This is a genomic window from Lacrimispora algidixylanolytica, assembly GCF_003609635.1.
GTDB lineage: Bacteria > Bacillota > Clostridia > Lachnospirales > Lachnospiraceae > Lacrimispora > Lacrimispora algidixylanolytica.
Genome location: NZ_MCIA01000001.1, coordinates 1 through 57,671, shown reverse-complemented (window position 1 = coordinate 57,671; position 57,671 = coordinate 1). Strand labels below are relative to the sequence as shown.

Annotated in this window: 56 protein-coding genes and 2 tRNA genes (1 of these 58 running past the window's edge); 51 read left to right on the top strand and 7 right to left on the bottom strand. The window is 40.0% G+C overall.

What is annotated here, in order from left to right:
* The 17 genes from BET01_RS00290 to BET01_RS21675 form a co-directional block, all read left to right on the top strand.
* On the top strand, positions 1-655 hold the 3' portion of the coding sequence (locus tag BET01_RS00290; protein ID WP_120194770.1) for a hypothetical protein. 638 nt of this gene lie to the left of the window's left edge; 655 of the gene's 1,293 nt are visible here — the last part of the coding sequence; the start codon falls outside the window, past its left edge; its stop codon occupies positions 653-655.
* On the top strand, positions 652-1,245 hold the full coding sequence (locus BET01_RS00285; RefSeq protein ID WP_120194769.1) for a hypothetical protein: 594 nt from the start codon (positions 652-654) through the stop codon (positions 1,243-1,245). Before BET01_RS00290 ends, BET01_RS00285 begins: the two co-directional genes overlap by 4 nt.
* Positions 1,217-1,642 (top strand): GtrA family protein, encoded by a 426-nt coding sequence (locus tag BET01_RS22455; protein ID WP_120194768.1) that lies wholly within the window; start codon positions 1,217-1,219, stop codon positions 1,640-1,642. The genes BET01_RS00285 and BET01_RS22455 overlap by 29 nt, the downstream gene beginning before the upstream one ends.
* Before the next feature lie 2 nt (positions 1,643-1,644).
* Entirely contained in the window at positions 1,645-2,391 is a 747-nt protein-coding gene (locus BET01_RS00275; RefSeq protein WP_120194767.1) for a glycosyltransferase family 2 protein, read from the top strand.
* Between the two features lie 196 nt (positions 2,392-2,587).
* Positions 2,588-3,448 carry a lysylphosphatidylglycerol synthase domain-containing protein gene (locus tag BET01_RS00270; protein WP_120194766.1) on the top strand — a complete coding sequence of 287 codons (861 nt, stop codon included), beginning with the start codon at positions 2,588-2,590 and terminating at the stop codon, positions 3,446-3,448.
* Positions 3,445-4,920, top strand: coding sequence for an aminoglycoside phosphotransferase family protein (locus BET01_RS00265; protein ID WP_120194765.1), 1,476 nt, complete (start codon positions 3,445-3,447; stop codon positions 4,918-4,920). The genes BET01_RS00270 and BET01_RS00265 overlap by 4 nt, the downstream gene beginning before the upstream one ends.
* Positions 4,905-5,294 (top strand): HAD family hydrolase, encoded by a 390-nt coding sequence (locus tag BET01_RS00260; protein WP_120194764.1) that lies wholly within the window; start codon positions 4,905-4,907, stop codon positions 5,292-5,294. Before BET01_RS00265 ends, BET01_RS00260 begins: the two co-directional genes overlap by 16 nt.
* Positions 5,295-5,310: 16 nt before the next feature.
* A complete protein-coding gene (locus BET01_RS00255) occupies positions 5,311-6,048 on the top strand; it encodes a glycosyltransferase family 2 protein (RefSeq protein ID WP_120194763.1) in 738 nt (245 codons plus the stop codon).
* A 38-nt stretch (positions 6,049-6,086) separates the two neighbouring features.
* Positions 6,087-7,244, top strand: coding sequence for an acyltransferase family protein (locus tag BET01_RS00250; protein ID WP_158584951.1), 1,158 nt, complete (start codon positions 6,087-6,089; stop codon positions 7,242-7,244).
* A complete protein-coding gene (locus BET01_RS00245) occupies positions 7,219-8,274 on the top strand; it encodes a DUF115 domain-containing protein (protein WP_120194761.1) in 1,056 nt (351 codons plus the stop codon). Before BET01_RS00250 ends, BET01_RS00245 begins: the two co-directional genes overlap by 26 nt.
* Positions 8,275-8,288: 14 nt before the next feature.
* Positions 8,289-9,092: a glycosyltransferase family 2 protein gene (locus tag BET01_RS00240; protein ID WP_120194760.1), complete on the top strand. Its 804-nt coding sequence runs from the start codon at positions 8,289-8,291 to the stop codon at positions 9,090-9,092.
* A 59-nt stretch (positions 9,093-9,151) separates the two neighbouring features.
* Positions 9,152-9,484 carry a hypothetical protein gene (locus BET01_RS00235; RefSeq protein WP_120194759.1) on the top strand — a complete coding sequence of 111 codons (333 nt, stop codon included), beginning with the start codon at positions 9,152-9,154 and terminating at the stop codon, positions 9,482-9,484.
* A gap of 500 nt (positions 9,485-9,984) precedes the next feature.
* Positions 9,985-10,824 carry a TylF/MycF/NovP-related O-methyltransferase gene (locus tag BET01_RS00230; RefSeq protein WP_120194758.1) on the top strand — a complete coding sequence of 280 codons (840 nt, stop codon included), beginning with the start codon at positions 9,985-9,987 and terminating at the stop codon, positions 10,822-10,824.
* Positions 10,825-11,901: 1,077 nt separating this feature from the next.
* A complete protein-coding gene (locus BET01_RS00220) occupies positions 11,902-12,546 on the top strand; it encodes an acylneuraminate cytidylyltransferase family protein (protein ID WP_120194757.1) in 645 nt (214 codons plus the stop codon).
* Between the two features lie 38 nt (positions 12,547-12,584).
* Positions 12,585-14,168: an aldolase catalytic domain-containing protein gene (locus BET01_RS00215; protein ID WP_120194756.1), complete on the top strand. Its 1,584-nt coding sequence runs from the start codon at positions 12,585-12,587 to the stop codon at positions 14,166-14,168.
* On the top strand, positions 14,153-14,668 hold the full coding sequence (locus BET01_RS00210; protein WP_330512353.1) for an IS66 family transposase: 516 nt from the start codon (positions 14,153-14,155) through the stop codon (positions 14,666-14,668). The genes BET01_RS00215 and BET01_RS00210 overlap by 16 nt, the downstream gene beginning before the upstream one ends.
* 595 nt (positions 14,669-15,263) lie before the next feature.
* Positions 15,264-15,413 (top strand): hypothetical protein, encoded by a 150-nt coding sequence (locus BET01_RS21675; RefSeq protein ID WP_166428711.1) that lies wholly within the window; start codon positions 15,264-15,266, stop codon positions 15,411-15,413.
* A gap of 45 nt (positions 15,414-15,458) precedes the next feature.
* On the opposite strand, the gene BET01_RS00205 is transcribed toward BET01_RS21675, so the two are convergent.
* The gene (locus BET01_RS00205) at positions 15,459-15,866 is read right to left on the bottom strand and encodes a hypothetical protein (RefSeq protein WP_120194754.1); all 408 of its coding nucleotides are present in this window, start codon (positions 15,864-15,866) and stop codon (positions 15,459-15,461) included.
* A 206-nt stretch (positions 15,867-16,072) separates the two neighbouring features.
* Positions 16,073-17,425 (bottom strand): cell wall-binding protein, encoded by a 1,353-nt coding sequence (locus BET01_RS00200; protein WP_120194753.1) that lies wholly within the window; start codon positions 17,423-17,425, stop codon positions 16,073-16,075.
* 279 nt (positions 17,426-17,704) lie between these two features.
* On the opposite strand from BET01_RS00200, the gene BET01_RS00195 reads away from it, so the two are divergent.
* The 12 genes from BET01_RS00195 (at position 17,705) to BET01_RS00140 (ending at position 34,297) form a co-directional block, all read left to right on the top strand.
* Positions 17,705-19,639 (top strand): thiamine pyrophosphate-binding protein, encoded by a 1,935-nt coding sequence (locus tag BET01_RS00195; protein WP_120194752.1) that lies wholly within the window; start codon positions 17,705-17,707, stop codon positions 19,637-19,639.
* Positions 19,640-19,676: 37 nt separating this feature from the next.
* Positions 19,677-20,618, top strand: coding sequence for an NAD-dependent epimerase/dehydratase family protein (locus tag BET01_RS00190; protein ID WP_120194751.1), 942 nt, complete (start codon positions 19,677-19,679; stop codon positions 20,616-20,618).
* Between the two features lie 20 nt (positions 20,619-20,638).
* Positions 20,639-21,832 (top strand): class I SAM-dependent methyltransferase, encoded by a 1,194-nt coding sequence (locus BET01_RS00185; protein WP_120195306.1) that lies wholly within the window; start codon positions 20,639-20,641, stop codon positions 21,830-21,832.
* Positions 21,833-21,841: 9 nt separating this feature from the next.
* Complete coding sequence (locus tag BET01_RS00180) at positions 21,842-22,909, top strand: zinc-binding dehydrogenase (protein ID WP_120194750.1); 1,068 nt, start codon at positions 21,842-21,844, stop codon at positions 22,907-22,909.
* A 4-nt stretch (positions 22,910-22,913) separates the two neighbouring features.
* Positions 22,914-23,927: a glycosyltransferase family 2 protein gene (locus BET01_RS00175; RefSeq protein ID WP_120194749.1), complete on the top strand. Its 1,014-nt coding sequence runs from the start codon at positions 22,914-22,916 to the stop codon at positions 23,925-23,927.
* The gene (locus BET01_RS00170) at positions 23,917-26,109 is read left to right on the top strand and encodes a glycosyltransferase (protein ID WP_120195305.1); all 2,193 of its coding nucleotides are present in this window, start codon (positions 23,917-23,919) and stop codon (positions 26,107-26,109) included. Before BET01_RS00175 ends, BET01_RS00170 begins: the two co-directional genes overlap by 11 nt.
* Position 26,110: 1 nt before the next feature.
* Entirely contained in the window at positions 26,111-27,100 is a 990-nt protein-coding gene (locus BET01_RS00165) for a glycosyltransferase family 2 protein (protein WP_120194748.1), read from the top strand.
* 98 nt (positions 27,101-27,198) lie between these two features.
* Entirely contained in the window at positions 27,199-28,617 is a 1,419-nt protein-coding gene (locus BET01_RS00160; RefSeq protein ID WP_120195304.1) for an undecaprenyl-phosphate glucose phosphotransferase, read from the top strand.
* Between the two features lie 36 nt (positions 28,618-28,653).
* On the top strand, positions 28,654-30,549 hold the full coding sequence (locus BET01_RS00155; protein ID WP_120194747.1) for an LCP family protein: 1,896 nt from the start codon (positions 28,654-28,656) through the stop codon (positions 30,547-30,549).
* Positions 30,550-30,673: 124 nt separating this feature from the next.
* On the top strand, positions 30,674-32,113 hold the full coding sequence (locus tag BET01_RS00150; protein WP_120194746.1) for a S1C family serine protease: 1,440 nt from the start codon (positions 30,674-30,676) through the stop codon (positions 32,111-32,113).
* 235 nt (positions 32,114-32,348) lie between these two features.
* Positions 32,349-33,752 carry an ATP-dependent Clp protease ATP-binding subunit ClpX gene (gene clpX / locus BET01_RS00145; protein WP_408610142.1) on the top strand — a complete coding sequence of 468 codons (1,404 nt, stop codon included), beginning with the start codon at positions 32,349-32,351 and terminating at the stop codon, positions 33,750-33,752.
* 77 nt (positions 33,753-33,829) lie between these two features.
* Complete coding sequence (locus BET01_RS00140) at positions 33,830-34,297, top strand: signal peptidase II (protein WP_120194745.1); 468 nt, start codon at positions 33,830-33,832, stop codon at positions 34,295-34,297.
* Positions 34,298-34,423: 126 nt separating this feature from the next.
* Here BET01_RS00140 and BET01_RS00135 read toward each other — a convergent pair whose 3' ends face one another.
* Positions 34,424-34,783, bottom strand: a complete 360-nt coding sequence (locus BET01_RS00135; RefSeq protein WP_120194744.1) for a TIGR04086 family membrane protein — start codon at positions 34,781-34,783, stop codon at positions 34,424-34,426.
* Positions 34,784-34,964: 181 nt separating this feature from the next.
* Between BET01_RS00135 and scfA the strand changes: the two genes are divergently transcribed.
* The 4 genes from scfA (at position 34,965) to yajC (ending at position 38,186) form a co-directional block, all read left to right on the top strand.
* Complete coding sequence (gene scfA, locus BET01_RS00130; RefSeq protein WP_034599788.1) at positions 34,965-35,111, top strand: six-cysteine ranthipeptide SCIFF; 147 nt, start codon at positions 34,965-34,967, stop codon at positions 35,109-35,111.
* Between the two features lie 133 nt (positions 35,112-35,244).
* Positions 35,245-36,639 (top strand): thioether cross-link-forming SCIFF peptide maturase, encoded by a 1,395-nt coding sequence (scfB, locus tag BET01_RS00125; protein WP_120194743.1) that lies wholly within the window; start codon positions 35,245-35,247, stop codon positions 36,637-36,639.
* 57 nt (positions 36,640-36,696) lie between these two features.
* Positions 36,697-37,833: a tRNA guanosine(34) transglycosylase Tgt gene (gene tgt / locus BET01_RS00120; RefSeq protein WP_120194742.1), complete on the top strand. Its 1,137-nt coding sequence runs from the start codon at positions 36,697-36,699 to the stop codon at positions 37,831-37,833.
* Positions 37,834-37,889: 56 nt separating this feature from the next.
* Positions 37,890-38,186 (top strand): preprotein translocase subunit YajC, encoded by a 297-nt coding sequence (gene yajC, locus BET01_RS00115; RefSeq protein ID WP_120194741.1) that lies wholly within the window; start codon positions 37,890-37,892, stop codon positions 38,184-38,186.
* A gap of 436 nt (positions 38,187-38,622) precedes the next feature.
* On the opposite strand, the gene ymfI is transcribed toward yajC, so the two are convergent.
* The gene (ymfI, locus tag BET01_RS00110; protein WP_120194740.1) at positions 38,623-39,354 is read right to left on the bottom strand and encodes an elongation factor P 5-aminopentanone reductase; all 732 of its coding nucleotides are present in this window, start codon (positions 39,352-39,354) and stop codon (positions 38,623-38,625) included.
* Between the two features lie 195 nt (positions 39,355-39,549).
* Between ymfI and trxB the strand changes: the two genes are divergently transcribed.
* The gene (gene trxB / locus BET01_RS00105) at positions 39,550-40,476 is read left to right on the top strand and encodes a thioredoxin-disulfide reductase (RefSeq protein ID WP_120194739.1); all 927 of its coding nucleotides are present in this window, start codon (positions 39,550-39,552) and stop codon (positions 40,474-40,476) included.
* Positions 40,477-40,516: 40 nt separating this feature from the next.
* On the opposite strand, the gene hpf is transcribed toward trxB, so the two are convergent.
* Positions 40,517-41,047, bottom strand: a complete 531-nt coding sequence (hpf, locus tag BET01_RS00100) for a ribosome hibernation-promoting factor, HPF/YfiA family (protein WP_120194738.1) — start codon at positions 41,045-41,047, stop codon at positions 40,517-40,519.
* 615 nt (positions 41,048-41,662) lie between these two features.
* Between hpf and secA the strand changes: the two genes are divergently transcribed.
* The 6 genes from secA (at position 41,663) to BET01_RS00070 (ending at position 48,846) form a co-directional block, all read left to right on the top strand.
* Complete coding sequence (gene secA, locus BET01_RS00095) at positions 41,663-44,233, top strand: preprotein translocase subunit SecA (protein ID WP_120194737.1); 2,571 nt, start codon at positions 41,663-41,665, stop codon at positions 44,231-44,233.
* A gap of 88 nt (positions 44,234-44,321) precedes the next feature.
* Positions 44,322-45,456 (top strand): peptide chain release factor 2 gene (gene prfB / locus BET01_RS00090; protein ID WP_120194736.1). Its coding sequence is split into 2 segments (ribosomal slippage): positions 44,322-44,396 and positions 44,398-45,456, totalling 1,134 coding nucleotides; the frame shifts between segments, so codons are not numbered across the junction.
* 137 nt (positions 45,457-45,593) lie between these two features.
* Positions 45,594-46,037, top strand: coding sequence for an ACT domain-containing protein (locus BET01_RS00085; protein WP_120194735.1), 444 nt, complete (start codon positions 45,594-45,596; stop codon positions 46,035-46,037).
* Between the two features lie 6 nt (positions 46,038-46,043).
* The gene (locus BET01_RS00080) at positions 46,044-47,258 is read left to right on the top strand and encodes a homoserine dehydrogenase (protein ID WP_120194734.1); all 1,215 of its coding nucleotides are present in this window, start codon (positions 46,044-46,046) and stop codon (positions 47,256-47,258) included.
* Positions 47,259-47,277: 19 nt separating this feature from the next.
* Positions 47,278-48,486 (top strand): aspartate kinase, encoded by a 1,209-nt coding sequence (locus BET01_RS00075; protein ID WP_120194733.1) that lies wholly within the window; start codon positions 47,278-47,280, stop codon positions 48,484-48,486.
* A gap of 12 nt (positions 48,487-48,498) precedes the next feature.
* Entirely contained in the window at positions 48,499-48,846 is a 348-nt protein-coding gene (locus tag BET01_RS00070) for a DUF2752 domain-containing protein (RefSeq protein ID WP_120194732.1), read from the top strand.
* Between the two features lie 2 nt (positions 48,847-48,848).
* Here BET01_RS00070 and BET01_RS00065 read toward each other — a convergent pair whose 3' ends face one another.
* A complete protein-coding gene (locus BET01_RS00065; RefSeq protein ID WP_120194731.1) occupies positions 48,849-49,241 on the bottom strand; it encodes a sodium:solute symporter in 393 nt (130 codons plus the stop codon).
* Between the two features lie 169 nt (positions 49,242-49,410).
* On the opposite strand from BET01_RS00065, the gene BET01_RS00060 reads away from it, so the two are divergent.
* The 8 genes from BET01_RS00060 (at position 49,411) to ispD (ending at position 56,375) form a co-directional block, all read left to right on the top strand.
* The gene (locus tag BET01_RS00060) at positions 49,411-51,552 is read left to right on the top strand and encodes a Tex family protein (RefSeq protein ID WP_120194730.1); all 2,142 of its coding nucleotides are present in this window, start codon (positions 49,411-49,413) and stop codon (positions 51,550-51,552) included.
* A 48-nt stretch (positions 51,553-51,600) separates the two neighbouring features.
* A complete protein-coding gene (tsaE, locus tag BET01_RS00055; RefSeq protein ID WP_120194729.1) occupies positions 51,601-52,026 on the top strand; it encodes a tRNA (adenosine(37)-N6)-threonylcarbamoyltransferase complex ATPase subunit type 1 TsaE in 426 nt (141 codons plus the stop codon).
* Positions 52,027-52,746, top strand: a complete 720-nt coding sequence (gene tsaB, locus BET01_RS00050; RefSeq protein WP_120194728.1) for a tRNA (adenosine(37)-N6)-threonylcarbamoyltransferase complex dimerization subunit type 1 TsaB — start codon at positions 52,027-52,029, stop codon at positions 52,744-52,746.
* Entirely contained in the window at positions 52,730-53,170 is a 441-nt protein-coding gene (rimI, locus tag BET01_RS00045; RefSeq protein WP_243117077.1) for a ribosomal protein S18-alanine N-acetyltransferase, read from the top strand. The genes tsaB and rimI overlap by 17 nt, the downstream gene beginning before the upstream one ends.
* 199 nt (positions 53,171-53,369) lie before the next feature.
* The gene (locus tag BET01_RS00040) at positions 53,370-53,612 is read left to right on the top strand and encodes a hypothetical protein (RefSeq protein WP_120194727.1); all 243 of its coding nucleotides are present in this window, start codon (positions 53,370-53,372) and stop codon (positions 53,610-53,612) included.
* An 88-nt stretch (positions 53,613-53,700) separates the two neighbouring features.
* Entirely contained in the window at positions 53,701-54,612 is a 912-nt protein-coding gene (locus tag BET01_RS00035; RefSeq protein ID WP_120194726.1) for a ribonuclease Z, read from the top strand.
* A 10-nt stretch (positions 54,613-54,622) separates the two neighbouring features.
* Positions 54,623-55,660, top strand: coding sequence for a tRNA (adenosine(37)-N6)-threonylcarbamoyltransferase complex transferase subunit TsaD (gene tsaD, locus BET01_RS00030; RefSeq protein ID WP_120195301.1), 1,038 nt, complete (start codon positions 54,623-54,625; stop codon positions 55,658-55,660).
* Positions 55,661-55,667: 7 nt separating this feature from the next.
* The gene (gene ispD, locus BET01_RS00025; RefSeq protein ID WP_120194725.1) at positions 55,668-56,375 is read left to right on the top strand and encodes a 2-C-methyl-D-erythritol 4-phosphate cytidylyltransferase; all 708 of its coding nucleotides are present in this window, start codon (positions 55,668-55,670) and stop codon (positions 56,373-56,375) included.
* Between the two features lie 27 nt (positions 56,376-56,402).
* On the opposite strand, the gene BET01_RS00020 is transcribed toward ispD, so the two are convergent.
* Positions 56,403-56,729 (bottom strand): helix-turn-helix domain-containing protein, encoded by a 327-nt coding sequence (locus tag BET01_RS00020; protein ID WP_120194724.1) that lies wholly within the window; start codon positions 56,727-56,729, stop codon positions 56,403-56,405.
* 217 nt (positions 56,730-56,946) lie between these two features.
* Here BET01_RS00020 and BET01_RS00015 point away from each other — a divergent pair, with 217 nt between their 5' ends.
* The 3 genes from BET01_RS00015 to BET01_RS00005 all read left to right on the top strand — a co-directional run bounded on the left by BET01_RS00015 (position 56,947) and on the right by BET01_RS00005 (position 57,631).
* Positions 56,947-57,213, top strand: a complete 267-nt coding sequence (locus tag BET01_RS00015) for a hypothetical protein (protein WP_120194723.1) — start codon at positions 56,947-56,949, stop codon at positions 57,211-57,213.
* A 199-nt stretch (positions 57,214-57,412) separates the two neighbouring features.
* Positions 57,413-57,498, top strand: a tRNA-Ser gene (locus BET01_RS00010).
* A 44-nt stretch (positions 57,499-57,542) separates the two neighbouring features.
* Positions 57,543-57,631: transfer RNA gene (locus tag BET01_RS00005), tRNA-Ser, on the top strand.
* The last annotated feature ends 40 nt before the right edge of the window (positions 57,632-57,671 follow it).

The following is a 57,671-nucleotide window of genomic DNA, read 5'->3' as shown; positions in this document are numbered from 1 at the left end:
AAGTTTGGATACAAATTATGGCTATATCTTTTTGGTTGCCGGTATGCTTACCGCCTATTTTGACTGGTTATCGGCCACAACAATACCGTTGACACTTCCATTGATTGTACTTTTTTTGTTAATGAATAAAAAAAGCGGCTTAAGTCTGAAAAGGGGAATGAAACTGGGAGTTGTATCTTCTGTTATGTGGGTACTGGGATATAGCAGTACGATTATCGCAAAATGGATTTTGGCCGGATTGGCCGGTTTTGATGTCTGGGGTGGGGCATTGTTGAGGGTTGGCGCAGGAGTGAGTGGTACTAAGGTTGACTGGCTGCCTAGTGATACAGTGGGGTTGGCATTAGCATCAATTAAGGGCAATTATGAGCAACTTCGTTTTATAGTAATTGCTAGATACTCGGGACAGATGAATATGTTGATAATTCTAATGTTTTTGGTCTTGTTATTAGCTGTTCTATTTCGTAAGAGAGGAACGTTTCCGGTGTACCTAAGCATCATTGCTCTTTATCCAGTAGTTGAATATATAATGCTAAAAGGGCACGATGCAATTCATTGCTGGTTTACATATCGAAGCGCAGCTGCTACAGTTTGGGCAGCTTCTTTAATGATTTTTTATATGGTGGATCTTGATAAATTAAGGAGGTTGAAACTTTGAGAAAAAAAGGCAAGAATGTCACACTAATAAAACAGATTAAATCCTTTCTTCTGTTTCATTTAGTAGCATGTATTTGCGGATTTGTCTTATATTTATGTTTGTTCCAGATGCGAATGTTTAACTTTATTGAAATCTATTTTTATAGGGGAATATTTTTTGTAGTCCTATCTGCTGTTGTTTGTGGTATTGTAGAAGCCATAATAAAAATAAAAACCTGTACAAAGAAATTTGATAGTAGAGATATTATTGCTTCTATTGCTTTTATTGCTTGCGTGAATATGGTTTGGCTAAGTTCAGTAGTAGTAAATGTTGACCGTTCTTTTTCAGTATGGATGCTGTCATATTTAGATAAGCACCCTAGTAGATATGTTATTCTGGATACTGCATTTCAGGAACAGTTCATAAAAGATTATGGGATGCTTGACAGGAGGCTGGAGGAACAGCTTGAATCAAATAATATTTATCTAGATGCTGGCACATACCGATTGACTAGGCAGGGAAAAAACATTGTAGCTGCTTTTAAGACAGTGGGGAAATTATACAAGACGAGTGAGCAATATTATGATCCGCCGGAACTTAAGGCAGATTAGAGGGAAAGGAAACCACGGAAAAATGAAACGAAGATGGGTTATATTTAAATTTATTGTGACCGGTGGTTTTTGTACATGTATTGATTTTAGTATATATATGTGTCTAAGTACAGTAATCGCAATGTCTTATGCTAAATGTATTTCCATGTTCTGTTCGTGTACGATGTCATTTTTCCTGAATAAGCTCTGGACATTCAGAGACAAGAAGTCTTATACGGTACCGCAGGTATTAAAATTTGCTATTACACAACTGATAAATATCAGTGTGAATGTGGGATGCAATATAATAATATATGATCTTACTCAAATGAAAATTTTAGCTTTCGTTTTATCTACGTTATCAGCCATGACGGTTAATTATCTGTTGCAGAAAAAAATAGTTTTCAGAGAGGGGTAAAGATGCTGTTTTCAATTATTGTTCCATGTTATAACGAAGAAAAAAATTTAGAGCGTCTAGCAGAAGCTTTTGATGAAATCACTGCCCCAAAATATCCTATTGAGTTGATTTTAGTGGATAATGGTTCTACGGATAATAGTGCACAAGTGTTAAAGAATATTTCTAATACATATTCATTTGTTAAGGTGGTCACTGTAGAAGTAAATCAGGGGTATGGTTTTGGTATTTTGTCGGGACTAGAACAAGCACGAGGGGACTATTTAGGGTGGCTTCACGCGGATATGCAGTTTTATCCAAGAGAAATATGTAAAGCTATTCAATATTTAAAAAAGCATCAGTATCCCGACGATGTGTTTTTAAGGGGATTCAGGAAAAAGAGACCAGTCATTGATACTGTATTCACGTTAGGGATGAGCTTATTTGAATCATTATACTTAGGTCAGTTCATGTGGGATATTAATGCCCAGCCAACTTTGATTTCTAGAAAATTTTATGATAAGTGGAAATGTCCTCCAAAGGATTTTTCTCTGGACTTATATGTATATTACTTGGCATGTCGGGAAGGACTTGAGATTTATCGTTTTGGTGTTATCCAGCATGAGAGGAATGCAGGAACTTCTACTTGGAATACGGGAATGAGGTCGCGTATTGGATTAGTAAGGCGTGTTTTTTCCTATAGCCGTAGCCTAAAAAATGAGTTGGGAGTAGCTGCTAATAGAACAGGACGAAACTATGAAAAAGATCATTAGGCAGATTGTTTTTTTGTATTTATGTCAGGAGTGATGACTCATGGATTTTGTATTTATTCATCATCTGCTATTAATTTGAAAATTAAGGTGGTATATGCTAAAATAAAATGGATATAAAAAAAGAATTATGGTCTAAGAAAAGCACCGAAAGTACATTATAATATACAGATAGCCAATTCAAATACAGAGGGATAAAATGAAAGACCAAAAGATAGGATACTATATTGTAAATTCTATAATTATAGTAATAGCAATAGGATTGTTAATACATACCGTATATGCAAATGTGATAGATATTTTGATTAAGGAAAATCTGGCTGTTATCATATCAGCATTTTTGTGGGCAGGTTTGATTTATGTAATTAAGGCAGTAAGGTTGTATTTGATTATGCTGGAGAGGCGTATAACTATTAAACGGTTCATAAAAGTGTATATGAAAACGACACTGGTGAATCTTGCTCTGCCATTTAAATCGGGAGAAATCTTCAGGATTTATTGTTATGGAAAAGAAATGAAAAGTATTAAACTGAGTTTTCTTTGTGTAATGATTGATCGATATTTCGATACAATTCCGTTACTTATCTTACTACTCTGTTTTACAACCATTACTACAAAAACGCTTCTTCCTGTTGTGTTTATTTTAATTCTGTTTGTCTTGTTAATGACGGTGATTTATAAAATATTTCCTTCAACTTACCACTATATGAATAAGTTCCTGATTATGGAGACTAACTCAAAAAATGGGGTGAGGGCTTTAGTATTACTAGATAAGACCAATGGATGGTATACATATGCGACGGAACTGATTAAAGGCAGGGGATTGATACTTCTTATACTTTCTAGCATTACGTGGCTGATGGAATATGGAATCTTGTTACTTTTGGCATGGGGATTGAGTGATGCATTTAAGATGATACAATTTGTTGATTATATGAACTCGGTTTTTGTTGGAAGTAACAATCGGTATGTTACGTTATATGTAGGAATTAGCGCAGTACTGGTCGTTTTCGCTGCTGTTGGAATATATGGTCTGTCATTTAGGAAGAGGATAAAATGAAAGTAGTATGCGTATATGATAATCATATAAAACCAAATGTCTTTATAAAAAGTATTGTTGGTGAGAAGACTTTCGGAGAAGTGATATTAAAGAGAAAGAGCATTAGAAATAAGTTCTTGGAATTTGTGGGCGATCTGGGCGGCCAGGTGGATGATTTATTAGAATTCGATAATGCATGGCAGTTGGAAGAGCTTTTAAGAAAGGTCCGAACATTTGACAGTGACACCCGGGTTTTCCATATTTTCTCTAGCTTTGTAATAGAGGATGTAGATAAGGCAAGGACTATTATTGAGAAAGTTCCGTATATGCATGAAAACTATTTGTGGATTTCGGCAGGTAATTTTCCTACCTGCTTTGTTATGAAAGAAATTGGACAGTATTGTGATTTTCTTGAAAAGTATGCGTCTATATTGAATGATAACTCTGTTTATCAAAAATCTGATTATAGGTTTGAAATGATAGAAACAGATGCATTTTTCAACTTGTCTATTCATGGTAATTTTTTACAATATATTTCTGGCGGTTTTGACGCTAGGTTTTTTAATGCAGTAATTGGTGATGAATATGTAGTGACAAAATCCTCCAGAGATAAAAACAAAATAAAAGCGGAGTATGAATTCTGGCATCTTCTTCCGGATCATATGAAGTCTTGGTTTGTCATGCCTTATAATTATCGAGAAACAGAGGAATTAGCTTCATATGACATGGAAAGATACCATATGACTGATTTAGCAATTCGTTGGGTTCATGGAGCGATTGATTTAGATGAGAGTGATAAACTGTTAAAAAAAGCGTTTCATTTTATATCAATTAGGGGAAGAAAAAGTGTTTCGAGAGAAGAGTATCAAAAAATTGAAAACTATTTGTACTTAGACAAATTAGATGAAAGGATAGAAATACTAAAAAAACACAAACATTATCCAGCATTTCGTGAATTTATTTCCAGAGGAGGAATTTATAATAGTTTAGATGAAATTGTAAATCACTATAAAAGACTGTATGAACGTATAAGAAAGGAGTTGGCTGTTGAGTATATCAGTGTGATTGGTCATGGGGATCTTTGTTTTTCAAATATGTTATTCAATAAAGAGGCAGACTTATTAAAGTTAATAGATCCAAAGGGAGCCTTAGAAGAAGATAAATTGTGGACCAATCCATATTATGACGTGGTAAAATTATCTCATTCTATATGTGGGAGATATGATTTCTTCAATAATGGATTATATCAAATAAGTCTGGATGACAATTTGCATTTCCAGTTAAATATTGATTTTGACAACGGTGATTTTAAGAAACTCTTTCGGAAATATGCGGAAGACAATGGATTTTCTTATCTGGCAATCAGAATTTATGAATGCTCTTTATTTTTATCCATGCTTCCATTACATATGGATAATCCACAAAAAGTATTCGGTTTTATTTTAAATGCAATAGGTATATTGGAAGAGGTAGAGATATGTTTGAACAAATGACATTCGTGGTGGATATTGATGGTACTCTTTGCCCAATCAAAAGCATGGAAGAAAAATATGAGGATCTGATACCTCATCGTGAAATGGTGGAAAGACTCAGATATTATAATGAAAATGGCGCAAAAATCGTAATGTATACCTCTAGAAATATGAAAAGCTATCAGGGAAATATCGGTTTAATCAATGCTCATACAGCGAAGGTATTGCTGGAGTGGTTGGACAGGTGGCAGATACCTTACAATGAGATTATATATGGTAAACCGTGGCCAGGGCCAAGCGGCTTTTATGTTGATGATAGAGCAGTGCGCCCAGATGAATTTCTGAAGTATACTCCAGAAGAATTAAAAAATATCTGTGAGAGGTCGAAATTATAAAAGGAGTGGGTGGAATATGAAAAAGTTGGATATTGTTATCACAATGGCAGGCGAAGGAAGCCGTTTTAAAAAAGCTGGGTACCAAGTGCCGAAATATATGATAGAGGTACATGGAAAGACATTATTTGAGTGGTCTATGCTGAGTTTAAAAGGTTATCAGGATATTGTGGATCATTATATTTTCGTGGTGAGAGGAATTGATTTTCCAGCGGAGTTTATAGGCCATGAATGTGAAAAACTAGGGATCTTGAAACATGAAGTGATAGAGATTGATTATCTGACGGACGGACAGGCTACTACGGCGTTACTGGCAAAGAATGCTTGGACTCCTAACCATGGCCTTTTAATTTATAATATAGATACTTATGTAGAAGCATTCAACATGAATGATAAGGAATTAAAGGGTGATGGCTTCATTCCATGCTTTAAGGGGCAGGGAGATCACTGGAGCTTTGTGAGGCTCGACGATGGTGGACGGGCAGAGGAAGTTCGGGAAAAGGTTAGGATTTCAGATTACTGCACATTAGGAGCATATTATTTTAAGTCTTGTCAGTTATATCAAGAGCTATATGAAGAATATTATTCTTCTGATGAAAATTTGGAAAAAGGTGAAAAATACGTTGCGCCGTTATACAATTATCTGATTAGGAGCAAGAATGGGAGCGTTTACATATCAGTTGTGGAGCAGGAAAAAATTCATGTTCTGGGAACTCCGGAGGAACTAGACGTATTTAAGAGCTCTTATCAGGGATGATATAGGCAATGCATATGATTACCAAAGGGGATAGGTTAGTGGAAAAAAAGATTAATTATCAGTTTAAGGTGTTGTATGTTCTGGGTATTATTTTTGTTGTAGCGGGTCATAGTAGTGCTAACAGTGGCTTAAATATTATGACAAACTGGTTCCATCTGTATTCCTTTCACCTTGGTATTTTTGTATTTTCTTCGGGATATTTTTATTCAGAAAAAGCAAAAGATAACTTTTTTCTTTATATGTGGAATAAAGTAAAGCGGCTACTGGTTCCTCTTTATCTTTGGAATGTAATTTATGGCATTTTGGTGATACTATTAAAGGCAAAAGGATTTTCCATGGGAGGAGAATTTACACTGAGAAATCTTTTGCTAACTCCAATTTTGACTGGGCATCAGTTTATCTATAATTTGGGAGGCTGGTTTATCGTTCCTCTATTTTGTGTAGAGATTTTTCATGTGATGTATAAAAAGATATTTGGAAAGGTTCTAGCCTGTATTGGAGGGAATTATTTCACTTTTGTAGCGTATCTGCTTTTAGGCATGACGGGTGTCTATTTTTGTAGTAAAGGTTTTAATTTTGGCTGGTATCTTGTGCTTTTTCGTATGTTAATATTTCTACCTTTTTATGCAGCCGGAAATCTATATAGGAACAATATTGAAAGAAAGGATAATCTAAGAAGCTTATATTATTTAGGGATTGTATTTATAATACAATTGGCGATTATTACCAGAATTGGTTATCCGCCATACTATGATTGGGCATTTTGCAGTAATTTTAAGGATGGTGTTATTCTACCATACATCTGTGCTTTTACCGGAATAGCTTTTTGGATACGGATAGCGAGAATAATAACGCCAATTCTAAAGAATAACTTATTTATGCTAAAAATTGCAGATAATACATATTCCATAATGCTTCATCATTTGCTGGGTATTATGTTTGCGAAGACCTTATTTGCTATAATATGTAAATATACGAAATATTGTCATGACTTTGATTGGGTTTCATATAAGACGGAACTATGGTGGACTTATTTCCCTAAGGGGCTTACTCAATGGGGCTTGCTTTATCTGGTTTTTGGTATTATGACGGGGCTGCTAGCAGGCAAGATTGAAAGAAATGTTGTCAAAACGGCTAAGCGCTTAAAGTTAATTATGGAGGAAATGATCTATGATAGAAAAAATATGGCCAGTTAATAAATTAGTTAAACTACGTCAGGAAGTAACCGAATTACGTCAGGAGACAATGCTTTTACGAAGAGAATCTGAGCTTCTGAATCATCAATTCCAGCAAGGTAAACAAGGGATTGAGATTAAGTTTGATGAAAAATGTAGGAGTTTATCTGAAGAAATGCAGAATACAAAGGAAGATATATTAAAAGTTCTAAGTGATTCTAAACATGAAACTCATGAAGACCTTTGGATGACAAAATTCGGATATGACAATATGATATCTTCTTTGCAGTTGGCAGTAATTGAACAAGTAGTGCCGGGTAACTATGAGCGACTTAGCGCATTAAAAAATACGCATGCAGGAGAACGGTGTTTTGTGATAGGGAACGGTCCATCTCTAAATACTGCAGATTTAGAGATTCTAAGACAAAACGGGGAGTTTTGTTTTGCTTCGAAGCGTATTAATCTAATTTTTGACCAGACAGAGTGGCGCCCTAACATATGGGGGGCTTCTGATTTGGATTATATTGAGATGTACCAGGACGAAATACGAGAAATAAAGGGATTTCCAAAGCTGATATGTGCTCAGTCCATTGTGAGAAATAATATTGTGATTGAGGATGCCGTTTATTATCCGTTTATTCAGGTAGAGAGGCAACCTCAATGGTTTAATGAGGATATCTTAAGAGGGGTCCATTTTTACGGTACGATTACATGCAAGTTAATTAATTTTGCAGTCTATATGGGATTTAAAGAGATTTACTTGTTAGGAGTGGATAATACCGTTCCAATTAAAATTAATGAAGATGGGAAACGAGAATATGATCCCAAGGCTCAAAATCATTTTTCAGGTAATTATTTTACAGAAAAAGATATGGTGGAGATGAACAAAAGTGTTATTGATATTGACGAATCGGTTGCATATGTAACGAGTGCATATGCCTCTGTTAAATGGTTTTGTGATCAGTTAGGAGTTGGAATTTTTAATGCCACAAGGGGAGGAACTTTAGAGGTGTATCCAAGGGTGAATTTTGATTCCATAAGAAAGCGGTAAGAGGGAAGATTAATATGTATCCAGATATATCAGTGGTAATGGCAGTCCATAATGAAGAAAGAGCATTGTTGGAGGAAGCAGTTAACTCTATTTTGAACCAGACATATTCAAACTTTGAGTTGATTATATGTGATGATGCTTCTAATGAAGTAACTTCTGATGTAATAAAAGAAATTAGTAGACGAGATGATAGAATTCTAGTGATTACCAATACAGAAAACAGATTTGCTGGGGCGACGAGAAACCGTGGTATTTATGTTGCTCGAGGAAAATATGTGGCATTAATGGATGCGGACGATTATAGTTACCCAGAACGTCTTGAAATGCAAAAAAGATTTCTGGACACACATTTCGAATATGCCTTTGTTTCCAGCATTGTGGACTGTTTCGATGGGGAAAAGATTGTTTCGGGTCATTTTCGGGTAAAGGAAAAACCTGAAAAGCGAGATTTTTTATGGGGAGCACAATTTGCAACACCTATGTTCAGAAAAGAATGCCTGGAGCGTGTCGGAGGATATGATGAATCTAAAGTTACCAGAAGGACTGAGGATTATGACCTTTATATGAGATTGTATGCCCAAAGTCTGAGGGGGTATAACATTCAACGCCCATTGCTGCGGTATTTTCTAAACGTGAATGTAATGAAGAAAAAAAGGCTGTATCGATATCGGATAGATGAAGCAATTGTACGTTATAGAGGATTTCGGAGGCTTGGGTTAATGCCGGAGGGGTGGATTTATGTTATTAAACCTTTGATTGTAGGGCTTATACCGCATAGGGTGGTTTGGAGAATGAAGGGCAGAGCAAAAAGCGGTTGAAAATATGGGTTTAACACAGGAACTAAACTGGTGAATCTTAGTTAAACAGAGGAAAGGTTATGAAAACTTATGTGCTACTCACAGGTCGTGGGAATAATACTCTGAAAGACAAGAATGTATTGGAATGCTTAGGTCACCCGGTGCTATACTATCCGGCTAATGCTGCTCGACATACTAATACCATTGAGAAAATGTTTTGCAGTAGCGATGATATAAAAATTCTTTATGAGGCTAAAATATATGATCATATTCCTATTAAGCGTCCGTTGGAATTGGCATCACCAACTATCCAACCTGTGGACTGTATTATACATGCTTTAGGTGTAATTAAACAGGAATATGAAATGCCAGATATTCTTGGTACGGATTTACGGCAAGAGATGGTCAATTGAGGTATTCTTCAAAGCATCCAAATCATTTATGAAACTGGGTACAGAATTTCAGAACCGTAGATTTAATGCCATGGTAAGTCAGATATATTATACTGGAATGGATACGACGAAACCAGAATGACCAGAAAGCCTATGGTGAATTATTTTCCATGTTCTCGATAAATGAGGACATGGATCTGACCAATGCACTTACGAGCCTAATGGCTCTATTTGTTGAACAATTAATTAACCTTCCAACAGAAATTACAAATATCTCCTAAGGTTAATTGGATGAATGGATGAAGTCCCAGGCCTTATTTATTCAGACTTCGTTTGGAAATCTATGCAGGGAAAGTTAATTATAATTATCAATATTAATATTAATATTGATAAAATTAGCGGTATGGGATTTGAACTAATGATCTCAATCAAAAGATAGAATAAAGTAAAGTCAAATGATCAAAAACTGCTGATAATCTCGTTAATAAAAAGGTTTTAAAGAAAGGATAAAGGATTATCATATGGTAAATAAGGAAAAAGTAATAATATTTGGAGCGGGTGGAACTGGCAAGGCACTATATAAACATATATGTGAGGAAGGAGAAGTGGAAATAGTTGCATTTGCTGATAGTTTTGTAAAGGGTAGATTAGAAGGGTTGCCAATATTGAGTCCGCAAGAAATCCTTTTACAGGAATTTGATATCATATATATTGCATCAGTTGCAATGCAGCCAATTGTAAAAAGTCTATTAGATCTGGGAATAAAACGTAGCAAAATTTCAAAATTTTTTGTGGAAACAAATGTACTAGCAAGAAATAATTTTTTAAAATGCTATGCAGAAGAAATATATCGTAAGAATATTAATGGAAATGTAGCGGAGGCCGGTGTGTATAGGGGAGAGTTTGCTGCCTTAATGAATAAATTTTTTCCAGATAGAAAATTGTATTTATTTGATACATTCGAAGGATTTGATGAGCGAGATATTCAATATGAAAGTGGTTATTCTGATAATTCGACAAAGGGTGATTATTTCAAAGAGACTTCGGTTGAATTAGTAAAATCAGAGATGATAAATCTTAATAATGTAATTATAAAAAAAGGTTATGTGCCAGATACTTTATTTGGAGTTGAAGACAAATTTTGTTTTGTTAATTTGGATATGGATTTGTATAAACCGACACTTGAAGCATTAAGGTTTTTTTATCCTCAAATGATCGAAGGTTGTGGAATACTTGTTCATGATTATTTTGATATATTTAGTTATCGAAATTTAAAACAGGCAGTTATTGAATTTGTAGAGGAGACAGGGGCTAAAACATTTCCAATAGGTGATGAAAAAAGTATTTTAGTAGTAAAATAGAGAGACGTACTATATCATTATTTCACATCAATAGAAATTAAATATAATAGAAGTTTTTTTGTTAGGGAATGAAAGAAAGTTTAGCTATGTTGTACATTCGTGGCATTGATGGAATCTTTTTTTGATATGTTCCTAAGTTGAGGTGATAAGAGCATAAAGACGACTGGAAATCCATATGTACAATTGATAATCGTATCAATTTGAAATTGTAATATATACTATTAAGATAAGGTAGATCGGCGCATGGCAGAATAAAGATATATAGTTATTTAATTAAGAACTATATAGTTATGTAGGAGAGTAAAGAGTGAAAAATAAAGTGGATTTTAAAGCAACTTTAACTAGGGGTTACTAAAACCCTTGTTTTCAGAAGTATTGAGAGGTAAATATTAATTATCGTTGTATTTATCCAATTAAGCAGTATTGTAACCTTGTGCTTCAAGATAGGCAAAAACATTTGCATCATCTAGTGTTACTTTGGGTTGATTAAAATGTGGATCCATCAATTCCGCATAATCAGTTGGATTTAAAGGTTGCTTTTCATAAACAATGTGATAGATACAGACCATAATCATTCTTGCAATTGCAATGATTGCGTTCTTATGACCACGACGTTTTTTGGTCGTTTTCGATTAGCTAGTTGTGAAAATTTCGAATATCAGAGTTGATGGTAGAAAAAGATTTCTAATTGTATTCAGAGATTCCAGAACAATTCGTATTGACGATGGTTGCAACGATAACATTTTTGTGGATATCAATTCCGCAGCAGATGGGGTAAATGAGCCTCATCATAAGTATAACCACCTTAAAAGAGATAGGAATAGCATCATTGACTGCCATCTTGCGACTAAATAAAAATGGTTTATTACCAATGATAATAGTCCGGGCTCAATATCCCACTTGTTTGTTCTTTAAAAGATGGCGGCACATATAATTACGCAGGTTAAGTTCGCCACTCATCTCTCCGTGCGCTGTAGTGTATTGCTATTACATATGAAAATTATAAATCAAAGAGAGGATGGGCACAACATTTATCATAACTTATTTGTGCCTTGAGCGAAAGGAATGGTAAAAATTATGAAAATAGTAGCAATTATGCCCATTAAACTTAATAATGAAAGGCTTCCCAATAAAAACATAAAGCTACTTGGAAGCAAACCGCTTATTCAATATGAGTTGGATAGTTTAAAAGAAACGGGGATGTTAGATAGTATCAACGTGTACTGCAGCAGTGAGGATGTTATTCCATTTGTGTCCGATGGGGTGAACTTTATCCAGCGTCCAGCCTATTTAGATTTGCCGACATCAAACTTTTCGCAGATATTTGAAAATTTCATGAATACGGTTCATGCTGATATATATGTATATGCTCATGCAACAGCCCCCTTTATAACGGTAGAGACAATGGCTGAATGTATTAGAGTAGTGCAATCAGGAGAATATGATTCCGCCTTTTGCGCTTCAAAAATACAGGATTATCTTTGGCAGGATGGAGAACCCTTAAATTTTAATGCTACAAATGTGCCAAGAAGCCAAGATTTAAAGCCAATATATAGAGAAACATCCGGAATATATGTATTCACAAGGGAAGTTTTTGAAAGGTATCACAGAAGGATTGGAGAAAAACCGTTTGTTAAAGAGGTATCATTAAAAGAAGCGGTGGATATTAATAATCTGGAAGATTTTAAATTGGCATCGGCATTACTTAATATTGAAATATAATTAAATTGAATGAATTTCTATAGACTTAGGAGGATAGCATGAACTCTTTAAAAGTGCTTGACGTAACTTTACGAGATGGTGGATGTGTCAATGATTTTAATTTTGGACAAGCTTATATGGAGTCGGTTTTATGTGCGCTAGAAAAATCCAGGGTAGATATTATCGAATTGGGATATATCGATGCAGAGAAAGGATCTGAGAAGGGACGGACGCAATTTATCAACGATCAAGTGATAACTCAGCATTTTTTGAGGAGTAAAAAGGCTGGAGTTACCTATGTCGCTATGATGGATTATGATAAATTTGATTTGGATAACCTTCAACAACGTTTGGAGAGTAGTATTGATGGAATACGTATGGCATTTCACAAAAATAACTGTTTTGATATTATTTCTGCAGGTAAGAAAATTATTGATAAGGGTTATAAATTTTTCATTCAGCCGATGACGATTATGCGTTATTCAGATAAAGAACTGATTGAATTTATTGAAAAAGTCAATCAAGAACTTCCTGATGCAACTGCCTTCTATATTGTGGATAGTTTCGGTGAGATGCGAATGAATGATATGAATAGGATTTTGAATCTTGTTGATCATAATCTATTATCTTCGATGACGATAGGTTTTCATTCCCATAACAATTTGCAACTTTCGTATTCAAATGCAGTGACGTTTCTTCAGTTTCCAACAAATCGTAACTTGATCCTAGATTGTTCTATAATGGGAATGGGAAAAGGTGCAGGTAATCTTAATACAGAACTCTTCCTTGAACATCTTAATCTTTATTATGACAAAAAATATCAGATTACACCATTACTCGAGGTGATTGATAAGGTCATAAATGTCATTCACAACGAAATGTACTGGGGCTATTCAGTCGAGTATTATCTTTCATCTGTTAACCATTGTACACCAAATTATGCAGGCTACTTCTATCAGAAGCATATGCTTCCAGTTAATCAGGTTGCAGAACTACTTGGAATGATTTGTGATGACAAAAGAAACTCTTTTGATAAAGATTATGCAGAAAAATTATATCAGACATACAATTCGAACAAGTCATTTGATGACGTAAATACTATTAAAAAATTACAGGAAAAATTCATCAACAAACGAGTTGTTGTGATAGCTCCAGGTAAGAATGTGATTCGCCATATTGATAATATAGAAGCTTTAATTAAAGAAGAAGATGTCGTTTCTGTAAGTCTTAATAATTTCAAAATTTTTGATACTGATTATATATTTACGACGAGGAAAGATGCATATAATACGGCCGTGAATGCTGGTAAAATGATTATAGCACCATCTAGTGTTACTACTGATTCAATGGAAAGCATCTATGTAATTGATTACAAGAAATGGATTGTTGTAGATGGAGAAACACAAGATTCTTCTGGTGTAATGATTATTAATCTGCTGAAAAAATGCAATGTTAAAGAAATTTTTCTGGCTGGTTTTGATGGATTTTCCGTAAATATCAATGAGAACTATTATGACATAACAATGAGAATACCAGTTACTGAAAAACAGGCTATTATGCGTAATGAGTTTTATAGAGAGTTTTTAAGTAAGATTTCAAAAGATATAAAGATCACATTTTTAACTGAATCAAAGTATGTATAGTAAAAGGTGATATCATCCGGTGCGGATGCTGGGTACATCTTCGAAGATATATGTTTGAAGCAATCCCTAAGACAAAGGGAGCAAGTGCAAAAACCTCACCGGCATACATCGGGTATGCTTACTGCGAACAGCTGTTTCAGTTTGAAAAGAATTTGAAAGATTTAAAACCAGAAGAACTCCAGAAACAGCGTCTTGAGCGGGAACGACCAGTACTTGACGCATTCTGGAAATGGATTAACGGGAAGGATGCCTTTGACGGATCAAAGCTTGCCAAGGCTATTAATTATGCCGAAAACCAACGCCCTTACATGGAGAACTATCTTCAGAATGGGAGATGCTCCATAAGTAATAACGCAGCGGAACGAGCTGTAAAATCATATGTTATGAGAAGAAAAAACTTCCTATTTCATGTTGCGATAAAATGTGCCAGAGCAAGTGCTGTAGTCTATACACTTACAGAAACAGCAAAAGCAAATGGCGTCTCTACCTGGAAACAGTAATGGACAAGATGCTGGACTACAAAAATGAGCCCGATAGTATCTTAGAAGAACTGATGCCATGGTCAGAAGCAATGAAGCGATCCTGTAGCTTGGAAAATGGTAATTTCTGATTTTTCCATTGAGATTAGAAATAGCAATACATTATTTTATGTAGCGCTTACCATTAATGCAACATCAATACACCCATCAATACAGCTTCACCAATCCAGAGCTCCCCACCATTTACCACCCCTCAAATTAAATGCAAATCCCCGAACATTTTGACGTTTCACCCAAATTGACAATATGTCTCAATTAAGGTTAAAACCCCATCAATTTAAAATAAATAGAAAATAGTCTTATATAGTTTGAAAAAAGCAATTTTTAGTACATATTTCATCGACAATAATATAACGATCCAAAAAGCACATCTTGTGTTTCATTCTTGCACCATCAATACATATTGTACTTTAACCACTTTTTCATCAAATATTATAAATATATATACAAAATATACAAATTTTTGTCGAATTTTGCGATTAATTATGCTTTTCAAACCGTTGGAAACAGCTTATAGTGGTTACTAGAAAAGCAGATAAAAAGGAGGGTTTTCTATATGACAGATGCTGAGAAGCTGCGGATTATAGAGCTTGAGAATGAAAGATTAACAGAAGAAAATATGAAGCTCCATAGAGTGATTGAAAAATTGAATCAAACCCTGAACAGATTGCTTGGTCGGTACATAAGTGTTGATAAGATTGCCTGACAGGGGATAGTCAGGGAGTGCAGGGCACTCCCGGGAGTATCTCCGTCAGGGGTCAATCCCTTGATTAGAGTTTTGTTTGTCGTCAGGAACGATTCCCTTGTTCTTGCGAACGAGTTCCCATATTGTTTGATGCATCCATTCAATGGTTTGATTTAGTTTTTCGTTCTCTATTTCTAAATCGGTGATGCGGTCTCCCATCCGGGCGATAATCTCCCGACTATTATTTTCCTTGTGTGGCGCCAAGAGGCGTTGAACATAGGGAGAAGAGGAATCAATTATATGTTGGGAAAGCAATTCATCCCTATCTTCGCAGGATAGGTCCATGAAAGCCTGGTAGCTGATTGATAACGGAGCCATCGAAACCCTGCACTTAGGGCAAACCGCATTGCGCTGAAGTTGATAATATCCATAGTAACCGCATTTAGAACAATAGTACACGGACAATTCTCTCATTAGTTTCCTCCTTTTTTCTTAATCTATAGTAAAAACAGTCTACTTCTATAATATATAACGTAAATCAAAGGAAAATGTAACGCTAAAATCAACAAAATTAATAAAAATTATAGAAAAGACAAAAAAATAGCCCACAGCGCGTTAAGCGTGTGGGCTTCTTTCATCTGAACGGATGAATCTTTAGTAATTTATTTGCAATGATTATCTTACTGAATGATACCGTTTGTGTTAACAACAAATATTTTGTCGTTGGCATCTTTGTAATCTCTGAATCCTGCACCAAGCTCTGGTTTTATAACAGACTTGGAAGTAGAGGATGCGGTCTGAAGAACGCCGCTTGCATTTACCAGATAATTAACACTGTTAAGAGAAACAGGAGCCACTCTCAAATCAGTAGATGCTTCTTTTCTTAAACCGTATTCATACACTGTGTTATCGAGGATTCCAGTATAGCCCTGTCCCTTATTGGAGCCAGAGGTAGTAAAGTACCAGATCTCGTTCTCATCTAAGTTTTCATTATAGATTGTCTGCTTACCTGTGTCCATGGTACCGTTAGAAGAGAAGTGGAAGTTTGCAATCGTTCCATTTTCTAAAGTAACTACTTTAAGACCAGTCTGCATTTCACCTTTTGTATTAAATCCATATTTCTGTGAGCTTACGTTAAATAACGCGATTCCCTTTTTAGCAAAGTTTGGAGCGCCATCCTTAAAGAAGAACCAGTTGGTTTCGTTTTCTACGCTTACGCCAGTGATACCTTCGATCTCTCTCCAGCCATCAACTCTTGTACCGTTGTCAGGATCATAGTACTGATATCCTGCTGCAGATGCTGCATTGTCAGTTGTATTTTCGGCCGCTTCAGATGAAGTTGCTTTAACCGGAAGTTTGTACCAACCAGTCTGCATTTCTCCATTTACGAACGTATAGTAAGAACCGCTGATTTTCTTATCAACCATATCCTTAATCATAACGCCGTCTTTATCAAAATAGTACCAGGAAAGAGGTTTCTCTGAATCATCACTTACACTGTCAAGTTCAAACCAGCCAGTTTTTTTAGCGCCGTCGTTTTCGTCGCCAAGATAGAATGTAGAACCTTCAATTTCAACTTTACCAGTTAACATCTGACCCTGCTCGTCAAAATAATGCCACTGATCGTTGATCTTCTGCCATTTGGATACGATAGCCTTGCCATCTTTTCCATAATAATGCCAGAACACTTCTGGTGCATCAGGGGAGTCCCAATAGTTGTCGTTCTTAACAGAAGTCCACTGGTTGGTAACTCTTTTACCGCTGTCATCTACATAGTATTCGTCGATTTCTTTGGCTTTAGCAATTTCGCCATCTTCATCTAAATAATACCAGTCTTCACCATATTTCTTCCAGGAATCGGTCGCAGCATAGTCGCCCTCTTCATAGAATTTCCAAGAACCGTTCTCTTCCACCCAGCCATTTGCTTTTGCGTAAGCAGTTGTGGCATTACTTAAGATACCCAGTTCTGGAGCTGCAGCAGCTATTACACCGGCAGCGGATAATACAGCCATCAATTTTAAATGCTTTTTCATAAATATGTTCTCTCCTTTTTTGTAATAAGTTGTATCGTGGCCGAAAATCCATAGTTGCATTACTCTGCGATTATAACCCAACTGAAAGACTCAAAGATAGTGAGGTTTCATGGTAGATATGGAAAGAGATAGCATAACAAGTAAAAAGGTGAGGAAGTATAGGGGTTTCCCTTACGTCCATAGCCATAAGAAAGTAAGAAAACTTTAATAGGAAAATAAAGGTTGGTGTGGTATAATCACAAGCAGATAAAAACATTCCTTAAAAAGGAGCGAAGAAACATGAGAATGAAAGTATCCAACTATATCTCCCAAAAGCTTTTAGAATCTGGGATAACCCAAGTATTTTCCGTAACAGGCGGTGGTGCCATGCATCTAAACGATGCTCTTGGTCACCAGGAAGGGCTAAACTGTCTCTACAATCATCACGAGCAGGCATGTGCCATCGCAGCGGAAGCCTATACAAGAATTCAGGGAAAGCTTGCTGCTGTTTGCGTGACTACGGGTCCTGGGGGAACCAACGCCTTAACCGGTGTACTTGGAGGCTGGCTGGATTCCATTCCTATGTTAATTTTGTCCGGTCAGGTGCGCTATGACACCACAGCCAGATGGTCTGGTGTGGGCATACGTGCTATGGGAGACCAGGAATTTGATATTGTTAAGGCCGTGGACTGTATGACCAAATACAGTGAGATGGTGATTGATCCCATGAGGATTCGGTATTGTCTGGAAAAAGCCATTTACCTGGCACTTTCTGGTCGTCCAGGCCCCTCATGGCTTGACATCCCCTTAAATATTCAGGGGGGATATATTGAGACAGAAGAACTCATTGGATTTTCACCAGAAGATTATGAAGATGGCGGAGACGGCTGGATTTCCCAAAGCGATGCTAAGATTAAGGAAGACGAGGCAGGTCATGGGGAGAATCGTCAGATACTGCCAAAGAAAGTAACAAGGGATATTGCAATGGAGATCCTAACAAGGATAAGGCAATCCTCCCGTCCTGTCATCAATGCAGGCAATGGTATTCGCATCGGACAAGCTCACGAAACATTTCTTCGTGTAGTAGAAAAGCTTGGAGTTCCTGTGGTGACTGGCTGGAACAGTCAGGACAGCATTTGGGATACCCACCCCCTTTATACGGGACGAGGCGGTGGCATGGGAGACCGTGCCGGTAACTTTGCCATTCAAAACAGCGATCTGGTTTTGTCTCTTGGAAGCCGCTTAAGCATTCGTCAGGTGGGCTACAATTATAAGACATGGGCAAGAGAAGCTTTTGTGATTGTCAATGACATTGATCAGGAGGAGCTTAAAAAGCCTTCCATTCATGCAGATATGAGAGTGCATGCCGATGTAAAAGAGCTCCTTACGGTTTTAGAAGAGGTTCTTGACACTGAGTTTCATTCAGAAGAGCAAACTCCTCTGTTTAAAGGCGGCAAAGGAATCGATGGTCTGACCTGGAATGAGACCTGCAGTATGTGGAAGGAAAACTATCCGGTTGTACTTCCAAAACATTACGAGCAAGAAGATCACGAACTCACCAATGTATATGCTTTTATGAAAGAACTTGGAAACAAGCTGAAAGAAGATCAGATTACAGTGGTAGGCAATGGATCTGCCTGTGTGGTTGGAGGACATGCCTGTGTCATAAAAAAAGGCCAGAGATTTATTACAAACTCAGCCGTTGCCTCTATGGGTTATGATCTTCCGGCAGCCATAGGAACTTGTATGGCAGATTCCTCAGAGGATATTATCTTAATCACTGGTGACGGAAGTTTGCAGATGAATATTCAGGAACTCCAGACCATTATCTATCACAAGATGCCGATTAAGATATTCTTAATTAATAATGGTGGATACCATTCCATTCGTCAGACCCAGAAAAACTTTTTTGGGGAGCCGTTGGTTGGAGTGGGGGATGACAGCAGGGATTTAAGCTTTCCTGATATGGAGAAGCTATCCGCTGCTTATGGATATCCTTACGTCTCCATTCATCATAACAGTGAGCTGGACCAGAAGATAGAGAAAGTTCTTTCCATGGAAGGACCTGTAATTTGTGATATTTTTGTAAGTAGGGAACAGAACTTTGAACCAAAGTCTTCCGCAAAGCGTCTTCCTGACGGAACCATGGCTTCCCCTCCTCTTGAGGATTTGTCCCCATTTCTTTCAGAAGAAGAGATGGAGCGTAACATGATTATCCCAAGACTTAAGGACTAAAGTTTAAATAAATGAATAAAGCTATGGAGGAAACACCTTGAATGCAGTTGTAACAGGAGCCACCAGTTTTTTAGGACGTGCACTGGTGGACCGGTTGTTAGAGGATGGAAACAACGTATTTGCAGTTGTCCGCCCAGGATCAAAAAATCGTAGCAGTCTTAAGGGCGAACGATCCGGGCTTATGATAATAGAACGAGAATTAGAAGAGCTTCACGAATTGGATCAGGTGATTTCCGAACCGTGTCAGGCATTTTATCATTTTGGCTGGGACGGTTCAGGAAGTGAAAACCGATTAAAAAGGGAAGTTCAGCAAAAGAACGTGAAGGACTCCTTAAAGGCTCTGGAAGGAGCCAGACGCCTGGGATGCGGCCGCTTTCTATTTAGCGGCTCTCAGGCGGAATACGGAATTCACAAAGACGCTATGGCAGAAGATATTGAATGCAGTCCCATTTCCGAATACGGAAAGGCAAAGCTGGAATTCTTAAACAGGGCAGTAGAGCAGACGAATGACTGGAAGCGACAGGGAGTTGCTGACATGGATTATATTCATGCCAGGATATTTAGCGTTTACGGCCCTGGAGATCATCCATGGTCTTTGGTGGAGAGCTGTCTGCGAACCTTTTCGAGTGGAGAATATATCTCATTTGGGGAATGTACCCAAATGTGGAACTTTTTATATCTGGACGATTGTATCCGGGCGCTGAGACTTTTGATGGAAGAGGAAAAAGGATCGGTTTCCGGAATTTATAATGTGGCGGGTCCGGAGGAAGAAAACCGGCAGCTAAGGGAATATATCCGTACCATGTATGAGGTTTTAGGATTTCACGGCAGCTATAGCTATGGAAGAAGAAAACCCAATGCAGAGGGGCCAGCGAATCTCATTCCCGATATTAATAGACTGATAGTAGCAACCGGTTTTAAGCCTTCAGTAACTTTTGAAGAAGGGATTCTTAAGACGTATAAGGCGGAAAAATATTGACAGGAAGGGATTTTTATGGTATGAGAGATAAGATTTGTATTGTATGTGGCAAACCTTTGGAAGAAGATCCTTTGATGATCTTAGACCAGATGCCAGCTTCTGCCCAGGACATGCCAGGGAAAGAAGAAATTTTAGAGGATAAGGGGATCACCCTTAATCTCTTTCAATGTGGTGGTTGCGGTCTTGTGCAGTTTGACTGTCAGCCTGTGGCATATTATAAGGACGTGATCCGGTCTGGCGGTTACAGCACCACCATGGTAAACTTAAGAACTCGTCAGTACCGTCATTTAATTGATACGTATCATCTGGAAGGAAAAAAGCTGATAGAAGCAGGATGCGGGCAGGGAGAATTTCTCTCCGTGCTTTCCAACTTCCCAGTGGAAGCCTATGGCATAGAAAACAGGGAGACTCTTGTTGCTATGGCGAAGGAAAAGGGGCTTAAGGTTTGGCAGCAGTTTGCAGAAGAAGGCAATGTTTTAGCTCCTCAAGATGGAAGCGCTAGCGGTCCTTATGACGGATTTTTATCCTTTAATTTTTTGGAGCATCAGCCGAAACCAGTTTCCATGCTTCGCTGTCTGGCCGAGAACTTACGGGAGGACGGTATTGGTTTGATTACAGTACCAAGTCTTGAATACATTCTGGAGTATGACGGCTATTATGAGCTGATCCGGGATCATCTGGCCTATTATACCTTTGAAACCCTTCGTTACACGGTGGAAGCAGCAGGCTTTGAAGTTCTGGAAGAAGAGATGATCAACCGGGATACTCTTTCTGTCATTGTAAAGAAGAAAAAGCAGCCAGCAGGTCAGGAAGAGTATAATAAAAGTGCAGAGAAACTAGATGTATCAGGCCTTTTAAAAAGTCAGGATACCATTGGAAGTGAGATAGAACATCTTATAAAGGAATTAGAAGCAAAAGGGAAACGTCTTGCTGTCTGGGGAGCCAGTCATCAGGGATTTACACTTGCTTCTACCACTGGGATCGGAGTTTTTGCCAGGTATATCATTGACTCCGCTCCTTTTAAACAGGGAAAATATGCGCCTGCCTCCCATCTTCCAATTGTTTCCTCCGACCATTATATGGCTGACCCTGTGGATGCCATTTTAATCGTAGCGCCAGGCTATACCGAGGAAATCGCAGGTATCATAAAGGAAAAATTTGGACCAAATGTAGAAATACTGGCATTGAAATCCAATCATCTGGAAAGGATATAAGAAAAACCTATGAAAGCTTTTGTTTTAATCGAACCCGGAAAGGTAGGCTGGCACGATGCACCGGAACCAACACTTACTCCTTATGGAGCCATACTTCGTCCAGTCGCAGTCACCCCTTGTTCCTCAGATGTTCACACGGTATACGGTGGCGGCTCAAGAAAAGCGCCGAATTTAATACTCGGACATGAATGCGTTGCCGAGATCTTGGAAGTTGGTGAATTGGTACAGGACTTTAAACCAGGAGAACTGGTGGCGGTTCCTTCCATCACTCCAGACTGGAGGGAATCCGGAATTCAGGAGGGCAATTATAAGCATGCCTCCGCACCTTTTTCCGGCCATCAGCTTGGACGGTCCATTCCTGGAGTCTTTGCAGAAAAGTTTCTAATTCCAGATGCAGATACCACACTGGCAAGAATACCAGAAGGCGTTTCCATAGAACAGGCGCTTATGTGCGTGGATGTGGTGACGACAGGATTTACGGGAGCGGAATTTGCAGACATTAAGATCGGTGATACTGTGGTAGTCATGGGAATTGGTCCCATTGGTCTTATGGCAGTAGAAGGGGCCCGCCTCTTAGGTGCAGCCAGAATACTTGCAGTAGGAAGCAGACCGATTTGCACCCAGCTTGCCAAGGAATTTGGTGCCACTGAGGTATTAAGCTACAAAGACGGTGATATTGTAAGTCAGGTCATGGAACGGACCGATGGTCTTGGAGCCGATGGTGTGATTCTTTGTGGAGGCGGGGATGAAGTCTTTTCCCAGGCGGTTGATATGGCAAGATACGGCATCGGGACTATTTCCAATGTGAATTATTACGGCGGAACCGGAAGCCTTGCCTTTCCTAAATTTTCTGGTGGTCGTGGAATGGCTGGAAAAACCATTCATACCGAGCTTGCAAAGGGTGGAAGAAACCGCATAGAGCGACTCTTAAAGATGATCCAGTATGGAAGAATTAATCCGGAGAAACTGGTGACCCACAAGCTTTACGGCCTTGATGAAGTAGAAACAGCGCTTCGTATGATGAAGGAAAAACCTCGGGATTTGATTAAAGCAATGGTTCAGATAGATTGGAAGTGAACGTATGAAAACAATTAGCATCGTAGTTCCCTGCTACAATGAAGAAGAAAATGTGGAAGCCTTATATCAGGCAATATCTGGTACCTTCCTTAAGGAATTGCCGGATTATCGTTATGAAATTATATATATAGACAATGATTCCAAGGACAGGACAAGAGAGATTGTTAGAAGACTATGCGCGGCTGACCCAGGAGTGAAAGGTATTTTCAATGCCAAGAACTTTGGTCAGTTCAATTCTCCCTATTACGCCATGCTCCAGTCAACCGGAGATGCCACCATTTTAATGGCGGCAGATTTTCAGGACCCAGTGGAGATGATCCCAAGTTATGTAAAGGAATGGGAGAATGGCTATAAGATTGTCATTGGAATTAAGAAATCCAGTAAAGAAAACAAGATCATGTACTGGCTTAGAAGCTGTTATTATAAATTCATCAAAAAGCTTTCTGATGTGGAACAGATTGAGCATTTTACCGGGTTTGGTCTTTATGACGCAAAATTCATCAAAGTATTAAGAGAGCTTGACGACCCTACTCCGTTTCTTAGGGGAATTGTGGCAGAACTTGGCTTCAGGCGTAAAGAGGTCCCATACGAACAGCCAAAGAGACGAGCTGGAATCACCAGCAATAACTTTTATCGGCTTTATGATGCTGCCATGTTAAGCATTACATCCTATACAAAGGTAGGACTTCGAATTGCTACCATCTTTGGAAGCGTCTGTTCCTTTGCAAGTATGTTGGTGGCTTTGATTTATCTCATCATGAAGCTGATGTATTGGGATCGTTTCCCTGCTGGTATGGCTCCCCTTTTGATCGGCATGTGTTTTCTTGGATCCGTACAGATCTTTTTTATCGGTATGGTGGGAGAATACATTCTTTCCATCAATGCCCGCATCATGAAACGCCCTCTTGTCATAGAAGAAGAGCGAATTAATTTTACATCCGGAAAAGAATATGGCCCGGAGGAGGATATGCTTTTGACAGCAGCCTCCATGGAGGATGGTAACAGAGATGAAATATAAGATAGATGTAGCACGTATCCGTGAAAATTCCATTGTGTTAAACGGATGGGTAATCGGAAAAACTCCTGGTTCTAAAGTTTCCGTAAAGGTACTTGATGGTCAGGAAAAAGAGGTGGAATTTAAGTATGTTCCGGTCCGCAGAGATGATGTAAGCCAGATTTATTTTAAGGAAGTGACAGAAAAGGATCTTGGCTTTGATATCAGAATCCCTTATAACAGGGAAGACAATGAGGATCGTTTTCTAGTAATCGAATGCGAGGGAAAAAGCGTAAAAGTAAAACTTAACGCCCAGAGCATCGAAAAGCAGAACAGCTCCGCTCATAAAAAGACGATGAAGCTAAAAGGCATGATGAATGTACAGACCTTACAGTCTGCGGCTGACTTTTTAAAGGAAAATGGGTTGAAGGCATTTCTAATTAAATCCAGACACAAGCTTCAGGGGATTGACAGCGATTACGATTATCCAGAGTGGTACGAACTGACTAAACCCACGGAAGAAGAACTGGAAAACCAGAGAAAAGAAGTCTTTGATTACAAGCCAAAGATGTCTGTGGTAATACCTGCCTTTAAGACACCAGAGCGTTTTATGGCTGCTATGCTTGATTCTCTGTTGGCCCAGACCTATGGAAACTGGGAAGTGTGCATCGCGGACGGAAGTCCAAGAGGAGAAAGTGCAGAACGAGTGTTAAAGCGCTATGCCTTAAAGGATGAAAGAATCCGCTATGTAATTATTGGAGAGAATAAAGGAATAGCAGGAAATACCAATGCCGCCATTGAGATGGCGACTGGAGATTTCATTGTATTAGCGGATCACGATGATACCCTGGCTCCAGATGCTTTGTATGAATGCGTAAAAGCCATTAATTCCGATCCTGAGATAGATGTGGTATATACCGATGAAGATAAGCTTGATATAGACGGTGGAGAATTATTTGAACCTCACTTTAAGCCGGATTTTAATCCAGACCTTTTAAACAGCGTCAATTATATCTGCCATTTGTTTGTGGTAAACCATGAGCTTTTGTTAGAAGTGGGTGGATTCCGGGAAGAATACGATGGTGCACAAGATTATGACTTCATATTGCGCTGTACCGAAAAGGCAAGAAAAATCCATCACGTACCAAAGGCTCTTTACCACTGGAGATGTCACCAAAACTCAACAGCCAGCAATCCGGAAAGCAAGCTGTACGCCTTTGATGCTGGTGCAAGAGCTGTGAAAGCTCATTACGACCGGATTGGGGTAAAAGCGTTATCCGTAGAAAAAGGAATCGATTACGGAATCTATCATTCCACCTTTGAAATCACGGGAGAGCCACTGGTTTCTGTTATTATCCCCAATAAGGATCATTCTCAGGATCTGGATCTTTGCATGCGTTCTATCATTGAAAAGTCAACTTATAAAAACCTGGAATTTATTGTTGTGGAGAATAACAGTACAGAGGAAGCTACCTTTGAATATTACGAAAAGATTCAAAAGGAGTTTGACTTTGTTCGTGTAGTGAAGTGGGAGAAAGAGTTTAATTATTCTGCCATTAATAACTTTGGCGTTACCTTTGCAAAAGGAGAATACCTTCTCTTCTTAAACAATGATACAGAGATTATAAATCCAGACAGTGTTACAGAGATGCTTGGGTTCTGTCAAAGAGATGATGTGGGAATCGTTGGAGTAAAGCTTCTCTATTCCGATGAGACCATTCAGCATGCAGGCGTAGTTGTAGGCTTTGGAGGAATTGCCGGTCATACCTTTATCGGTCTTCATAAGTCAGAAAGCAGTTATTTCAACCAAGTCATGTGCGCCAGAAATTACAGCGCAGTAACGGCTGCCTGTATGATGAGCAAGCGTTCCGCGTTTGATCAGGCAGGAGGCTTTTCCGAGGATTTGGCGATTGCCTTTAACGACATTGATTATTGTATGAAGGTACGTTCCTTAGGAAAGTTAGTGGTTTATGCCCCTTACGCCTCATTCTATCATTATGAATCTAAATCAAGAGGACTTGAGGACACACCGGAAAAGGTGGCTCGTTTCAACCGTGAGATTCAGAAGTTTTCTGAAAAATGGCCGGATATTCTCAGAAACGGAGATCCATACTATAATCCCAATCTAACCTTGCGCAAATCCAATTTTGCCCTTCGTGACCTACGAAAGGAAAAAATCGGAGAACCCTATAAACTTGAGGTATGAGATGTTGAAAAAAGTAACCATCATTATTCCTAACTATAATGGACTTAAATTTATGGAACCTTGTATGAAAGCACTGGAGACTCAAAGTGATAAAAACTTTGAGCTCCTTGTGGTGGATAATGGTTCCACAGACGGCAGTGTGGAGTGGCTAAAGGAACATAACATTCCTTCTGTTTTTCTGAAAGAGAACACTGGGTTTTCTGGCGCCGTCAATGTGGGAATCCAGAAGGCGACTACTCCCTACGTTATTTTACTTAACAATGATACGGAACCAGAGCCAGATTATGTTTTGGAACTGGTACGCACCATGGACAGCTCCAAGCATATTTTTTCTGCAAGCAGCAAGATGATTCAGCTATACCATAAAGAACTTATGGATGATGCAGGAGATATGTACAGCGTTCTTGGCTGGGCTTACCAAAGAGGGGTTGGGCAAAGTAGTAAGGGATATAAAAAGCCACGGAATGTGTTTGCTGCCTGCGCGGGAGCTGCCATCTACCGAAGAGAGGTATTTGATGAAATCGGTGGATTTGATGAAGCTCATTTTGCCTACTTGGAAGACATTGACGTAGGATACCGGGCAAAAATCCATGGCTATGACAACGTTTATTGTCCAGATGCAGTGGTTTACCATGTTGGTAGTGGCACCAGTGGTTCCAAGTACAATTCCTTTAAGGTAAAACTGGCCGCCAGAAATAATATTTACTTAAATTATAAGAATATGCCGTTATTTCAACTGCTTTTAAATCTTTTTCCTATTATTTTGGGAATACTAGTAAAATACATGTTTTTCAAGAAAATCGGATTTGAATCTGACTATTTGGAAGGGTTAAAAGAAGGCCTTAAAACAGCCCATACAACGAAAAAGGTCAAGTTTCAAACGTCACGGTTTTTAAACTATGTAAAGATTGAAGGGGAGTTGATTTTTGGCACATTCCTGTATGTTTGGGAATTTTTACGAAGAAAACTAAAAATTGACAGGTCTTATTAAGAAATTATTTATAGCACTATAAGAACATATCATGTATAATAAACGGGAAATTATCATGGAGAAGTATGGTGCAATGCACGATTGGAAGGTTTGCTGCTATGATAAAGGATAATCAGAAAAAATTTAATGGATTTCATGTAGTACTGGATGGACTGGTCATCATCCTTTCCTATTGTTTTGCCTGGCTCTTTCTTTTACTGGGCAATCGGTTGTTCAGCCCAGATAAAAATGTCCTGGCACCACAGTACATTTTTTCAGCTCTTATTTTTGTTTTGCCTATCTATCTGCTTCTTTATGGCTTCTTTCAGCTCTATGCACCGAAACGAGTCCAAGAGAGACGATATGAATTTTCTAATATTTTTAAGGCAAACGTATTAGGAGTGCTCATATTTATATTAATCCTGTTTCTGATTAAGAAAAATCCATTTTTTGGTGAATTTTCTACCAGAATGGTATTTTATTTCTTTGCTATCAACATAATTTTGGAGACAGCAGAGAGAAATTTAATTCGCTGCATGTTATCATCCATGCGATCTAAGGGATACAACCAGAAGCACATTCTTTTAATTGGTTACAGCCGTGCGTCAGAAGGGTTTATTGACCGGGTACGTTTAAACCCAGAATGGGGATATCAGGTCAAAGGCATTTTAGACAATGAAAAAGAATGGGGTAGCGGATATAAAGGCGTGAATGTCATAGGAAAAATTAAGGATTTGGATGAAATTCTTGCCTTAAACTCTTTGGACGAGATCGCCATTACCTTAAGTATCAACGAATATGCAAACTTAGAAAAGATCGTGGCTTCCTGTGAAAAATCAGGAGTCCATACAAAATTCATACCAGATTATAACAATATGATCCCCACAAGACCTTTTATAGAGGACTTACAGGGGCTTCCAGTGGTCAATATTCGAAGGGTTCCACTTACGGATCCGGTCAATGCACTGGTAAAGAGAGCGGTGGATATCGTAGGTGCATCTGTTGCACTATTGCTGTTTTCCCCAGTTATGCTTTTGACAGCAGCATTAATCAAACTTACGGCTCCGGGACCGCTGATTTATAAGCAGGAACGAGTGGGTCTACACAACCGGACGTTTCCCATGTATAAGTTCCGTTCTATGGTGGTACAAGCTCCATCGGAGGAAAAGGCCAAGTGGACCACTCCTCATGATGCTAGGGTGACTCCTATTGGGCGGTTTATACGAAAGACAAGCATTGATGAGATGCCCCAGTTTTTTAATGTTCTTTGGGGAGATATGAGTCTTGTGGGCCCAAGGCCTGAAAGACCTTTGTTTGTTGAAAAGTTTAAAGAAGAGATACCCAGATATATGATAAAGCACCAGGTACGCCCCGGGATTACCGGTTGGGCTCAGGTCAATGGATTAAGGGGAGATACTTCCATTACAAAAAGAATTGAGCATGATTTATATTATATTGAAAACTGGACCCTTGGATACGATTTTAAAATTTTGTTTTTGACTATGTTTAAAGGGTTTATTAATAAAAATGCGTACTGATATAGGATACGACACGATTAGGATGAGGTTAAATAAATGAAAAATGAATTTGATGATGAGTTAAACCGTGAGACTAAGAAAAGGGTGAGACGCGGCTATGATTCAAAACCAGATCCGTCCGATGGAGATTATTATCTGGATGACGATTACGAAGATTTTGAAGACCGCAAAAGCAGCGGTGCAAATCATACAAATAGCAGGGATAACGGAGGCAGCCAGCCAGTGCGCCGGGCACCGTCATCATCAAAGGCCGGTTCCACCGGTCAGACCGCATCCCGTCAGAGTCAAACATCAGGGAATGCAAAGGGAAACGGCCAGCCATCGTCACGAGGTCAGGTTGTAATCGGAGATGGAGATACCAGACAACAGTCTCGTGCTCCCCGCCAGGAGAAACCTTCTCCTTCTAGCCGTGCAGCAGCTTCAAACGGCAAGAAGGGAAAAGTTAAAAGGATCATTATTATGGCGGTTGCAGAGATTTTCACCCTGGCCCTTATTTTCTCCTATGCTTATGTGGCTAGGATTATGGGGTCCATGCAGCGTCCAGATAACTTTGATGAGAACCAGGTTCGTAACGAAGAGATGTCTGATGCACAGAAAAAGCACATGACCGGTTTCCGTACCATTGCAATCTTTGGTGTGGATAGCCGTGACGGCAATGTCAACAAGGGTACCAATGCTGACGTTATTATGATATGCAACATTAACCGTGATACAGGAGAGATAAGACTTGCATCCGTATATCGTGATACATATCTAAATATCAACGAAGGCACTACTTATAATAAAATTAATGCCGCCTACGCCAACGGAGGAGCCTCCCAAGCCCTGGCAGCCCTGAATAAAAACCTTGATTTGGATATTTCAGAATACGTTACCTTTAACTGGAAGTCAGTTGCCGACGGCATTAATATGCTGGGAGGCGTTGATATAGATATCACCAAGGCAGAATTTAAGTATATCAATGGCTTTATAACGGAAACCGTGAAAAAAACCGATGTTCCTTCGGTTCATTTAAAGTCAGCAGGCTTAAATCACTTAGATGGTGTCCAGGCAGTAGCCTATGCAAGACTAAGAAAGATGGATACTGATTTTCAAAGAACAGAACGTCAGCGTCTTGTCATTCAAAAATCGTTTGAGAAAGCTAAAAAGGCAGACTTAGGATTATTAAACCGAATTCTCTTAATGGAAGTGGAACAGGTAGGAACGAACTTAACATTTAGTGATTTTACAGAGCTTTTATTAGACATTGGAAAATTTCACATTGGAGAGACTGGTGGATTCCCCTTTACCCGAGGCGATATGAAGATGGGAAAGAAGGGGGATAGTGTCATTCCTCAGACCCTGGTTACCAATGTTTCAGAGCTTCATAAACTTCTTTTTGATAAAGAGAATTACGAACCGTCTGATATGGTAAAGAAGATTAGTGCCAAAATTGCGGCAGATTCCGGTATGTATAAAGACGGAACGTATGTGGACGATTCTTCAAAACCAAATAAAGGTAAGCCCAAAAAGGATTTGGATGAAACCAAAGAAGTAAAGACGACAGAAGCATTGGAATCCTCAGTCCATGAAAGCACCGTTTATGAAACTGATGCCAATGGCAAGCCAATTAAGAATGGCCCAACCGCTGGTACCAGTGCCGGAGAGACGAAGGAAACAAAGCCAGGAGAGACGAAGAACCAGGAATCCTCATCTGGTACAACAAAACCAGGAGAGACAAGACCGACTCAATCAAGCGGTCATACAGAAACCACCGCGGCTTCTAATGGTCCTGGAGGCAAAGAGACTACATCTGCTTCTCAGAATACGACGGCAGAAACAACGAAGTCCAATACAACTGGCCCTGGAGATGTGGCTCCAACCCAATCAGACAATAGTCCAGGCGGGGTAAATACAGAAGCACCTGTAGTACCGGCACCACCGTCTAATTAATAAAATTAAAAAATCTATCTCATTTCACATATAAACTATATTTTTATCACAAATTGGTCACATTTCATTGATAAACTGTGATTATCAAAGCGATAACAAATATAGGTGAAAGGAGATAGATTTTATGTTTAATGAAAACGAAGATACAGGTAAATTAAATCCTGAGGATCATAGAAACGAAGAATCCACAACAACTGATTTTATAATGAGGGACCCAGAACCAGAAGTGAAACCAGAACCAGAACCAGAGTTTCAGCAGTCACAGATCAGCCAGAACGTTCCCTATTATCAGGAACAACAGTTCCAAAGAACAGCGGATCAGACTTCTTTTGAAAGAGATCCCAAGCCTCGTAAAAAACGTGGTTTTGGAAAAAAAGCAGCAGCTCTTATCAGCAGTGCTCTTGTGTTTGGTGTTGTTGCAGGAAGTACTATGGTAGGAATCAACTGGGCAGCAGGAGCTTATAGCAATAGTAGATCCGTTGATATTAGCAAAGCAGAAACAGTATCCTCTCCCGGAACGGTACCGGCAACCAACGCTTCCAATATGACCGTTGCTACCAATGATGTATCAGGGATTGTAGATAAAGCAATGCCGTCTGTCGTAGCCATCACCAGTAAGGTTGTTTATGAGAGCCAGACCTGGTACGGTTCCATGCAACGAGAAGGAGAAGGAAGTGGCTCCGGTATCATCGTAGGAAAGAATGACGATGAGCTTTTAATAGTCACCAACAACCATGTGGTACAGGGAGCAGAAGCATTAAAGGTAACGTTCATTGACCAGCAGCCAGTGGATGCAGCCATTAAGGGAACGGATGCAGAATCAGATTTGGCAGTGATTGCAGTTCCACTTAAGAATATTTCTGCTGAAACCTTATCTAAAATTGCTATGGCATCTCTTGGCAATTCAGATAACATAAAGGTAGGCCAGGGAGTCGTTACCATAGGAAATGCACTTGGCTATGGTCAGTCCGTAACAGTAGGTTATATCAGTGCCCTTGACCGTTCCGTTCAGACAGAAGATGGAACAAACCGGAATCTTCTCCAGACCGATGCTGCCATCAACCCAGGTAACAGCGGAGGCGCACTTTTAAATATGCAGGGAGAGGTCATTGGAATCAACTCTGCCAAATATTCCTCTACTGAAGTAGAAGGAATGGGATATGCAATTCCTATTTCAAAAGCTCAGACCATTATTGACAATCTGATGACAAAAACAACCAGAAGTCAGGTTACTGCTGCAGATCAGGGATATTTAGGGATTCAGTGTAAGAACATTGATGCAACCACCAGTCAGCAACTTGGTATGCCTCAGGGTGTATTCATTTACAAAATTGTAGAAGGCGGCGCTGCCAGCAAGTCTGACATACGGGAAAAAGATATTATTACAAAATTTGATGGTCAGTCCATTAAGACATACGACGATCTTACCAATATGCTGAAATATTACAAGGGCGGAAGTACTGTGGCCGTTACGGTTCAGTCCCTTGAGAATGGAAAGTATGTAGAGAGAAGTGTAAATATCACTCTTGGATCACGTCCTGCAGAGACTCAGCCACAAAGCTAAGATAAACCATAGTTTTTTTAATCATACCCCTATATAGGACGTTGAACTATAAATGTCCTATATAGGGGTATTTTCATATATAAACCGTTTCACAACCATTCATTAAAAAAATCTAAATTCCTTGTCCGCACTTGTAGGAGTGTTTTAAATGCTTTATAATAATCTAGTGGAGAGTATATAATTACAAATAGAAGGAGAACATAGATTGAACGATAAAGATATGCTGGAGGAGAAGATGGAAGACACCAATGTCCATGGCTCTGATGGAGAAGATGCGAAGAATGATCAGGATGAATATGAAAAGATCTGTTACGTCTGTCGAAGACCAGAAAGTGTAACAGGAACCATGATCGCTATGCCTGGTTCCATGAATCTATGCCATGATTGTATGCAAAAGGCCTTTGATTCTGTGACCCAGGGTGGATTAGATCTAAGTAAGATTCCCAACATGCCATATATGAATTTGAATTTAAATGATCTTGGCAAGCTAAACAGTCAAGATTTTGATATACCAAAGAAGCAGAAAATCAAAAAGCGTTCCGATAAAGAATCAAAACCAGAGATGAGCTTAAAGGATATCCCTGCGCCTCATGTAATTCGTCAGAAGCTTGATGATTATGTCATTGGGCAGGAACAGGCAAAGAAAGTCATTTCTGTGGCTGTGTATAATCATTATAAAAGAGTTTATCTGGCAGACAAGGGAATCATAGATGAGGAAGGCAATGTACAGATTGAGAAGTCCAATATCTTAATGATTGGTCCTACTGGCAGCGGAAAGACGTATCTGGTTAAAACCCTTGCAAAGCTCTTAGATGTTCCCCTGGCCATAGCCGATGCCACCTCCTTAACCGAAGCCGGCTACATAGGCGATGATATAGAGAGTGTGGTATCAAAGCTTCTTTCCGCAGCCGATAATGATGTGGATAAGGCAGAGCGGGGAATTATTTTTATTGATGAGATTGATAAGATTGCGAAGAAAAAAAATACCAGCAGCCGTGATGTCAGCGGAGAATCCGTTCAGCAGGAGCTACTTAAGCTTTTAGAGGGAAGCACGGTTGAGGTTCCAGTGGGTTCTAACCAGAAAAATGCACTTACTCCTATGACTTCAGTTCGGACCGATAATATACTCTTTATCTGCGGAGGTGCATTTGCAGATCTTGAGGATATTATCAAAGAGCGATTAAAAGAAAAGTCCTCCATTGGATTTTCCGCAGAGTTAAAGGATCAATACGAAAAGGATTCCAATATCTTATTCCAGGTAACCAATGAGGATTTAAGAAAGTTCGGCATGATACCAGAATTCTTAGGCCGCCTTCCCATAAGCGTAACTCTTGAATCTCTTAACAAGGAGTTGTTGATTCGTGTTTTAAAGGAACCTAGGAATGCCATATTAAAACAGTACAAAAAGCTTTTGGAATTGGACGAGGTACAACTTTCTTTTGAAGAGGAGTCTCTGGAGTGGATTGCTGAGGAAGCCTTAAAGAAGAAGACGGGTGCAAGAGCACTGCGCGCGATTATTGAGAACTTTATGCTAGATATTATGTATGAGATTCCCAAAGATCCAAGTATCGGCTCTGTCGTTATTACAAGAGCTTATCTGGATAAAAAGGGTGGACCATTTATAGAGATGAGAAGTTAAGTATAAGGGTAAGATTCAATTCAAGGGATAAAAAGTCCAGCGAGTTGGAGATAATAAAGGCGGAAGGAGTGTTTGTCATGATATTTATTGGTGTCATCGTATTATTGGCAGCAGTGGACCTTTTCATAAAAAGTTCCATAGAAGAACAGGAGGAAAGTCAGTTCCCCAAAGAATTAAAAGGGACCAACGGTAAAATCCTTCTGTATAAAAATCACAATCCGGGATTTTCTTTTGGTTTCTTAAAAGATCGCCCCGAGGTGGTTCAGATGATTCCACTTATAGTAGCAACCTTTATTGGAGGAATGCTAGGTGGACTTTTAAAAACAAAAGGAAGAATTGCAGACAAATTTGCCCTAGCCATAGTACTTGGAGGTGCTGTAAGTAATTTATACGACAGATTGTTCCGCCATTATGTAGTAGATTATTTTAGTCTGCAATTTGGAAAGCTGAAAAAGGTGGTATTTAATCTGGGAGATATCTTCATTTTTCTAGGTGCAGCCATTTATTTGATTGTAGAACTGATTCGTACCATACGTGATCGCTAGAGAAGAGTTTCCATAATTATGAGCCACAGCAATTAAGGATTGGAATTCATAAATAAAAAACGCGTCTGGAACCAGCAAATATTGCTAGGTCCAGACGCATTTTTTATTGGCTACTTTCCCTAATCCTTAACTTAGCATTCCTCCCGCAGTTCCACTTGCTGCGCAGATAGCCATGGTAGTCAGGATCTGATTCATAGATCCATTAATTCCTTTGTTCATCAAAAATGAAACTGCGAGCAAAACTACGAAATAAAGCAGTCCCAGCAAAAGTCCCCAAAAGAATCTTCTCTGCCGGATACTTTTCCCCATCAATATTCCACCAAATAAACAGGTGATGATGTAAACCGCATTGACTCCCAGGCGAATCTGGCCTTCCTTTAATTGGAATTTATAAAGTGCCAAGGCTAGGACAACAAGCAGGATACCGGTCAGTATGTAAGTGATGAGTAGATTTCTAAGTGTGACCTGAAGCTTTGATTTTTCCATTGAGTTACTCCTCACATCTTGTCTTATGGTTTAGTATATTCCTCTGGCATGTAGGATATTCTATGAGTTTGGCCTATTTCTAGCAATCCTCCCCCATTTTACGAGGCCGATTCATCTTGCACTGGTAAATAACATGTGGTATAATCGCAAGGAATTATGTGAATACAGGAGGTGTAAGTTTATGAAGCACGTTAAAACATTAAGTTCCAGTACATTAAAAGAATCTATGAAAAAAGGCGGCTGTGGCGAGTGCCAGACATCTTGTCAGTCTGCTTGCAAGACATCCTGTACAGTAGGAAACCAGAGCTGTGAGAACACCAACCGCTAATTAAAACTGTATAGAACAGCCATAAGGCAGAGAAGCTAATGCCCCTACGGTCTTAAGACAGTAGGGGTTCCTTCGCTTGTCTGGGAATCGTTAATCCAAGGGTCAACCTTTTTGTAAAGTTAGGAGAATACAAGTGATTCATCAATATATTAATAATGGCTTCCATATTATATTGGATGTCAACAGCGGAGCCGTTCATTCCGTAGATGCTATAATGTATGACGCAGTTTCCGCGGCTAAGGGATTCATTCCTGATATGGAAAAGCCAGAGAAGCTTTCAAGTGAAGTAGAGGCTGAAGTAGTAAGCCGTTTAAAAGATACTTATCCAGAAACAGAAATTTCAGAGGCATTGGAAGAAATCCAGTATCTCATTGATGCGGGCGAATTATTTTCAAAAGATGTATACCATGATTATGTGGTGGATTTTAAAAAGAGAAAGACCGTAGTAAAGGCGCTCTGTTTACATATTGCTCATGATTGCAACCTGGCATGTCAGTATTGCTTTGCAGAAGAAGGCGAGTATCACGGCCGTCGTGCTCTCATGTCTTTTGAGGTTGGTAAGAAGGCTCTTGATTACCTTCTTGTCAATTCCGGCAACCGAAGAAACCTGGAAATAGACTTCTTTGGTGGCGAACCTCTTATGAACTGGGAAGTTGTAAAGCAACTTGTTGAATACGGACGCTCAAAAGAGAAAGAATATAATAAGAACTTCCGTTTTACCATGACAACCAACGGTGTCCTTTTAAATGACGAGATCATGGAATTTTGCAACCGGGAAATGAGCAATGTGGTATTAAGTCTTGACGGACGTAAGGAAGTCAATGACCGGATGCGTCCATTCCGCAATGGAAAAGGAAGCTACGAATTAATCGTGCCAAAGTTCCAGAAGTTTGCAGAGCTTAGAGAAAACAAGGATTATTATATCAGAGGTACCTTTACCAGAGAGAACATGGATTTTGCAAAAGATGTTTTGGAATTTGCAGACCTTGGCTTTAAGAGCATGTCCATTGAACCAGTAGTAGCTCAGGCAGATGAGTATTACGCCATCCGTGAAGAAGACATTCCTCAAATCATTGAAGAGTACGATAACCTTGCAGTGGAATACATCAAACGTCATAAAGAAGGAAATGGCTTTAATTTCTTCCATTTTAACATTGATCTGCAGCAAGGCCCATGTGTGGCAAAGCGACTTTCTGGATGCGGTTCAGGAACTGAATATCTTGCAGTCACTCCATGGGGCGATTTTTATCCCTGCCACCAGTTCGTAGGCCAGGAAGAATACCTTCTTGGAAATGTAGATGATGGATTGCTTAATACATCCATCCGTGATGAATTTAAACTTTGCAACGTATATGCAAAAGATAAATGCAAAGATTGCTTTGCAAGATTTTACTGCAGCGGCGGCTGCGCAGCCAATTCCTATAACTTCCATGGAAATATCACAGATGCATACGATATCGGTTGTGAGATGGAAAAGAAACGGGTGGAATGTTCCATCATGATCAAGGCTGCATTGGCAGAGGATTAAACCTTAGAACTTACCGCCATGTAACTAAAAACAAGGAACAAAAGTAAGGGACAATCGATGAATTATAAGATTATAAAAAAGGATGGCAGGGCGAAACGGGCAGAGCTTACCACAGTCCATGGAACCATACAGACCCCTGTATTCATGAACGTAGGAACCGTAGCAGCCATTAAGGGCGCAGTTTCCACGGATGATTTACGGGACATTAAGACCCAGGTGCAATTATCTAACACCTACCATCTTCACGTACGTACCGGTGATAAAGTGATAAGAGAGTTTGGTGGTCTGCATGAGTTTATGAACTGGGACCGCCCTATCCTTACGGATTCAGGTGGCTTCCAGGTGTTTTCCTTAACCGGATTAAGAAAGATTAAAGAAGAAGGCGTTTACTTTCAGTCTCATATTGATGGACATAAGATCTTTATGGGACCGGAGGAGAGTATGCAGATTCAGTCAAACCTTGGTTCAACCATTGCCATGGCTTTTGATGAATGTCCTCCTCACCCTGCGACTAGAAAGTATATGCAAGATAGTGTGGACCGCACCACCAGATGGCTGGACCGCAGTCGCATCGAGATGGCAAGACTGAATTCTCTTCCAGAGACACTCAACAAAGAGCAGCTTTTATTTGGCATCAATCAGGGTGGAACCTACGAAGATATTCGTATCGCTCATGCAAAGACCATATCCGCTATGGACTTAGATGGATATGCTCTTGGGGGACTTGCCGTAGGGGAAAGTCATTTTGAGATGTACCGTATCTTAGAAGAGACGGTTCCCTATCTTCCTGAAAACAAGCCTATCTATCTCATGGGAGTGGGAACACCGGCTAATATTTTAGAGTCGGTTGAACGGGGCGTAGATTTCTTTGATTGCGTTTATCCTTCCAGAAATGGACGTCATGGACATGTCTACACCAACTATGGAAAATTAAATCTGTTCAACAGCAAATTTGAACTAGATCGCAGACCGATTGAGGAAGGCTGTCAGTGTCCAGCTTGTAAGTCCTATAGCAGAGCCTATATCAGGCATCTTTTAAAGGCAAAAGAAATGCTGGGTATGAGATTAAGTGTCTTGCATAATTTGTATTTTTATAATACAATGATGGAAGAGATTCGTGACGCGATTGACAATCAGTGTTATGGGGAATATAAGGAAAGAAAACTTGCCAAAATGGCAGAAGGTCAATCCTAAAAGCAGGACAAGATACCGCAGGAATTTAGCGGATCGTATATAAGGAGGAATTGGTTATGTTATTAGCAACAGGCGGAAGTATGGGCATGGGTTTCTGGGTTCTTTATATCGCAGTAATCTTTGGCTTTATGTATTTTATTGCAATCAGACCACAGAAGAAAGAAAAGAAGAGACAGCAGGAGATGCTTTCTAATATCGCAGTAGGCGATAGCGTTCTTACAACCAGCGGATTTTATGGTGTGATCATTGATATGACAGAAGATACAGTTATTGTTGAATTTGGTAATAATAAAAACTGTAGAATTCCTATGCAGAAATCAGCAGTTGTTGAGGTTGAAAAGCCAGAAGTATAAGAAAAGCAGAGCGCTCGGAAGAAGAAATTCTTTTTCCGGGCGTTTTTTTAGTTATAGGGAGAAAATATTATAATAAGAGATGGATTCTACATAGGGAGGACAAGAAAGATTACTTCTTAGATATTTAAGGGTAGGAATATTGACAATATCCTAGATGTGCCATATAATGATTGTGTAATGTTTAATTTTATAAAATTGTATTTTGGTAATTACTAACTTCATGTACCAGCAGTTGAACTTCAACATATGATTTAATAAAGGGCTATTATTTATGACCTTTCAGGTTATTGTGGCAGAGGAGTATATTATAAATGAAATAAGTTAATTTAACACTATGACGGAAACTCGTATACTCCAAGATTCGTAAGGGATATTCTGCCGGCAGGCCTTTCATTGGATACAATATAAAGGCATACCGACATATAATATGGTCGGTTTATATCCAGCCCCCATCAAGACCGATAATCTGTCCTGTCAGATAAGCATTTTTATAGCCAAGGTGATACACCAGATCAGCAACCTCTTCCGCTTTCCCAAGCCTGCCAGTTGGAATTTCCTCTGTAAGGGCAATTAACTCGTCTTCTTCTAAAAAGCGGTTCATTTCCGTATCAATGGCACCGCAGGCGATAGCATTGACCTGAATGTTACTGGGCGCAAGCTCTTTTGCTAGAGCTTTGGTAAAAGCATTAATTCCCCCTTTTGTGGCGGAATAGGCAACTTCGCAGGAAGCGCCCGCAACGCCCCATACGGAAGAGATATTAATGATCTTCCCGGATTTTTTCTCCACCATACCAGGGATAGCAAGCTTTGAGCAGTTAAAGGTAGAAGTTAAGTTGGTGCGTATGATCCGGTCCCAGGCCTCGGTACTCATATCCTGGAGAAGACCGATGTAGGAGATGCCAGCATTATTTACCAGAATATCCGGAGAGCCAAACTGTTTTCGTATTCGGTCATAGAATTCCTGGCACTGGTTTAGATCACCCATGTCTCCTAAATAAGAAAGGCAGGAGATCTGATAGGATTCCAATTCCTTTTTTGTTTGTAGCAACTGATCCTCGTTGCGCAGGCAGTTAATGGCTACATTGTATCCCTTTTTTGCAAATTTTACAGCAATGGCCTTGCCGATTCCACGGGAAGCGCCTGTAATCAATACCGTTTTTCTGGACATGAATATTCCTCCTTCTTTCATTAATGATAGGGATATTTTACCAAATTGACAGAGGCAATGCAACATTGTCAAAAAGGCTTCTTAATACATTACATTTTTCTCTTATATCAGACATTGCATACTTCCTAGTTTGTAAGATATAATGAGAACAGATAAAGTTATTTCAGATTGAAACAAGAAAGCAGGTAGATAAATATGAATGACATTTATGACGTAGTAATTGTTGGCTCAGGGCCAGCAGGACTTACTGCCGCCGTATACGGAAAAAGAGCAGAATTTAAAATGATAGTAATTGAAAAAGAAATGGCCAGCGGAGGCCAGATACTTAATACCTATGAAGTAGACAATTATCCTGGACTTCCAGGCATTAACGGATATGATCTTGGCATGAAGTTTAGGGAACATGCGGAAAAGCTGGGAGCAGAATTCTCCAACGACGAGATTCTTAGAATCGAAGCCGGGGAAGGTCAGTTTACTGTAGTGGGAGAAGAGAGAACTTATGTAACAAAAGCTGTCATTATAGCAACCGGAGCGCAGTATCGGAAACTAAGCGTCATCGGAGAGAATGAGCTTACTGGCATGGGCGTGTCTTACTGCGCAACCTGTGATGGAGCCTTTTTCCGTAATAAGGTGGCCGCCGTTGTAGGTGGAGGAGACGTGGCAATTGAAGATGCCATTTTCTTAGCAAGAATGTGTAAGAAAGTATACTTAATTCATAGGAGAAACCAGTTAAGAGGAGCAAAGACACTCCAGACCCAGCTTTTCAACCAGGAGAATGTGGAAATCATTTGGGATACGGTTGTAGAAGAGATCGAGGGTGGAGATCAGGTAGAATCCTTGACTTTAAAGAATGCGGATAGTGAAGAAACCAGAAAGCTTGCTGTTGACGGAGTATTTATTGCAGTAGGAATCAATCCTCAAAGTGAAGCCTTTAATAATTTGGTGGAGATGGATCATGGATACATCAAAGCAGGAGAAGATTGTGAGACCAACGTACCTGGAATTTTTGCTGTAGGAGATGTACGTACGAAGCAGTTAAGACAGATTTCCACCGCTGTATCGGATGGAGCCAATGCCATCACAAGCGTGGAACGTTATTTAACAAGACTTCAGGTAAACTAAAAAACAGCCAGGCGTTTTGCCTGGCTGCTTTCTATTGTTCTTATTCGAATTCTGGTTCAATGAGTCCGAAGGAACCACCTTTTCTTTTATATACTACATTAACTTCGTCTGAATCGGCATTTAAGAATACGTAAAAGCTATGTCCAAGAAGTTCCATCTGTACACAAGCTTCCTCTGCATCCATAGGTTTGATTGCAAACTTCTTTGATTTTACAATTTCTATCTGATCCTCGCCGGCATTCTCGTCTTCAATAAACGCCTGAGAGAAAGAAAGTACATTCTGTTTTTTGTCAATCAGCTTGTTCTTATATTTTTTTAATTGTCGCTCAAGGATTTCTTCCACAAGATCAATGGATACGTACATGTCTGTGCTGGATTCCTCTGCCCTTATAATATGTCCTTTCACTGGAATAGTAACTTCAATTTTCTGAATTTCTTTTTGAACGCTGAGTCTTACTGTAGCTTCTGTAGCAGGAGCAAAGAAACGATCCAATTTTCCTAGCTTGTCTTCAACCGCTTCCCGTAACCCTGATGTAACTTCAATATTTCTTCCTGTAATGATAAAATTCATAAGTCATCAGCTCCTTTTTCTTGAGATGGTCATAGTATAGCACATTTTTGTGAATAATTCAATATGATTGTAAAGTTTTTAGATAATAGATGTGAATTTTTTGTGAAATGGCTCTACTTATATTTTCTCAATTTATTGGAAAACTATTAATGCACCTTGAAAAAAGTCAAGGGAAAAATGGAATTTTCCGTCGAAAAATGAAATTTTATGAGAAGTATACAAAAATCAGGTACTTTTGAAACTTCTCGGGAAATATGGGAATATGTGGGGAATTACTGTGGATAATGTGGATAACTTGGTGTATAACTGTTTTTTTCCATATTTATGGGATGAAACGGTGGGGACAAAAATGGGGGAAAAGCGGATTATAGATTGTGGATAATGTGGAAAAATAGAAAATCGAACATGTTTTTTGTGCAATGTGTCAGGTTAACCATAATTGTTTCCGGTTTTGCTGCTGATTGCCGTGGAAAAAATGAATCAAATTGGCAGAATGTGGTGTGATTATTACCAGAATGTTAATTTTTTATGAATTCGTTGTATTAAAGAGGAGATAGTGCTACAATATACAGGATTGTACGCTGTATATAGTTAAGAAGAGTAGGAGAATGAAACATGAACCTCGTTCAAAAAATATTTGGAACTCATAGTGAAAGAGAATTAAAGATAATTCATCCAATCGCGGATAAAATAGAAGCTCTCCGTCCGACTATGGTTGCCCTTACGGATGAAGAACTTAAGAATAACACCAAATTGTTTAAAGAGAGACTGGCAGCAGGCGAGACTCTTGACGATATATTACCAGAGGCATTTGCAACCGTAAGAGAGGCTGGACGTAGAGTTCTTAATATGGAACATTTCCGTGTTCAGTTAATCGGTGGTCTCGTTCTTCATCAGGGACGTATCGCAGAGATGAAGACCGGTGAAGGTAAGACTCTTGTATCTACTTGTCCGGCTTATTTAAACGCACTTGCAGGCAATGGAGTTCAGATCGTTACGGTCAACGACTACTTAGCAAAGCGTGATTCTGAGTGGATGGGAAGAATCCACGAATTCTTAGGTATGACTGTTGGGGTTGTATTAAACTCCATGACTTCCGATGAGAGACGGGATGCTTATAATTGTGACATCACATATGTAACCAATAATGAACTTGGTTTTGATTATTTAAGAGATAACATGGCCATCTATAAAGAACAGATGGTTTTAAGAAATCTTGATTTTTGTATTATTGATGAGGTTGACTCCGTGCTGATTGATGAGGCTAGAACACCTCTTATTATTTCAGGACAGAGCGGCAAATCCACAAAGTTATATGAAGTCTGTGATATTCTTGCCCGCCAGTTAGAGCGCGGCGCCGCTTCTGCTGAATTCTCCAAGATGGCTGCCATTATGGGAGAGGAAATCACGGAAAGCGGTGATTTCATTGTGGATGAAAAAGATAAAGTAGTAAACTTAACCGAGCAGGGTGTGGAAAAGGTTGAGCAGTTCTTTCATATTGAAAACCTTTCCGATCCTCAGAACTTAGAGATCCAGCATAACATTATTTTAGCTCTTCGAGCAAATAATCTTATGTTTAGGGACAAGGATTACGTGGTAAAAGATGATGAAGTATTAATCGTAGATGAATTTACCGGACGTATTATGCCAGGTAGACGTTATTCTGACGGTCTTCATCAGGCCATTGAAGCAAAAGAGCATGTAAATGTCCGCAGAGAGAGTAAGACTCTTGCAACCATTACATTCCAGAACTTCTTTAATAAGTATACAAAGAAATCAGGTATGACGGGTACCGCTCTTACAGAAGAGAAGGAATTCCGTAATACTTATGGCATGGATGCGATCTCTATTCCGACAAACCGTGACGTTGCCCGTGATGACCGAGAAGATGCCGTATATAAAACCAAGAAGGAAAAATTCGAGGCCGTTTGTATGGAAGTTGAAGAGGCTTACAAAAAGGGACAGCCAGTTTTAGTTGGTACCATTACAATTGAGACCTCCGAGATGCTTAGCGGTATGTTAAAGCGCCGTGGCATTCCTCATAAAGTCCTCAACGCCAAATACCATGAGCTAGAGGCTGAGATCGTTGCAGATGCAGGTATTCACAAAGCAGTTACCATCGCTACCAACATGGCAGGCCGTGGTACTGATATTAAGTTAGATGACGAATCAAAGGCTGCAGGTGGATTAAAGATCATTGGTACAGAACGCCATGAATCCCGTCGTATTGATAACCAGCTTCGTGGACGTGCCGGACGTCAGGGTGACCCTGGTGAATCCAGATTCTATATCTCCCTGGAAGATGATTTAATGCGTCTGTTTGGTTCTGAGCGCCTTGTTACTATGTTTAATACTCTTGGCGTACCAGAAGGCGAAGAGATTGAGCACAAGATGCTTTCCAATGCCATTGAAAAGGCTCAGATGAAGATAGAGACCAACAACTACGGAATTCGTGAGAACCTCTTAAAGTATGATGAGGTTATGAACGACCAGCGTGAGGTCATTTATACAGAAAGAAGAAAAGTATTAGACGGAGACAATATGCGTGACTTCATCTTAAAGATGGTGACAGATATTGTGGAGAATGCGGTAGATCTTTGTATTACCGATGATCAGGATCCAGAAGATTGGGACTTAAATGAACTTAACACCCTCCTTCTGCCAGTCATTTCTCTAAATCCAATTACAATACCAGAAGATAAAAAAATTCGTAAAAACGAATTAAAGCATGCGCTTAAGGAAGAAGCTATTAAGCTTTATGAGACAAAAGAAGCAGAATTCCCAGAGGCAGAGCAGATTCGTGAGATAGAACGTGTCATTTTATTAAAGGTGATTGATAATAAATGGATGTCTCATATCGATGATATGGATCAGCTTCGTCAAGGTATCGGTCTCCAGGCTTATGGCCAGAGAGATCCTTTGGTAGAATACAAGATGAACGGATATCAGATGTTTGATGAGATGACAGCAGCCATCCGTGAAGAGACCGTAAGAGTTCTCTTCCATATCCGGGTTGAGCAAAAAGTGGAAAGAGAGCCTGCTGCCAAAGTAACAGGAACCAACAAGGATGAAAGTGCGGGTAAAGCCCCTGTTAAGAAGATTGAGGCAAAAGTTTATCCAAACGATCCATGTCCATGCGGTTCCGGTAAAAAGTACAAACAGTGCTGCGGACGTAAAATAGTATAGTATTTTATAGAATTGGAGTTCGCACCTTTTTTGGGGCGAACCCCAATTTTGTATTTATAAATAATAATAACAGAGAGTGGGTGACACAGTGGTAGAGTTAGATCAATACAAATATGAATTATCAACGTTTAAAAAACCATTAGTGGAAGTGAGGGATTCACTTTGACTTAGATAATAAGTTAAAGAGAATCGACGAGTTGAACAAATCCATGGAGGAAATTGACTTCTGGGGAGATCCGGAGAAATCCACAAAGATCGTTCAGCTTGCGAAGAACTTAAAAGATACAGTACAAAGCTATAAGGATTTAGAAATGCAATACGAAGATATTGGCGTTATGATAGAGATGGGAAATGAAGAAAATGATCCATCATTAGTGACAGAAGTGGAAGAGATGTTAAACGAGTTTAAGGAAAAGCTGGAAGCCATGCGCATAAGCACCCTTTTATCCGGAGAATACGACGACCATAATGCCATTTTAAAACTGAATGCAGGAGCTGGTGGAACGGAATCTTGTGACTGGTGCAGCATACTTTACCGTATGTTTTGCCGTTGGTCTGAGAAAAAGGGATTTAGCATTGAAGTCCTTGATTATCTTGATGGAGATGAGGCAGGCATTAAGTCTGTTACCATACAGGTAAACGGCATCAATGCCTACGGCTATCTAAAATCAGAAAAGGGAGTTCACCGTCTGGTGAGAATCTCACCTTTTAATGCGGCAGGTAAGCGTCAGACATCCTTTGTATCTTGCGATGTTATGCCCGACATTGAAGAGGACCTTGATGTGGAGATCAATGACGACGAATTACGAATTGATACCTACCGTTCCAGTGGAGCTGGTGGTCAGCATATTAATAAGACTTCTTCTGCAATCCGTATTACCCACCTTCCATCTGGAATCGTGGTGCAGTGTCAAAATGAACGTTCCCAGTTCCAAAATAAAGATAAGGCTATGAAGATGTTAAAGGCTAAGCTTTATTTATTAAAACAGCAAGAGAATGCAGAGAAACTTTCCGGCATTCGTGGAGATGTGACAGACATCGGCTGGGGCAATCAGATTCGTTCCTATGTATTACAGCCTTATACCATGGTCAAAGACCATAGAACCAATGCGGAAACTGGCAATGTAAATAGTGTATTAGACGGTTCTTTGGACCAGTTTATGTACGCTTATCTTCGCTGGATAAGCACCGGATCTAAGATGAACGAGGACCAGGCAGAATAGGATTTTCTACGTATTTTTACAAGAAACGAAGAAAATAAATAGAAAAATAGTTGCATACCAATCACAAATATGATAATATCTTCCCTATGAGCACAGATGTTTTTCTGTTGCGGACACAGAAGGGAAGATATTTTTTTATGGAAGAAAAGAGTAAATATTTTGTGGTAAAGCAGAAAGCTGTGCCTGAAGTATTGCTAAAAGTAGTTGAGGCAAAAAAACTGTTGGAATCGGAGCGTGTCATTACCGTTCAGGAGGCGACTGACCGGGTCGGTATCAGCCGCAGCTCTTTTTATAAGTATAAGGATGATATCTTTCCGTTTTACGACAACACAAAAGGGAAAACCATTACACTTGTGATGCAGATGGATGACGAACCTGGTCTGCTGTCTGATATTCTTCATATAGTAGCGGTGTACCGTGCCAATATTCTGACCATTCATCAAAGTATTCCGGTCAATGGCGTAGCCACCATGACCTTGAGTGTGGAAGTATTAGAAACCACAGGTAATGTTTCAAGTATGGTAGAAGATATGGAAGAGAAGCATGGGGTTCATTACGTAAAAATATTAGCCAGGGAGTAGAGAAATATGAAAAATGTTGCAGTCATGGGCTATGGTACTATCGGTTCTGGTGTCGTCGAGATTTTAGATCGTAATAAAGAGATCATTGCTAAAAAATTAGGCGAACCTGTTTTTGTAAAATATATATTAGATTTAAGAGAATTTCCAGGTACGCCAGTGGAAGACAAAATTGTTCATGATTTTTCCACCATTGTAAACGATCCGGAAGTTTCCATGGTAATAGAAACAATGGGTGGATTAAAACCTGCATATGCTTTTGTGAAAGCCAGCCTGGAGGCAGGGAAGCACGTAGCAACCTCCAATAAAGCATTGGTAGCAGCTTATGGTACGGAACTGATTAAGATCGCAAAGGAGCACAACGTAAACTTCCTGTTTGAAGCAAGCGTAGGCGGCGGTATTCCTGTCATTCGTCCTCTTTATACCTGTTTAGCAGGAGAGGAGATTGAAGAAATCACCGGAATCTTAAACGGCACCACCAACTACATACTGACAAAGATGGATAAAGGCGGAGAGACCTTTGAGTCAGCCTTAAGAGAGGCTCAGGACCTGGGTTATGCGGAACGCAACCCAGAAGCAGATGTAGAAGGACATGATACCTGCAGAAAAATTGCCATTCTTACTGCTATGGCCACGGGACACGAAGTGAATTACGAGCATATTTATACAGAAGGGATAACAAATATCACAGAAGTAGATTTTGTTTACGCGGACAGCCTTAGGACTTCCATTAAACTCTTAGGATCAAGCCGTCTGGAAAAGGGGGCTGCTCATGCATTTGTGGCTCCGGTCATGATTGGAATGGAACACCCACTGTATTCTGTTAGTGATGTATATAACGGAATCCTGGTAAAAGGAAATATGCTTGGAACTTCCATGTTCTATGGTAGCGGAGCCGGAAAGCTTCCAACAGCCAGTGCTGTAATCGCAGACATCATAGAAGCGCTTAAGAATGACGGTCAGCATGTAGAGCTTGGCTGGGATGAAGAAAACTTACCTATCACTTCTATGGAAACCATGTCCTTTCGGTATTTTGTCCGCATTAAGGGAATTGCGGCAAAGCGCTTAAAGGAAGTAGAAGAAGTATTTGGAAACGTGGAAGCCATAGAACTTGACCATATGGATGAATTTGCTGTCGTAACAGATTCTATGACAGAAAAAGAATACGACAATCGAGCGAAACAGCTGTCAGGAATAAGACAGCGCATCCGCGCAGAATTTTAATTTTCGCCAGGAGGCAACAATGTTAGTAGTTAAGAAATTCGGCGGCAGCTCCGTCGCAGACAAGGAAAGAATTTTTAATGTAGCAAAACGTTGTATTGAGGATTATGAAAAAGGCAATCAAGTAGTGGTAGTGTTATCTGCCATGGGGAAAACAACAGACGGTCTCATCGCAAAAGCCCTTGAGATCAATCCAAATCCTCCAAAGAGAGAGCTGGATATGCTTTTAGCAACCGGAGAGCAGATCAGTGTAGCACTTATGTCCATGGCCTTCCATGAACTTTCCGTTCCCGCTGTTTCCTTAAATGCCGCTCAGGTAGCCATGCATACCACCTCAGCTTACGGCACAGCCAAATTAAAGCGAATCGATACAGAGAGAATACGACATGAGTTAGATTCCAGAAAGATTGTAGTCATTACCGGCTTTCAGGGAATTAATAAATACGATGACATAACAACTCTTGGACGAGGCGGTTCCGATACAACCGCAGTCGCTCTGGCTGCAGCTCTTCACGCAGACTCCTGTGAGATTTATACGGATGTGGATGGTGTATACACAGCAGATCCTAGAATTGTAAAAAATGCCAGAAAGCTTTTGGAGGTTTCCTATGACGAGATGTTGGAATTTGCCTCTTTAGGAGCCAAGGTTTTGCATAACCGTTCTGTGGAGATGGCGAAGCGGTATGGAGTACAGTTGGTAGTCCGGTCAAGTCTCACAAGAGAAGAAGGTACGGTGGTCAAGGAGGAAGCTAAATTGGAGAGAATGCTGGTAAGTGGTGTAGCCGCAGATAAGAATGTCGCTCGTATATCGGTCATTGGCGTCAATAACATGCCGGGAATCGCGTTTAAGATTTTCAATCTTCTGGCAAAGCATAACATTAACGTAGACATTATCATTCAGTCCATCGGACGGGAGGAGAGAAAAGACATCTCCTTTACCGTGGCAAAGACTGATTTAAAAGAAGCCATGGATTTGTTAAGAGAAAATAGCACCACAATTACAGCTCAGGATGTGACCAGTGAAGAAGGCGTAGCTAAAATTTCTATCATTGGTGCCGGAATGTCAAGCAATCCTGGAGTAGCTGCTAAAATGTTTGAAGCTCTTTCAAGTGCCAATGTCAATATTAAGATGATTGCAACTTCCGAGATTCGGATTACAGTTTTGATAGATGAAGCAGATGTGGAGCGTTCCATGAGAACGGTTCATGATGCCTTTGATCTGGCTGATTAGACAGGTGATTAAATGAATTGGTTAATGAATCTATACAGATCTGGATTGTCCTGCATGTTCCACACGCTCACGGGGCTTTACTGTCCGGGGTGCGGTGGAACAAGGGCAGTCCTGTCCTTAATAAAAGGGGACCTGCGGATGAGTGTTCAGTATCATCCGCTGGTCCCTTATACCGTTTTTGTTATTTTGTTAGAGATCATACTTCGGGCAGCCTATAAACGAAGTAGCCGTTCCGTCGATCATAAAAAAAGAGTTCGAATCTTTATTCTTGCAGGTGCCGCCATTGTGGTGGTCAACTGGTTCTTTAAGAATTACATGCTGGTATTTCAAGGAGTGGATCTTCTTCCTGCTTTCAAGTAATATTATTTTCCTATATCCTGGGTTGGCAACAGCACCTTAGTGGTGGATTCAATTGCTTCCCTGAAATAATGTCCAAGAGCGGTGTCCGTATCCATGGTATCGTAGACGAAGATAATGAATAAAGACATAAGCAACCCGCAGACAAAAGAAATAATAGACAGAATCAGGCCAAGCTGAGCCTGCTGCGTAAATGGTTTTCCGTGTCTGGAAAGTACTGCACATGCGATACCGCCCAGTCCAAAGAACAGCCCTGCGGGAAGACCCCAGATACTGAATAAAGGAAGGCAGTCGCTCACCAGTCCAAGACCTCCAAGAAAAACAGACCAATAGCTAAAAAAGGATCCTGACGGAGGAAGCTTAGGCACTTTTCCGAGATTATTATTGTTATCATCCATTTGTGTTTGTACCTCATTTGCGTGTTTTCGTAAGCAAGGAGTGCGTTCTCTCGCATTGTATGATTGTAACACGAAAAGGCTTGCATGTCCAGTCGGGTCTTGCAAACCAAAGTCTGATGAATTATAATAATTAAATTGAAAGTACTATCTAAGAAACAAGGGGAACAACATGGATATAATCAAAGCGTTACAAGAAGAACTTGCTATTTCAAGGAGTCAGGCAGAGGCAGCAGTTAAGCTAATTGATGAAGGAAATACCATACCGTTTATTGCAAGATACCGGAAAGAAGCCACCGGTTCCTTAGACGATGAGGTACTCAGAAATTTAGACGAGCGTCTCCGTTATTTAAGAAATCTGGAAGATCGTAAGGAACAGGTAATTTCTTCTATTAGAGATCAGGAAAAACTGACACCAGAGCTGGAACAAAAGATTGCGGTTGCTAAGACTTTGGTAGCTGTAGAAGATTTATACCGTCCTTATAAGCAAAAGAGAAGAACCAGAGCTACCATTGCAAAGGAAAAGGGATTAGAGCCTTTGGCAGATGTGATCTCACTCCAGATGACCAACACGTCTCTTTCCGAAGAAGCTACAAAATACATATCCGAAGAAAAGGGAGTTTTGTCATGGGAAGATGCTGTTAATGGAGCAAAGGACATTTTGGCGGAACGAGTCTCTGACAATGCAGAGTACCGAACCTATATCAGAAATGCCACTTTAGGCCAGGGCAGTCTGCAGTCCGTAGCAAAAGATGAGGAGGCTTCTTCTGTTTATGAGATGTATTATAATTATGAAGAACCCATTAAAAAATCAGCCGGACACAGAATCCTTGCCATTAACCGGGGAGAAAAGGAAAAACTTCTTACGGTAAAGACAGCAGCTCCCGAGGAGCAGATTCTCAGGTATTTAGAAAAACAGGTGATTGTAAGGGATAATCCTCATACTGCACCAATTCTTCAGGAAGTAGTAGAAGACAGCTACGACCGCCTTATTTCTCCTGCCATTGAACGGGAAGTAAGAAGTGAGTTAACAGAGAAAGCCGAAGAAGGAGCCATCAAGGTATTTGGAAAAAACCTGGAACAGCTTCTCATGCAGCCTCCCATTGTGGGACGAGTTGTACTTGGCTGGGATCCTGCATTTAGAACCGGCTGTAAGCTGGCAGTTGTAGATGAGACAGGAAAGGTTCTTGATACGGTGGTCATTTATCCAACTGCACCTCAAAATAAGGTAGAAGAGGCAAAAGCAATTGTAAAAAAGATGATTAAAAAGTATAACATCTCTTTGATCTCCGTAGGCAATGGAACCGCTTCTAGAGAATCAGAAGCCATCATTGTAGAGCTGTTAAAGGAGTTAAAGGAACCAGTCCAGTATATCATTGTAAATGAAGCAGGCGCTTCCGTATACTCTGCCAGCAAACTTGCTACAGAGGAATTTCCAAACTATGATGTGGGACAAAGAAGTGCAGCGTCCATTGCAAGAAGGCTTCAAGATCCTCTCGCCGAGCTGGTAAAGATTGATCCTAAGTCCATTGGAGTGGGCCAATACCAGCATGATATGAATCAAAAGAATTTAAGTGAAGCCCTTCAAGGCGTAGTAGAAAATTGCGTCAATAAAGTTGGAGTGGATTTAAATACAGCCTCAGCTTCTCTATTAGAATACATCTCAGGTATCTCAAAACCCATAGCAAAGAACATAGTAGCTTACCGGGAAGAGAACGGAGCATTCTTAAGCAGAAGCCAACTTCTTAAGATTCCAAAGCTTGGGCCTAAAGCATATGAACAATGTGCTGGCTTTATGAGAATTCAAGGTGGTAAAAATCCTCTGGACGGAACCAGTGTTCACCCCGAGTCCTATGAGGCAGCAAAAAAACTGCTTGTAAAGCTTGGATTTGAACCAAAGCAACTTACCAGTGGTGGTTTGAATGGATTGAGTAAGAAGATCGTGGATTACAAGACCCTGTCGGAAGAGCTTCAAATCGGTGAAATTACCTTAAGAGATATTGTAAAGGAATTAGAAAAGCCAGCCAGAGATCCAAGAGATGAGATGCCAAAGCCTATTTTACGTACTGATGTCATGGATATGAAGGATTTAAAGCCTGGTATGGTTTTAAAAGGAACCGTAAGAAACGTGATTGATTTTGGAGCGTTTGTAGATATAGGAGTTCACCAAGACGGTCTTGTCCATATTTCTCAGATGTCTGATAAATTTATCAAGCATCCTTTAGAAGCAGTAAGCGTGGGAGATATCGTTGAGGTAAAGGTTATAAGCGTGGAAACAGAGAAGAAACGAATTGCTTTGACCATGAAATTATAAATGTTAATTAAGAAAATGCCTCCAAAGAGGCGAAAGAGGATATAGATTATGGTAATAGAAAGCTGGAAACCAGAAGACACATTTTCACTTGGGAAAAAGCTTGGAGAACAGGCGGCACCTTCTGCGGTATATTGTTTAAATGGAGATCTTGGAGTAGGAAAAACTGTTTTCACCCAGGGGTTTGCCTCTGGTCTTGGAATTAAAGAAGCGGTAAACAGTCCTACCTTTACAATCGTTCAGCAATACGATGATGGACGCCTTCCATTTTATCATTTTGATGTGTATCGGATTGGTGATGTAAGCGAGATGGATGAGATCGGTTATGAAGACTGTTTTTATGGAGAGGGAGTAAGTCTGATCGAATGGTCAGAGCTAATTACGGAGATTCTTCCCGAATCCATAATCTCGGTCACCATTGAAAAAGATTTGGAAAAAGGGTTTGATTATAGAAAAATAACCGTGGAGGGAATTTAAATGAACATACTTGGAATCGAAAGTTCGTCGTTGGTTGCTTCTGTAGCCATTGTCACCGACCAGGTGTTGACTGCAGAATATACCGTTAACTTTAAAAAGACCCATTCCCAGACCCTTCTTCCCATGCTTGATGAGATCGTGACGATGACAGGCTTTGAACTGGAAACCATTGACGCCATAGCCGTTTCAGCAGGCCCTGGTTCCTTTACCGGACTTCGAATCGGCTCCGCAACGGGAAAGGGCTTAGGTCTCGCCCTTGATAAGCCTATGATATCAATACCAACCGTAGATGCCATGGCCTATAATTTATATGGCTGTGCTGCAATTGTCTGCCCCATCATGGATGCCAGAAGAGATCAGGTGTATACTGGAATCTATGAAAACAAAGATGGATTTTCCATCCGTAAGGAAGCCTGTGCTATGGACATCAACGATCTCATTTTGGAATTAAATCAAATGGGAGACACGGTGATTTTCCTAGGAGATGGAGTTCCTGTATACAAAAAACAGATAGAAGAATCCATGACCGTTCCATTTTCCTTTGCCCCGGCCCACGTAAACAGACAAAGAGCGGCTTCCGTAGCAGCTCTTGGTAGTCTTTATTATGAAGAAGGCAAACTAGTTACGGCAGCAGAACATGCTCCTGACTATTTAAGAAAGCCTCAGGCGGAACGGGAACGAGAGGAGCAGGAGGCAAAAGGTAATGTTCATAATTCGTGAAATGATGGAGGAAGATATTTTACCAATCTCTGAAATAGAAGGCATTGCATTTTCCGATCCTTGGTCTTACGACACCATAAAAGACGGGAAAAACAGTCGCTTTGATACCTGGCTCGTTCTCTTACAAGATGATATGGTAATGGGATATCTGGTTTTACGTGTGATTGCTTTTGAAGGTGAACTGCTTCGAATCGCTCTGCGCCCGGAATGTAGGGGTAGGGGCCTAGCTAAGAAACTTATGGACCAGTTGGTGGAATATTCCAAAAACAATTCCGTAGAATCCCTGTTTTTGGAAGTCCGTAACAGCAACGAAAAAGCTAGAAACCTTTATAGATCCTATGATTTTAAGGAGACAAGCATCCGGAAAAATTACTACCGGAATCCACAAGAGGATGCAGTGGTCATGTGGCTTCGCCTGACATGAAACATTTACCACTAAAAATAAGGGAAAACACCGTTTATAATGTAGGGGTATCCAGTTTGGATGCCCTTTTTTCAACCTTCCGATTAAGCGGTGATAAATAAGGGCAGACCTGGAGCGTGTGATAAAGGAACGCCTTGCAGGCATACCATTATGCCCAAAATGAAAAAGCATGGGCGGTTAAAGGAAAGGTGAGAGTAAAATGAGAAAGTACAAAAACGGCGGTCAGCTTGAAACGGTTGTTTGCAACTGTTGTGGCAAAAAGATTATTGTGTCAGAAGGCGTTGCCAGAGAAGGAGTAATCAGTATCAATCATTCCTGGGACTTCTTTTCAGAGAAAGATGGGGAGATCCATCATTTTGATTTATGTGAAAATTGTTACGATACGATTACCATGGAATTTAAACTGCCAGTAGAAATAGAAGAACAGCTGGAATATTTATAGTTGCTAATTGCCTTCGCTTTGTGATATGATTTTGTGAGGCGGTTTTTGAACCGCCATTTATTGATTGAAGCAAAAGCGAGGATACTTTATGTTGGATATATGTTTACTGGGAACTGGAGGCATGATGCCTCTGCCATATCGGTGGTTGACATCCATGATGGCAAGGTGTGATGGCAGCAATCTCTTAATTGACTGTGGAGAAGGGACCCAGATTGCACTAAAGGAAAAAGGCTGGAGCCCTAAGCCAATTGATATCATCTGTTTTACCCATTACCATGCCGATCATATCAGCGGACTTCCCGGACTTCTTTTAACCATGGGAAATGCCGAACGGACAGAACCTGTTACCCTCATCGGGCCAAAAGGCTTGGAGCGGGTGGTGGGAGCACTGCGTACCATTGCGCCGGAGCTACCGTTTGAACTGAAATTTATAGAATTGTCAGAAAATCGGGAGCAGATAGAGATTGCTCCATACGTGATTGATGCTTACCGTGTAAGTCACAATGTTGTCTGCTACGGATACTCTATTTCCATACCAAGGACAGGCCGTTTCGATGTGAACCGAGCCAAGGATGCTGGAATTCCTCAAAAATTCTGGAACCGTCTTCAAAAGGGGGATACCATTGCTGACGGAGAGAGAGTTTTAACTCCTGAGATGGTCTTAGGACCGAAGAGACGTGGACTTAAAGTGACCTACTGCACGGATACAAGGCCGGTTCCTGTGATTGCGGAATATGCAAAGGAGGCGGATCTTTTTATCTGTGAAGGTATGTATGGAGAGGATGGAAAGGAAGCAAAAGCCAGAGAATATAAACACATGACATTCTACGAGGCTGCTAAACTGGCAAAGGAAGCTCAGCCAAAGCAGATGTGGTTGACTCATTACAGTCCCTCTCTAACAAGACCAGAGGAATTTATGGACAAAGTCCGGGAGATCTTTCCAAGAGCCAAAGCGGCAAAGGATGCCTGGACCGCTGAACTGGAATTTGATGAGGAATGAGGGAATGGAAATGAAGAAAAATCATACAGAGGAAGATGTATATATACTAGCAATTGAAAGCTCCTGCGACGAGACGGCTGCAGCCGTAGTTAAGAATGGCAGAGAGGTTCTTTCTAATGTTATTTCTTCCCAAATTGCCCTGCATACGTTATACGGTGGAGTTGTGCCGGAGATTGCCTCCAGAAAGCACATAGAAAAGATCAATCAGGTGATAGAAGCAGCCCTTCTTGAAGCAGGAATGAGTCTTAAGGATATGGATGCCATAGGGGTTACCTATGGTCCAGGTTTGGTAGGAGCCCTCCTTGTAGGTGTCGCCGAAGCAAAAGCCCTGGCTTATGGAGCGAAAAAACCTCTCGTAGGAGTTCATCATATTGAAGGACATATATCAGCCAATTTTATAGAGCATCCGGATCTTTTGCCTCCGTTTCTCTGTTTAATTGTTTCTGGAGGTCATACCCATCTTGTTATTGTAAAGGATTACGGTGAATTTGAAATTCTGGGACGTACTAGAGACGATGCGGCAGGCGAAGCCTTTGATAAGGTAGCAAGAGCCGTTGGTCTTGGTTATCCAGGTGGTCCAAAGATTGACAAGGCCGCAAAAGAAGGAAATCCAAATGCCATTAAGTTTCCAAGAGCAAAAGTTGATGGAAACATTTATGATTTCAGCTTCAGCGGATTAAAATCAGCCGTATTAAATCATATCAATCACGCGAATATGATGGGAGAGGAAATACACGTTCCCGATCTGACAGCTTCGTTTCAAAATGCTGTGGTAGACGTACTGGTAAGCCATACCATAGAAGCAGCCAAAGAACACGGCTTTCAAAAGATTGCCATAGCAGGTGGCGTGGCTTCTAACTCTGCTCTAAGAGAAGAGATGAAAAAGGCCTGTAACAAAGCTGGTTTTACCTTTTACTACCCATCCCCTATCTACTGTACAGACAATGCAGCTATGATAGGCGCTGCCGCCTATTATGAATATATCAATGGCGCTAGGGCTGGCTTGGATCTTAACGCAATACCAAACTTAAAGCTTGGCGAGAGGTAATAAGACCATGGGAAGAACAGCCGCTATTATACTGGCAGCAGGAAAAGGCTCACGTATGGGAAGTCAGATTCATAAGCAGTATCTAGAGCTTAAAGGAAAACCCATGCTCTATTTTGCATTAAAAGCCTTTGAATCCAGTCCCATAGACGATATCATCTTAGTAACTGGACCTGGAGAAGTAGATTACTGTCAAAAGGATATTGTAGATGCGTACGGTTTTACAAAGGTAAGAACGATTATTGAAGGTGGAAAAGAACGGTATCATTCTGTATATGAAGGTCTAAAGTCTATTGTGGACTGCGAATCTGTATTAATCCACGATGGAGCAAGGCCTTGTATTACCACTAAGGTTATTGAGGAAGCGCTGGCAGGCGCCAGAACCTATAAAGCCTGTGTAGTGGGAATGCCGGTAAAGGATACCATTAAAGTCTCTGATGACAGAGGTTATGCAGCTATAACACCAGATAGAAATAGTCTCTGGTTGATTCAGACCCCACAGGCCTTTGAATATCAATTGGTATGGAAGGCCTATGAAAGACTTCTATCGTCGGAATCTTATCAAACAGGAATAACCGATGACGCCATGGTAGTAGAAACCATGACCCAGGAAAAAGTAAAATTAATACCAGGCGATTACGCCAACATAAAGGTAACAACTCCAGAGGATATGGAAATAGCCAAAGTGTTGTTAAACAGAATCTATGGGAATGAATAAAAGGAATGCTGTAGGTGCAGCTTCCTTTTATTTTTTTCCTCCTGATTTTAAAAGATCCTTTACTAGTAGATGTAGATGTTCTAGTTGCTCCCTGTTTAAATGCTGGGCATCGTCCATCAGGCCTTTTAATTTCAAAGGACTACTGATATTTCGAGAGAAAAAATCGGAAGGCTCAATATCTAGATATTCGCATATATAGAAAAACCCCATCATGGATGGAAGAGCGATTTCGTTTTCTATTTTATGAATATATGTGGGGTTCTGTCCCAAAGAAAGGCTCATATCGCGTGCGGACACGCCCTTTTGAGCTCTTAGCTCCGAGAGGCGTTTTGAAAAATTGAAATCGATATACATAAGCAACTCCTCCTAATTCCATAGTATTGCATTGAATGAAATATGTGTAGTAATTAATGCAATCCATCACTTGACATGTTGCATTCGTTACAATATTATTAGCTATATAAAGTATTTAATGTAAAACCATGTAGAAAATTGCGATAACCTTATTACGTGGCCATACGATATTATCATCTGCTGCATCAGATGAAAAGAAGGGGAGAGGGTACGGTAGATGAGGACTGGGAACAATAGGGAGAAAAACGACCAAGATGATATAGCTGGTCTTTTGGAGAGGATTGCTGCGGAATCCGGTTGCATGTACTTATCGGACTTGCGTGGTTTTATTTATAGGGAGCGATTTCGTTTAGCTGTGACCCAAATACCGGCTTCTGATTATCCAGTAGAGGAGTGGCAAGATGCAGCTTACTATATGGTAGGAAGTGATGATAAATTCAAGACAGCAGAGGAAGCGAAACAACGGATTTTGGAGTGTTTATAAGGGTTTTAAAATAATTTGAAAAATATGTAAATAAATGTTGACAGAACTCAGAATCAGTGATAAACTATCCAAGTTGCATCTGATAGAGACAACAAAACAAAAGTAAGACAGAAACATTTAGTCCCCAAGATATTTGGAAAAAATAGAAAAAAGTACTTGACAAAAGTACAAACATCTATTAGAATGTAAAAGCGCATTTGGAGAGGTATCGAAGTGGTCATAACGAGGCGGTCTTGAAAACCGTTTGTCCGCAAGGGCGCGTGGGTTCGAATCCCACCCTCTCCGTTGGCAGGTTTTAGCCGTTATAATATATAAGTAATCAGCTAATTGCAGAAGTACCCAAGCGGCTGAAGGGGCTCCCCTGGAAAGGGAGTAGGCCGTTAATAGCGGCGCGAGGGTTCAAATCCCTCCTTCTGCGTCAGCAACGAATCAGGACAAGATTCCTGAGACGATGCGAA

Excerpts from the sequence above, each read along its gene's own strand:
- BET01_RS22455 (WP_120194768.1), top strand. The coding sequence starts at position 1,217 with ATGATCCGCCGGAACTTAAGGCAGATTAGAGGGAAAGGAAACCACGGA.
- BET01_RS00275 (WP_120194767.1), top strand. The coding sequence starts at position 1,645 with ATGCTGTTTTCAATTATTGTTCCATGTTATAACGAAGAAAAAAATTTA.
- BET01_RS00270 (WP_120194766.1), top strand. The coding sequence starts at position 2,588 with ATGAAAGACCAAAAGATAGGATACTATATTGTAAATTCTATAATTATA.
- BET01_RS00265 (WP_120194765.1), top strand. The coding sequence starts at position 3,445 with ATGAAAGTAGTATGCGTATATGATAATCATATAAAACCAAATGTCTTT.
- BET01_RS00260 (WP_120194764.1), top strand. The coding sequence starts at position 4,905 with ATGTTTGAACAAATGACATTCGTGGTGGATATTGATGGTACTCTTTGC.
- BET01_RS00255 (WP_120194763.1), top strand. The coding sequence starts at position 5,311 with ATGAAAAAGTTGGATATTGTTATCACAATGGCAGGCGAAGGAAGCCGT.
- BET01_RS00245 (WP_120194761.1), top strand. The coding sequence starts at position 7,219 with ATGATAGAAAAAATATGGCCAGTTAATAAATTAGTTAAACTACGTCAG.
- BET01_RS00240 (WP_120194760.1), top strand. The coding sequence starts at position 8,289 with ATGTATCCAGATATATCAGTGGTAATGGCAGTCCATAATGAAGAAAGA.
- BET01_RS00235 (WP_120194759.1), top strand. The coding sequence starts at position 9,152 with ATGAAAACTTATGTGCTACTCACAGGTCGTGGGAATAATACTCTGAAA.
- BET01_RS00230 (WP_120194758.1), top strand. The coding sequence starts at position 9,985 with ATGGTAAATAAGGAAAAAGTAATAATATTTGGAGCGGGTGGAACTGGC.
- BET01_RS00220 (WP_120194757.1), top strand. The coding sequence starts at position 11,902 with ATGAAAATAGTAGCAATTATGCCCATTAAACTTAATAATGAAAGGCTT.
- BET01_RS00215 (WP_120194756.1), top strand. The coding sequence starts at position 12,585 with ATGAACTCTTTAAAAGTGCTTGACGTAACTTTACGAGATGGTGGATGT.
- BET01_RS21675 (WP_166428711.1), top strand. The coding sequence starts at position 15,264 with ATGACAGATGCTGAGAAGCTGCGGATTATAGAGCTTGAGAATGAAAGA.
- BET01_RS00205 (WP_120194754.1), bottom strand. The coding sequence starts at position 15,866 with ATGAGAGAATTGTCCGTGTACTATTGTTCTAAATGCGGTTACTATGGA.
- BET01_RS00200 (WP_120194753.1), bottom strand. The coding sequence starts at position 17,425 with ATGAAAAAGCATTTAAAATTGATGGCTGTATTATCCGCTGCCGGTGTA.
- BET01_RS00195 (WP_120194752.1), top strand. The coding sequence starts at position 17,705 with ATGAGAATGAAAGTATCCAACTATATCTCCCAAAAGCTTTTAGAATCT.
- BET01_RS00185 (WP_120195306.1), top strand. The coding sequence starts at position 20,639 with ATGAGAGATAAGATTTGTATTGTATGTGGCAAACCTTTGGAAGAAGAT.
- BET01_RS00180 (WP_120194750.1), top strand. The coding sequence starts at position 21,842 with ATGAAAGCTTTTGTTTTAATCGAACCCGGAAAGGTAGGCTGGCACGAT.
- BET01_RS00175 (WP_120194749.1), top strand. The coding sequence starts at position 22,914 with ATGAAAACAATTAGCATCGTAGTTCCCTGCTACAATGAAGAAGAAAAT.
- BET01_RS00170 (WP_120195305.1), top strand. The coding sequence starts at position 23,917 with ATGAAATATAAGATAGATGTAGCACGTATCCGTGAAAATTCCATTGTG.
- BET01_RS00165 (WP_120194748.1), top strand. The coding sequence starts at position 26,111 with ATGTTGAAAAAAGTAACCATCATTATTCCTAACTATAATGGACTTAAA.
- BET01_RS00160 (WP_120195304.1), top strand. The coding sequence starts at position 27,199 with ATGATAAAGGATAATCAGAAAAAATTTAATGGATTTCATGTAGTACTG.
- BET01_RS00155 (WP_120194747.1), top strand. The coding sequence starts at position 28,654 with ATGAAAAATGAATTTGATGATGAGTTAAACCGTGAGACTAAGAAAAGG.
- BET01_RS00150 (WP_120194746.1), top strand. The coding sequence starts at position 30,674 with ATGTTTAATGAAAACGAAGATACAGGTAAATTAAATCCTGAGGATCAT.
- clpX (WP_408610142.1), top strand. The coding sequence starts at position 32,349 with ATGGAAGACACCAATGTCCATGGCTCTGATGGAGAAGATGCGAAGAAT.
- BET01_RS00140 (WP_120194745.1), top strand. The coding sequence starts at position 33,830 with ATGATATTTATTGGTGTCATCGTATTATTGGCAGCAGTGGACCTTTTC.
- BET01_RS00135 (WP_120194744.1), bottom strand. The coding sequence starts at position 34,783 with ATGGAAAAATCAAAGCTTCAGGTCACACTTAGAAATCTACTCATCACT.
- scfA (WP_034599788.1), top strand. The coding sequence starts at position 34,965 with ATGAAGCACGTTAAAACATTAAGTTCCAGTACATTAAAAGAATCTATG.
- tgt (WP_120194742.1), top strand. The coding sequence starts at position 36,697 with ATGAATTATAAGATTATAAAAAAGGATGGCAGGGCGAAACGGGCAGAG.
- yajC (WP_120194741.1), top strand. The coding sequence starts at position 37,890 with ATGTTATTAGCAACAGGCGGAAGTATGGGCATGGGTTTCTGGGTTCTT.
- ymfI (WP_120194740.1), bottom strand. The coding sequence starts at position 39,354 with ATGTCCAGAAAAACGGTATTGATTACAGGCGCTTCCCGTGGAATCGGC.
- trxB (WP_120194739.1), top strand. The coding sequence starts at position 39,550 with ATGAATGACATTTATGACGTAGTAATTGTTGGCTCAGGGCCAGCAGGA.
- hpf (WP_120194738.1), bottom strand. The coding sequence starts at position 41,047 with ATGAATTTTATCATTACAGGAAGAAATATTGAAGTTACATCAGGGTTA.
- secA (WP_120194737.1), top strand. The coding sequence starts at position 41,663 with ATGAACCTCGTTCAAAAAATATTTGGAACTCATAGTGAAAGAGAATTA.
- BET01_RS00085 (WP_120194735.1), top strand. The coding sequence starts at position 45,594 with ATGGAAGAAAAGAGTAAATATTTTGTGGTAAAGCAGAAAGCTGTGCCT.
- BET01_RS00080 (WP_120194734.1), top strand. The coding sequence starts at position 46,044 with ATGAAAAATGTTGCAGTCATGGGCTATGGTACTATCGGTTCTGGTGTC.
- BET01_RS00075 (WP_120194733.1), top strand. The coding sequence starts at position 47,278 with ATGTTAGTAGTTAAGAAATTCGGCGGCAGCTCCGTCGCAGACAAGGAA.
- BET01_RS00070 (WP_120194732.1), top strand. The coding sequence starts at position 48,499 with ATGAATTGGTTAATGAATCTATACAGATCTGGATTGTCCTGCATGTTC.
- BET01_RS00065 (WP_120194731.1), bottom strand. The coding sequence starts at position 49,241 with ATGGATGATAACAATAATAATCTCGGAAAAGTGCCTAAGCTTCCTCCG.
- BET01_RS00060 (WP_120194730.1), top strand. The coding sequence starts at position 49,411 with ATGGATATAATCAAAGCGTTACAAGAAGAACTTGCTATTTCAAGGAGT.
- tsaE (WP_120194729.1), top strand. The coding sequence starts at position 51,601 with ATGGTAATAGAAAGCTGGAAACCAGAAGACACATTTTCACTTGGGAAA.
- tsaB (WP_120194728.1), top strand. The coding sequence starts at position 52,027 with ATGAACATACTTGGAATCGAAAGTTCGTCGTTGGTTGCTTCTGTAGCC.
- rimI (WP_243117077.1), top strand. The coding sequence starts at position 52,730 with ATGTTCATAATTCGTGAAATGATGGAGGAAGATATTTTACCAATCTCT.
- BET01_RS00040 (WP_120194727.1), top strand. The coding sequence starts at position 53,370 with ATGAGAAAGTACAAAAACGGCGGTCAGCTTGAAACGGTTGTTTGCAAC.
- BET01_RS00035 (WP_120194726.1), top strand. The coding sequence starts at position 53,701 with ATGTTGGATATATGTTTACTGGGAACTGGAGGCATGATGCCTCTGCCA.
- tsaD (WP_120195301.1), top strand. The coding sequence starts at position 54,623 with ATGAAGAAAAATCATACAGAGGAAGATGTATATATACTAGCAATTGAA.
- ispD (WP_120194725.1), top strand. The coding sequence starts at position 55,668 with ATGGGAAGAACAGCCGCTATTATACTGGCAGCAGGAAAAGGCTCACGT.
- BET01_RS00020 (WP_120194724.1), bottom strand. The coding sequence starts at position 56,729 with ATGTATATCGATTTCAATTTTTCAAAACGCCTCTCGGAGCTAAGAGCT.
- BET01_RS00015 (WP_120194723.1), top strand. The coding sequence starts at position 56,947 with ATGAGGACTGGGAACAATAGGGAGAAAAACGACCAAGATGATATAGCT.